The organism is Staphylococcus sp. GDY8P67P (genome assembly GCF_017892545.1).
Taxonomy (GTDB): domain Bacteria; phylum Bacillota; class Bacilli; order Staphylococcales; family Staphylococcaceae; genus Staphylococcus; species Staphylococcus ureilyticus.
This window is the reverse complement of record NZ_JAESLH010000004.1, coordinates 391,254-448,924: the sequence shown is the minus strand read 5'-3', so window position 1 is coordinate 448,924 and position 57,671 is coordinate 391,254. Positions and strand designations below refer to the sequence as shown.

Annotated in this window: 43 protein-coding genes, 1 pseudogene and 1 riboswitch (1 of these 45 only partly in view); of the genes and pseudogenes, 27 read left to right on the top strand and 17 right to left on the bottom strand. The window is 32.3% G+C overall.

Annotation, left to right across the window (positions count from 1 at the left end; all coding sequences use genetic code 11):
* Together KA833_RS02075 and KA833_RS02070 are read right to left on the bottom strand one after the other, a co-directional pair.
* Positions 1-305 carry the 5' portion of an ArsR/SmtB family transcription factor gene (locus KA833_RS02075; protein ID WP_073344805.1) on the bottom strand. 40 nt of this gene lie to the left of the window's left edge, so only the first 305 of its 345 coding nucleotides appear in the window; it begins with the start codon at positions 303-305; its stop codon lies beyond the left edge, outside the window.
* Between the two features lie 399 nt (positions 306-704).
* The gene (locus KA833_RS02070; protein ID WP_064209913.1) at positions 705-1,322 is read right to left on the bottom strand and encodes a TetR/AcrR family transcriptional regulator; all 618 of its coding nucleotides are present in this window, start codon (positions 1,320-1,322) and stop codon (positions 705-707) included.
* Between the two features lie 160 nt (positions 1,323-1,482).
* On the opposite strand from KA833_RS02070, the gene KA833_RS02065 reads away from it, so the two are divergent.
* Entirely contained in the window at positions 1,483-2,772 is a 1,290-nt protein-coding gene (locus tag KA833_RS02065; protein WP_064209912.1) for a YhgE/Pip domain-containing protein, read from the top strand.
* A gap of 209 nt (positions 2,773-2,981) precedes the next feature.
* On the opposite strand, the gene KA833_RS02060 is transcribed toward KA833_RS02065, so the two are convergent.
* Positions 2,982-3,812 (bottom strand): AraC family transcriptional regulator, encoded by an 831-nt coding sequence (locus KA833_RS02060; protein WP_107520779.1) that lies wholly within the window; start codon positions 3,810-3,812, stop codon positions 2,982-2,984.
* A 180-nt stretch (positions 3,813-3,992) separates the two neighbouring features.
* Here KA833_RS02060 and melB point away from each other — a divergent pair, with 180 nt between their 5' ends.
* The 3 genes from melB to KA833_RS02045 all read left to right on the top strand — a co-directional run bounded on the left by melB (position 3,993) and on the right by KA833_RS02045 (position 10,268).
* Positions 3,993-5,384, top strand: a complete 1,392-nt coding sequence (gene melB, locus KA833_RS02055; protein WP_046206928.1) for a melibiose:sodium transporter MelB — start codon at positions 3,993-3,995, stop codon at positions 5,382-5,384.
* 13 nt (positions 5,385-5,397) lie between these two features.
* Complete coding sequence (locus KA833_RS02050; protein WP_210128273.1) at positions 5,398-8,376, top strand: glycoside hydrolase family 2 TIM barrel-domain containing protein; 2,979 nt, start codon at positions 5,398-5,400, stop codon at positions 8,374-8,376.
* A gap of 182 nt (positions 8,377-8,558) precedes the next feature.
* Positions 8,559-10,268, top strand: a complete 1,710-nt coding sequence (locus KA833_RS02045) for an ABC-ATPase domain-containing protein (protein ID WP_210128274.1) — start codon at positions 8,559-8,561, stop codon at positions 10,266-10,268.
* A 222-nt stretch (positions 10,269-10,490) separates the two neighbouring features.
* Here KA833_RS02045 and KA833_RS02040 read toward each other — a convergent pair whose 3' ends face one another.
* From KA833_RS02040 to lqo, 4 genes are all read right to left on the bottom strand, one after another.
* A complete protein-coding gene (locus tag KA833_RS02040) occupies positions 10,491-10,700 on the bottom strand; it encodes a helix-turn-helix domain-containing protein (RefSeq protein WP_046206931.1) in 210 nt (69 codons plus the stop codon).
* Positions 10,701-10,712: 12 nt separating this feature from the next.
* Positions 10,713-11,357, bottom strand: coding sequence for a DUF2975 domain-containing protein (locus tag KA833_RS02035; RefSeq protein ID WP_064209908.1), 645 nt, complete (start codon positions 11,355-11,357; stop codon positions 10,713-10,715).
* Positions 11,358-11,669: 312 nt separating this feature from the next.
* Positions 11,670-11,771 (bottom strand): SE2200 family small protein, encoded by a 102-nt coding sequence (locus tag KA833_RS02030; protein WP_064499651.1) that lies wholly within the window; start codon positions 11,769-11,771, stop codon positions 11,670-11,672.
* Between the two features lie 227 nt (positions 11,772-11,998).
* Positions 11,999-13,489: an L-lactate dehydrogenase (quinone) gene (lqo, locus tag KA833_RS02025; RefSeq protein WP_046206933.1), complete on the bottom strand. Its 1,491-nt coding sequence runs from the start codon at positions 13,487-13,489 to the stop codon at positions 11,999-12,001.
* 517 nt (positions 13,490-14,006) lie between these two features.
* On the opposite strand from lqo, the gene fadH reads away from it, so the two are divergent.
* Positions 14,007-14,771, top strand: a complete 765-nt coding sequence (gene fadH, locus KA833_RS02020) for a 2,4-dienoyl-CoA reductase (RefSeq protein WP_210128275.1) — start codon at positions 14,007-14,009, stop codon at positions 14,769-14,771.
* Between the two features lie 131 nt (positions 14,772-14,902).
* Here fadH and KA833_RS02015 read toward each other — a convergent pair whose 3' ends face one another.
* Positions 14,903-16,429 (bottom strand): SLC13 family permease, encoded by a 1,527-nt coding sequence (locus KA833_RS02015; protein WP_210128276.1) that lies wholly within the window; start codon positions 16,427-16,429, stop codon positions 14,903-14,905.
* Between the two features lie 297 nt (positions 16,430-16,726).
* Here KA833_RS02015 and KA833_RS02010 point away from each other — a divergent pair, with 297 nt between their 5' ends.
* Together KA833_RS02010 and KA833_RS02005 are read left to right on the top strand one after the other, a co-directional pair.
* Entirely contained in the window at positions 16,727-17,233 is a 507-nt protein-coding gene (locus KA833_RS02010) for a YfiT family bacillithiol transferase (RefSeq protein ID WP_070658159.1), read from the top strand.
* Between the two features lie 385 nt (positions 17,234-17,618).
* Positions 17,619-18,281 (top strand): transglycosylase family protein, encoded by a 663-nt coding sequence (locus KA833_RS02005; RefSeq protein ID WP_064209904.1) that lies wholly within the window; start codon positions 17,619-17,621, stop codon positions 18,279-18,281.
* Positions 18,282-18,410: 129 nt separating this feature from the next.
* On the opposite strand, the gene KA833_RS02000 is transcribed toward KA833_RS02005, so the two are convergent.
* Positions 18,411-19,079 carry an RluA family pseudouridine synthase gene (locus tag KA833_RS02000; protein ID WP_046206938.1) on the bottom strand — a complete coding sequence of 223 codons (669 nt, stop codon included), beginning with the start codon at positions 19,077-19,079 and terminating at the stop codon, positions 18,411-18,413.
* A gap of 441 nt (positions 19,080-19,520) precedes the next feature.
* Between KA833_RS02000 and KA833_RS01995 the strand changes: the two genes are divergently transcribed.
* The 3 genes from KA833_RS01995 (at position 19,521) to KA833_RS01985 (ending at position 22,726) form a co-directional block, all read left to right on the top strand.
* Positions 19,521-20,231 carry a transglycosylase family protein gene (locus KA833_RS01995; RefSeq protein ID WP_210128277.1) on the top strand — a complete coding sequence of 237 codons (711 nt, stop codon included), beginning with the start codon at positions 19,521-19,523 and terminating at the stop codon, positions 20,229-20,231.
* A 567-nt stretch (positions 20,232-20,798) separates the two neighbouring features.
* On the top strand, positions 20,799-21,515 hold the full coding sequence (locus KA833_RS01990; protein ID WP_070812670.1) for a transglycosylase family protein: 717 nt from the start codon (positions 20,799-20,801) through the stop codon (positions 21,513-21,515).
* Between the two features lie 371 nt (positions 21,516-21,886).
* Positions 21,887-22,726 (top strand): YitT family protein, encoded by an 840-nt coding sequence (locus KA833_RS01985; RefSeq protein ID WP_046206940.1) that lies wholly within the window; start codon positions 21,887-21,889, stop codon positions 22,724-22,726.
* Positions 22,727-22,857: 131 nt separating this feature from the next.
* On the opposite strand, the pseudogene KA833_RS01980 reads toward KA833_RS01985, so the two are convergent.
* The 3 genes and pseudogenes from KA833_RS01980 to KA833_RS01970 form a co-directional block, all read right to left on the bottom strand.
* Positions 22,858-23,775, bottom strand: a pseudogene (locus tag KA833_RS01980) (AEC family transporter).
* Between the two features lie 660 nt (positions 23,776-24,435).
* Complete coding sequence (gene trhO, locus KA833_RS01975; protein WP_046206942.1) at positions 24,436-25,383, bottom strand: oxygen-dependent tRNA uridine(34) hydroxylase TrhO; 948 nt, start codon at positions 25,381-25,383, stop codon at positions 24,436-24,438.
* Between the two features lie 289 nt (positions 25,384-25,672).
* Positions 25,673-25,891 carry a hypothetical protein gene (locus KA833_RS01970; protein ID WP_046206943.1) on the bottom strand — a complete coding sequence of 73 codons (219 nt, stop codon included), beginning with the start codon at positions 25,889-25,891 and terminating at the stop codon, positions 25,673-25,675.
* Between the two features lie 135 nt (positions 25,892-26,026).
* Between KA833_RS01970 and KA833_RS01965 the strand changes: the two genes are divergently transcribed.
* The 4 genes from KA833_RS01965 to KA833_RS01950 all read left to right on the top strand — a co-directional run bounded on the left by KA833_RS01965 (position 26,027) and on the right by KA833_RS01950 (position 29,361).
* Entirely contained in the window at positions 26,027-26,500 is a 474-nt protein-coding gene (locus KA833_RS01965) for a peptide-methionine (S)-S-oxide reductase (RefSeq protein WP_064209973.1), read from the top strand.
* Between the two features lie 265 nt (positions 26,501-26,765).
* The gene (locus KA833_RS01960; protein ID WP_046206945.1) at positions 26,766-28,199 is read left to right on the top strand and encodes a YhgE/Pip domain-containing protein; all 1,434 of its coding nucleotides are present in this window, start codon (positions 26,766-26,768) and stop codon (positions 28,197-28,199) included.
* A 21-nt stretch (positions 28,200-28,220) separates the two neighbouring features.
* Complete coding sequence (locus tag KA833_RS01955) at positions 28,221-28,673, top strand: MarR family winged helix-turn-helix transcriptional regulator (protein WP_046206946.1); 453 nt, start codon at positions 28,221-28,223, stop codon at positions 28,671-28,673.
* A 121-nt stretch (positions 28,674-28,794) separates the two neighbouring features.
* Positions 28,795-29,361 (top strand): DUF4064 domain-containing protein, encoded by a 567-nt coding sequence (locus tag KA833_RS01950; RefSeq protein WP_046206947.1) that lies wholly within the window; start codon positions 28,795-28,797, stop codon positions 29,359-29,361.
* A 49-nt stretch (positions 29,362-29,410) separates the two neighbouring features.
* Here KA833_RS01950 and KA833_RS01945 read toward each other — a convergent pair whose 3' ends face one another.
* The gene (locus tag KA833_RS01945; protein WP_070658168.1) at positions 29,411-30,232 is read right to left on the bottom strand and encodes a helix-turn-helix domain-containing protein; all 822 of its coding nucleotides are present in this window, start codon (positions 30,230-30,232) and stop codon (positions 29,411-29,413) included.
* 633 nt (positions 30,233-30,865) lie between these two features.
* On the opposite strand from KA833_RS01945, the gene KA833_RS01940 reads away from it, so the two are divergent.
* The 11 genes from KA833_RS01940 (at position 30,866) to KA833_RS01890 (ending at position 46,134) form a co-directional block, all read left to right on the top strand.
* Positions 30,866-31,036 carry a hypothetical protein gene (locus tag KA833_RS01940; RefSeq protein WP_155390634.1) on the top strand — a complete coding sequence of 57 codons (171 nt, stop codon included), beginning with the start codon at positions 30,866-30,868 and terminating at the stop codon, positions 31,034-31,036.
* Between the two features lie 285 nt (positions 31,037-31,321).
* Positions 31,322-32,245: an AEC family transporter gene (locus KA833_RS01935; protein WP_046206948.1), complete on the top strand. Its 924-nt coding sequence runs from the start codon at positions 31,322-31,324 to the stop codon at positions 32,243-32,245.
* A 339-nt stretch (positions 32,246-32,584) separates the two neighbouring features.
* Positions 32,585-34,072, top strand: coding sequence for a xylulokinase (xylB, locus tag KA833_RS01930; RefSeq protein ID WP_210128278.1), 1,488 nt, complete (start codon positions 32,585-32,587; stop codon positions 34,070-34,072).
* Between the two features lie 155 nt (positions 34,073-34,227).
* A riboswitch (TPP riboswitch) is annotated at positions 34,228-34,340 on the top strand.
* A gap of 75 nt (positions 34,341-34,415) precedes the next feature.
* On the top strand, positions 34,416-35,009 hold the full coding sequence (locus tag KA833_RS01925) for a thiamine phosphate synthase (RefSeq protein WP_081254298.1): 594 nt from the start codon (positions 34,416-34,418) through the stop codon (positions 35,007-35,009).
* Positions 35,010-35,048: 39 nt separating this feature from the next.
* A complete protein-coding gene (thiS, locus tag KA833_RS01920; RefSeq protein WP_204180472.1) occupies positions 35,049-35,249 on the top strand; it encodes a sulfur carrier protein ThiS in 201 nt (66 codons plus the stop codon).
* Position 35,250: 1 nt separating this feature from the next.
* On the top strand, positions 35,251-36,018 hold the full coding sequence (locus KA833_RS01915) for a thiazole synthase (RefSeq protein ID WP_210128279.1): 768 nt from the start codon (positions 35,251-35,253) through the stop codon (positions 36,016-36,018).
* On the top strand, positions 36,018-37,016 hold the full coding sequence (locus KA833_RS01910) for a ThiF family adenylyltransferase (protein WP_064209982.1): 999 nt from the start codon (positions 36,018-36,020) through the stop codon (positions 37,014-37,016). The genes KA833_RS01915 and KA833_RS01910 overlap by 1 nt, the downstream gene beginning before the upstream one ends.
* Before the next feature lie 165 nt (positions 37,017-37,181).
* Complete coding sequence (nrdD, locus tag KA833_RS01905; protein WP_210139443.1) at positions 37,182-39,032, top strand: anaerobic ribonucleoside-triphosphate reductase; 1,851 nt, start codon at positions 37,182-37,184, stop codon at positions 39,030-39,032.
* A complete protein-coding gene (nrdG, locus tag KA833_RS01900; protein ID WP_046206953.1) occupies positions 39,029-39,562 on the top strand; it encodes an anaerobic ribonucleoside-triphosphate reductase activating protein in 534 nt (177 codons plus the stop codon). The genes nrdD and nrdG overlap by 4 nt, the downstream gene beginning before the upstream one ends.
* A gap of 125 nt (positions 39,563-39,687) precedes the next feature.
* The gene (locus tag KA833_RS01895) at positions 39,688-40,674 is read left to right on the top strand and encodes a choloylglycine hydrolase family protein (RefSeq protein ID WP_210128281.1); all 987 of its coding nucleotides are present in this window, start codon (positions 39,688-39,690) and stop codon (positions 40,672-40,674) included.
* A gap of 291 nt (positions 40,675-40,965) precedes the next feature.
* The gene (locus tag KA833_RS01890) at positions 40,966-46,134 is read left to right on the top strand and encodes a GA-like domain-containing protein (protein WP_210128282.1); all 5,169 of its coding nucleotides are present in this window, start codon (positions 40,966-40,968) and stop codon (positions 46,132-46,134) included.
* A gap of 198 nt (positions 46,135-46,332) precedes the next feature.
* Here KA833_RS01890 and KA833_RS01885 read toward each other — a convergent pair whose 3' ends face one another.
* From KA833_RS01885 to KA833_RS01875, 3 genes are read right to left on the bottom strand one after another with little or no spacing between them, the layout of a single operon-like run.
* The gene (locus KA833_RS01885; RefSeq protein ID WP_210128283.1) at positions 46,333-46,899 is read right to left on the bottom strand and encodes an NADPH-dependent FMN reductase; all 567 of its coding nucleotides are present in this window, start codon (positions 46,897-46,899) and stop codon (positions 46,333-46,335) included.
* A gap of 12 nt (positions 46,900-46,911) precedes the next feature.
* On the bottom strand, positions 46,912-47,973 hold the full coding sequence (locus KA833_RS01880) for an LLM class flavin-dependent oxidoreductase (protein ID WP_046206957.1): 1,062 nt from the start codon (positions 47,971-47,973) through the stop codon (positions 46,912-46,914).
* 12 nt (positions 47,974-47,985) lie between these two features.
* A complete protein-coding gene (locus KA833_RS01875; protein ID WP_046206958.1) occupies positions 47,986-48,912 on the bottom strand; it encodes a VOC family protein in 927 nt (308 codons plus the stop codon).
* Between the two features lie 370 nt (positions 48,913-49,282).
* Here KA833_RS01875 and KA833_RS01870 point away from each other — a divergent pair, with 370 nt between their 5' ends.
* Entirely contained in the window at positions 49,283-50,023 is a 741-nt protein-coding gene (locus tag KA833_RS01870; RefSeq protein WP_210139441.1) for a sulfite exporter TauE/SafE family protein, read from the top strand.
* Positions 50,024-50,088: 65 nt separating this feature from the next.
* Here the strand turns inward: KA833_RS01870 and KA833_RS01865 are convergent, their stop codons facing one another.
* Positions 50,089-50,502, bottom strand: coding sequence for a DUF2871 domain-containing protein (locus KA833_RS01865; RefSeq protein WP_046206960.1), 414 nt, complete (start codon positions 50,500-50,502; stop codon positions 50,089-50,091).
* Positions 50,503-50,877: 375 nt separating this feature from the next.
* Here KA833_RS01865 and KA833_RS01860 point away from each other — a divergent pair.
* Positions 50,878-57,671 (top strand): Ig-like domain-containing protein (locus tag KA833_RS01860; protein ID WP_210128284.1); only part of this gene is annotated, 6,794 nt, incomplete at its 3' end.

Below are 57,671 nucleotides of genomic sequence, written 5' to 3'. Positions count from 1 at the left end.
TTACAAGTGATAATATCATCTTTTGTTTCTTCTACAATATGATCTACCAAACTCAATAATTCTAAAATATATGGATTTTTAATTTGGTAATAAATATATTTACCGTCTTGTCTAGCAGTCACTAAGCCACATTCTTTTAGACAAGATAAGTGTTGAGAAATACTAGATTGGCTCATTTTTGAGCTTGAAACAATTTCGTTAACAGTCATTTCGGAGACCTTTAATAATTCTAAAATAGTTAATCTAACTTTATTAGAAAGCCCATGTAAAAAACGTGCCTGTAATGTAAAATCATTACTATTCATTTTGAACACCTCATATTAGTAAAAATTAATATATAACATATTAGCATTTTCTAATATGTTATGGAAGAGACTATCGTTAAAAATATGAAAATGATATAAATTTGTTGAATTTTAGAAGTGAATAAGTGAAAGTAGTAAATATTTTTTGACTTTAAGAGAAGTATGGGTTTGGATACAATAATGCCATTATTACATATAGAAGAGCGTTCAATAATCATGTGTTAACATGCAACGACAAAAAGAAACATGAAAAAAGAGTTGGATTGAATATATTTCTTACTTTTAAGCTGATGTTTTTGCTTGATATTTTGAAATATAGACATTCAACTCATTTTGCAGTAGTGGACATTACACTGATAGAAAAATGTTATTCTTGTCCACACTGCAAGATTAAAGGTATTATTGTTCGCTTATATTATATTGTTCTTTTGCCATTAAACGCAGCGGTCCATAAAATACAATTTTAAATAAACTTTCTACTAAAGTTTGTGGATCAATTTTCCGATTATCTTTCACCCAATATTTAATGAAAGAAATAGATGCACCTGCTACATAACTGTGAAAATAGTCTAGTGGAATGCCATCAACCGTATCTTTTGTAACTAAATGTTTTTTCATATTTTCATACATGACTTGATTTATTTTTGTTTCTAATTGGCTTCTTCTTTCTAACATAAATATGGTTTTATAGAATTCAAAGTTTGTATCGATATGGAGGATGATTTTTTTTAATTTTTCTTCAGTAAAAATACGAGCAAATGCTTCTGCATCCATGCCTACATAAAATTTATCTTTTGTGCTTAATGTATTAGACAAGTCTTCAATATAATCATTTTCCATTTTATTTAATAGCATATATTTATCTTCATAATGGAGATAAAAAGTACCGCGATTAATATCAGCTTTGTGTGTAATATCACTAATCGTTATTTTATCTAGGTCTTTTTCATTTAATAATTGTATAAATGCATGTTTAATAGCATTTTGTGTTTTTCTAACACGTCTGTCTTCAGCCATATATTGAATCTCCTTTTTATTTAATAGACATTTATCTTAAAAGTGTTCATTAAAGAACGTCTTGAACATAATTGCATATTGTATATTACTTACTAATTATTATAATAGACAATGTGATAAATATTCAACACTGTGTTCGTTAAATAGGAGGGAATTAAAAATGAATATTTTTAAAAATAAATTATTATGGCTTGCACCGATTGCAGCTATTCTAATATTTGTAATATTTTCAGTCGCTTTTTATCCAGCATTTAACCCTAAACCCAAAGATATTCCAATTGCAATTGTTAACAACGATAAAGGTGTTGATATGCAAGGTAAAAATATTAATATAGGTAAAAATTTAGAAGATAAATTGCTAGATAGTAATTCAAATAAAATAAAATGGATTCAAGTTGATAATGAAAAAGATTTAAAACAAGGGATGCAAGAACAAAAATATTTTGGAGCAGCTGTTATAGAAAAAGATTTTTCAAAAAATGCTTTAAGCAAAACACAAAAAGTTGTGATGGATTCTAAAAAAGAAGAAATGCAAGATAAAGTTCAATCTGGAGAAATACCAGCAGCACAAGCTAAAATGATGCAAGAAAAAATGTCACAATCTGGCGAGAATCAACAAATAAAACCTCAAAAAGCAAGCTTTAAAACATTTATTAATGATGGTGCAGGCGCACAAGTTTCACAAATGTCTTCCCAAGTTTTAAAAGGCATGGGTGATAACATGAACCAACAAATTACTAAACAAAGCTTAGATATTTTAGAGAAACAAAACATTGATTTAAAAGCATCAGATATTCAAAGTTTAACGCACCCAGTTAAAGTGGATAGTGAAAAAGTAAATAAAATCGGTAGTCATCAAGCAGGTGGCAATGGTCCATTCTTAATGTTTATGCCTGTTTGGATGGGTTCTATTATTATTTCTGTATTACTATTCTTTGCATTTAGAACAAGTAATAACATAGCGATACAACATCGTATTATTGCATCATTAGGACAAATTGCCATGACAATTGTTACAGCATTTGTAGGAGCTTTCACGTATGTGTACTTTATGAAACTAGTATTAGACTTTAATTTCAATGCGCCTAATACAACTGCTACATTTATCGCATTAGCAATCATGGGATTTGTCGGACTTATTCTCGGTACGATGACTTGGTTAGGCTTGAAGTCTGTTCCAATCTTTTTCTTATTAATGTTTTTCAGCATGCAATTAGTAACATTGCCAAAACAAATGTTGCCTGATTTTTATCAAAAATATATTGTCGATTGGAATCCATTTGCACATTATGCAAACTCATTAAGAGAAATTTTATATTTACATGGCAGCATTCAATTAGATACAACGATGTGGATGTTTATCGGATTCATGATTTTTGGTGCTATTTCTGCACTGATTGCAGCTATAATTAGAAAACACAGTACAAAACGTACAGAAGTTCCGTCTTAAATTTTTAAAACAGAAGTTTATAAAATATAATACACCATCGCTCTAAAACGATTTTTAATGAATCGTTTTAGAGCTTTTTTAATAGGTAATGGTTGAATTTATGAAACGTGGAATAAAAATATGTGATCAGTTATTTCATCGATATGCGGCTGTGCTTTTCTGTTGAAATGAATGTGTTAAAGTGATCATTTTTGTGGTTGAGCTAAGGTTTATCTGTTAGAAAATTGGTTACGATATTCAGAAGCGCTAACTTTAAAATGTTTTGTAAAAGTTTTAGAAAATAGAAGCGGGTCTTTATAACCAACTTGAAGTGCTATTTCATTTATTAAAGTATTACTATGGATTAATAATTGAGAAGCATGATACATTCGGATATAAGTTAAATATGCTTTTGGAGAACAATTTAAGTTTTTCTTGAATAGTCTAAATAGATGACTTCGTGTCACATTGACGTGATTTGCTACATCTACAATCATAATGTCTTTTTGATAGTTTGAGTTGATGTAAGCAACAGCTCTTTGAATATCTACATTAATGATATCAACATTAACAGAAAATGCTTTAGGAAATTGTTCTTGTAATTGATAAACTAAACTATATAAGTGCTGCATAATTAAAATATCTTTGGAATTATTTGTTTCAATAGATTTAGAAAAGTCGCATATTTGTTGAATAATGTGTCTTATGCTAGATGTTTCTTTATTTGTAATAACATGTTGATCTACAATGTAGCAACGTTGTAAGTAATCTAAAATCTGTTTTCCGCTTATGCCAATCCAGTAATAAGTCCATGGGTTAGAAAAAGAAGGTTTATATTCTACATCCATCCCTTTCTCTAATAAAAACATGTCACCTTCTTTTAAAGTATGTGCTTTACCATTATATATAAATACGCCCTCTCCATTCGTCACAATATGCAAAACAGCGTCCCTTATTACTGTATATTTATAGCCAACATTTGGTACACCAATTTCAATACCACATTCTATTAAATTAGCATCAATATGCTTTTTTTGAAATTTTTTCCATAATATTTGCATCCAACATACCTCTTAAAATAAATAATCTTTAATTTATATAAACACAATTTAATTATGAAATGCAACATTTTGCCATATATCGTCATCATTATGCTATTCATAGTTGGCATACGCTGTTGATAAAATAGTAGTAACAATTATGAAAGCGTTTTAAATTGTATAAATTCAGAGGTGAAGAAAATGGACAGACATTTGACCGGTATACAAAAATTTTCATTTGGATTTGGTGCTATTGGAAAGGATGCCATATTTAATATTGTTGGCGTATTTTTGATGTTTTACATTACTGATATTGTTGGTTTGAGTCCAGCGTTTGTCGGTGTAATGTTATTTGTTGCACGAATTTGGGATGCGATAAATGATCCTATCATGGGAGTCATCGTTGATAATACAAGAAATAACTTTGGTAAATTTAAAACTTGGTTAGTGATTGGGACAATCATAAATGCAATTGTAACGATTTTATTATTCACAAATTTAGATTTACCACAAACGGCAATGTATATCTATGTATCGATTATCTATATTGCTTGGGGTATGACTTATACGATGATGGATATTCCGTATTGGTCTTGGCTTCCAAATTTAACACATAATCCAAGAGAACGTGAAGAAGTATCAGTAATACCGAGATTTTTTGCAAGTTTAGCTGCCTTTACAGTAGGTACATTTGGTTTATTTTTTATACATAAACTAGGGGATATTTTTGGTAAAGGTAGTGATTCAGTAGGTATTTTTGTTTTTGCGGTTATTTGCAGTATGGTTTTTATTTTTACAATAGGTGTCACTGTATGGAAAGTACCTGAAGATAAAGAAATGGAACAACAAACAGGCATTAAAGTACAATTTAAAGATATTGGTAGAATTTTATTTAAAAATAAAGAGCTCTTAGCAATTATGGGAGTATTGCTTACCTTTAACCTTTGCTTACAAACGCTGAATGGCTCAATCATTTATTACTTTAAATATGTAGTTAATGCAGAACATTTATTTGCTATTTTTAATGCAATGATTCTTTGCGAGATGATTGGTTTACTTACTTTGCCACGTTTTATCAAGTGGGTAGGTAGAACAAAGGCTTTTAATACAGCAATATCACTTATAATCATAGGCTTACTATTTATTTTGATTTCAGGTTTTATCGTACCACAAAGTGTTATTACCGTTATTGTGGGAGCAGGGTTATTACGCATTGGTTCTGGATTTATGATTGGTATTACAACAGTATCTTTGGCAGATGTTATTGATTACGGAGAAGTGAAATTTGGCCAACGTAACGAAAGCGTCATTACTTCTACAAACACATTTTTAACGAAAACTTCACAAGCAGTAGCTGCATTAATTGTAGGTGTAGGTTTATCAATATTTGGCTACACACCCAATGAAGAACAAACAGCACTAACCATCAATGGATTACGCATACTTATTATTGTGTTGCCAATTATTTTCGTCATCTTAGCTGCATTTTTATATCATAAAGCCTTCCATTTAAAAGGTGATTTTTTAACAGATATTGAAAAAACTCTACAATACAAACGTCAAAAAGAGCATAGAGAACGTATGAGTAAATAAGGGGGAACTTTTTATGTTAGAGCAACAATTTCACGAAAATATAGATATTCAACATGTAAACACTTTGCCACGACGTGCATTTTATATTCCTTATCAACTAAAGGAGTCTGCTTACCGCCTAGAAACGCGATATCAGACTAATAATGTCACATTATTAAATGGAAACTGGTATTTTAAATATTTTAATTCAATAGAAGATTACTCAAGTAGTCTTGAAATAGATAAGTCACAGATTATTCCAGTACCATCAGTTTGGAATATACATGGATATGACCAAATACAATATTTAAACACACAATATCCAATTCCATTTGATCCACCGTATGTACCCAAATCTAATCCCTGTGGATGTTATATCCGTTCATTTGAAGTGACTGAATACGACGAAAAAAGTGATTATCATTTGAATTTTGAAGGTGTCGATAGTGCATTTTATCTATGGATTAATGATCAATTTGTTGGTTATAGTCAGATATCACATTCAATTTCTGAATTTGATATCACCAGCTATGTACATTCAGGAACTAATACGATTCAAGTACTTGTTTTAAAATATTCGGATGGTACTTATTTTGAAGATCAAGACATGTTTCGCCATTCAGGTATTTTCAGAGATGTTTACATTTTAAAACGTGCGAAATCACGAATTAATGATTTTAGAATTGAAACGCGTGTTAATGAATTGCAAAACCAAGGGATAGTCGACGTAAAATTAGAAGATAAACAGGGATTGGATAGTGTACAGACACGATTATATGGTCCTGATGGTGCGTTGTTGCAGGAAGCGGAAATTTCAAACCGCCATCGTTTTATAATTGAAACACCACAATTGTGGTCAACAGAAAAACCAACACTTTATACTATTACGCTTACTACGAAATCAGAGGTAATTACTCAAAAAATAGGAATTAGAGAAATACAAATACAAGATAATCAGTTTTATATCAATGGTCAATCAATTAAATTTCGTGGAACCAATTATCATGATAGCGATCCTCAAACAGGATATGTAATGAGTGAAGCACAATTTATGAAAGATTTAACACTAATGAAGCAAGGTAACTTTAACGCTATTCGTACAGCACATTATCCTAAGTCGCCTTTGTTTTATGAACTTGCTGATCAATATGGATTTTATGTAATGAGTGAAGCAGATTTAGAAACGCATGGTGTAGTGAGGCTTTATGGCGAAGAAAATACAGATTATTTTAATCTTATTACAGATAATCCGCAATATGAAAAACCAATTGTAGAACGTATTGAAGCGTCCATCATTCCATTTAAAAATTACAGCTCTATTGTTTCCTGGTCTATGGGAAACGAGTCAGGATTTGGTGTGAATATGGTAACAGCTATGTCACGAGTAAAAACATTAGATGACACACGTCCTATTCATTATGAGGGAACATTCCATAGAGATAAATCAAAATCATATGATTTATCCAATGTGGAAATGATTAGTAGAATGTATGCATCACCAGAAGAAGTTGAACAAAAGTATCTTACAGACCCTGATTTAGATAAACCATTTATACTTTGTGAATATGCACATGCTATGGGAAATTCACCAGGTGATTTACATGCATATCAAATGCTAGTGGAACAATATGATAGTTTTATTGGTGGTTTTGTATGGGAATGGTGTGATCATGGTATTCAAGTTGGTCAACAAAATGGTAAGCCTATTTTTAGATATGGCGGGGACTTTGGAGAAGAACTTCATGATGGGAATTTCTGTGTGGATGGCATCGTTTTCCCTGATCGTACACCACATGAAGGTTACTATGAATTTAAACATGAACACAGACCTGTTAGAGTAGTAGAAGAAGCGAACGGTATATTAAAATTACGTAATCAACTAGATTTCAGTCATGTAGAAAATTATTTAACTATCGAAGCGACAGCAACATTTTTAAACGGTGATAAAACATCGTTTGATATTACGGTTGATAATTTTGAACCACATAGTACACAAGATATAGATTTAAGCAATCATATTAAAATAGCTGAATTAAGCGATATACTATTACGCTATAAATTGAAAAATGAAGAGCCTTTACGTCACATTAATTTTGAATTAGGACAAGATCAAATCGTCTATCAACGTCAATCTACTAACCAACACGAATTAGACGTACAGGAAGGGCCAGTCAGTTATAAAGAAAATAGTCATTCTCTAATAGTGTTAGCAAACGGTTATGCTTATACCTTTAATAAAGAAAATGGTAGTTTGATTTCTGTTGTTTACGAAGGCCATACCATAGTCAATCATCCTACAAAAAATAAGATTTGGCGTGCACCTATAGATAATGATATTAATGTTAGAAAAGATTGGGAATATATGGGTTATGCGGAAGCTTATACACGTGTACAAAATTATAAAGTTGAAGAAAATAACAATGCAGTCAGTATTAATTTCGAAATAGTGATTGTTCATGATGTGGTTCCTCCTATTTTACAAGGAGAAATGACGTGGACTGTTCAAAGCGATGGTTCAATAAATATAACATATGATTTGGAGAAAGATATTGCAGGGCCGTTTCTGCCTAGATTTGGCTTAGAGATAACATTACCGCATACATTTGAAGCGGTGAAATACTATGGCAATGGCCCATTCAGTAGTTATTCTGATAAAGGTGTAGCAACGTATTTAGACTACTTCGATACAACAGTCACACAAAATGGTGGTAATCATATTAAGCCACAAGAATCAGGTAGCCATAATGGGACCACATATGCGAAGGTTTCTAATGATGAACATCAAATTACAGTAACCAGTGATCAACCTTTCAGTTTTAATACGACACATTACTCATTGGAACAACTTACACACACGATGCATGAAGACCAATTAGTAGAAGAAGAGACTTATATATATATCGATTATGGTCAAAGTGGTATAGGATCCAATAGTTGTGGACCAGAATTAAGTGAAATATACCAATTAAACGACAAGCATATCCAATTTCAATTTAAGTTAAATTTTGAATAATTAAATTTTTAAAAATGCCCACAAAAAGTAGTGATTAAAAACTAACTTTGTGTGGGCTCTTTTCGTTGGAATTTGGTCTTTTTATCAGGAAACTAACATTTATTATTAGAGTGAGTTTCACAGGTTCGGGAGTTTGGGTATGAAATAAAAGAGTATTAACCTATTTTGAAGGAGTGTTCCGTTTGAAAAATACATTGGAATTCGGGAAGTTATTAAAATCATTAGACGGACAAAAATATGGTGCATATAAACGACTTAAAGGTGAATATGCTTTTGATAAATTTCACTTAATTATAGATCATATACAAGCAGATCCTTACGCACCACCATCTAAAGTGCGTGCTAAAATGCAGCGTCATATTGCCAATATACCAGATGAATTATTAGATTCAGAAGATAAAAAGATTGCTGTATCTGATTTTTTAGCAAGGTCATTTAGTAAGCGTATTAGTGATGTACTTAAAGCTGATAAAACCTCTAAAAAGAGACCTGATATTTTTATAGATCGCTGTGGCCAAGAAATATTACAACGTACTTCTGTAGTGATTAATCAAAGTGAAATTGAGGTTCGCTTTGAGGTAGGTTTACCAGCAGCAGGAAGAAAAATTTTAGGAAAAGTTGCTCATCATATTTTTATAGATTTATTACCTGAAATAGTAGAAAAATCATTAATGTATAAACATATCAATAGAACTGCATTAAATGATCAAGTGACTACGATGATAGATCAGGTATTTATACGCGAGGCACTGTCACGACAAAATTTAGTTGCATTTGTTGCGAATGGTTCTATATTGCCAAGAAAAAGTGGTGTGTCTGATATGCCTTTAGCTAGTGCTGTAACATTCCAAAGTCCACAGGAATTTGAAATTCAATTGAATTTACCTAGTGGAAAGACAGTTAGTGGTATGGGTATTCCGAAGGGGATTACGCTCATTGTTGGTGGTGGATTCCACGGTAAATCAACACTAATAGAAGCTTTAGAGAGTGGTGTATATCACCATATTCCAGGTGATGGACGTGAACTTATTATTACCTGTGAAGATGCGATGAAAATCCGTGCGGAAGATGGAAGAAGTATCGAAAAAGTAAATATTGAACCATTTATAAATAATTTACCAGGTAAAAAAGATACTACTCAATTTTCTACTGAAAATGCGAGCGGTAGTACATCACAAGCAGCAAATGTTATGGAAGCCTTAGAATCTCAAACGTCGTTATTATTAATAGATGAAGATACATCTGCAACAAATTTTATGATTAGAGACGGGAGAATGCAAAAATTAATCGCACCCGAAAAAGAACCAATCACACCTTTTGCTATGAAAGTAAAGTCTTTATACCAAGATTATCATGTTTCAACAATTCTCATCGTAGGAGGTTCTGGCGATTACTTTGAAGTGGCTGATCAAGTATTAATGATGGATGAATATGTATTAAAAGACGTCACTCATAAAGCGAAAGCAATTGCTAGTGAAGATAGTCACTTGAAAGATGAAGCATCACAATGCCACTTTGGAAAAATTTCGCAAAGAATACCATTGAAATCTAGTTTTTCACATAAAGGCAAAGATCAACGTTTTAAAGTAAAAGGCATGCAGACAATTTTATACGGTAAAGAACGAATAAATATTTCGGGATTAGAACAACTTGTTGATGCTAGCCAAACGAACTGTATAGCTACCATGATAGATTATTATCAAAGTCATTTGTTAAATGAACAAGATACGATATCACAAGCAGCTGATAAAATTTTTAATTTAATTAGTGATAAAGGGTTAGATATTATTTCACCGCATCAAGGACACCCTGGTAATCTTGCATTGCCGAGAAAACAAGAATTCTGTGGCGCACTCAATCGCTATAGAGGTTTGAATATTAAAACATATTAAAACATACAAAAAACGGGAGTGGAACTTACGTATTACTTTGTTCCACTCCTGTTTTCTATTTAAATAAAGTTTTAGACATCCGGTTAGTCTGAGCTAACACAAGCGTGAGCCTAACCACTAAGCAGGAGTTAAGGCAAAAGTATAGCTATGATAAATATAAGCTAGTCTATGAATTTTAATGTAGCGTTTTGAACTAGAAAAGTTATTAGTAAAGATGAAGATTTAATCTTCAGATTCTGTGTATTCTATAATATCTGCAGGCTGACAATCAAGTGCTTTACATATGGCATCTAATGTTGAAAAACGTATCGCCTTTGCTTTGCCTGTTTTCAAATTTGATAAATTTGCTACAGTAATATCAATTTCATTAGCTAATTCACTGAGTTTCATTTTTCTGTCTGCTAATATTCGATCTAATCTAACTACAATCATTTATATAATCTCCTAAACGGTATAATCAAACTCATCTTGTAAGAATGCACCATATTTAAAAACATTTCCTATAATCCAAATAACGATACCCGCTAAAATAAGTGTGAAATTAAAATTAAAAAAGAAATCTGCAAAGGTTTCGATATCTTTGTCCATTAGTGCATACAATTTAGCATTTTGTCCTAAAAAATTATAAATCATAAAATTATTTGCCAATTCAAAAAATGCTTCAAATACACCCAATCCAATAAAGCAGTAAGAAATTAAAATTATGATGCTTGCGTTTTTATTTGTAAAAACTTGCCCTTTGCTAACATTTTTAAGCCATTTTCTGACATAGGCAATAACCAGAATATAAATTGCAATTAATACAATTATTAATAATAGTATTAATATAACAGATGGTTTAGGAAAAGTAATACTATTTAGGTCATGCTTTGTAATATCATGTGATTTTAGTCCTAATGAATCAACCCAAAAAGGTTTATTGGCTTTGTCTAATTGGGTGTTAATAAATGAAGAAGGAATGATTAACAATGCTATAATTGCGATAATAATTGGTAATATACTAAGAGAAGTTAAAACTAAAGCGATGGTTGCTAAAATAGTTAGTGTTTTGATTAAAATATTAAAACGTTTGCTTTTAATTGTAGACATATTGACGCTCCTTTTAATTGATTAATTTCATTATAACTTAAATATATCGATAATCAATACTTTTTTATCGAATAACGATAAAATAATCGGAGGACGAATTGAATCATTAGATAATATAATAATGCTATTATACGATGAACATGAGTGAGTTGAGTAAATGGAGATATAGTGCAGCCATTAAGACAACAGTTTATACAAAGAGATATAAGTATAAATATCTCAGGATGATCACCGCTTTATACTTGTGTTTTATATAACAAAAACAAAAAGCGACCATTGGTAAGATTTACCAATGGTCGCTTTTGTCATTTATTAATATTCAATGTTTGGTGCTTTGTTTACATGTTGTTGGTAACGTTTAAGGCCTACAAATGCTAATGCGCCTATAGCCACAACTACTAATAATTTTTTCATACATTTCGCTCCTTTAAGTGAATCATTGATAACAAAGTATTTTTAAAAATACCAATGAACAACAAAGATTAAGGAACCAACAGGCATTCAGTAACGATAAAATATATCGAAACACATCTCTTAAGATGCGAGCAGAAAATAATATACGGTTGTAGGTTCATAAATAGGTGTTTCACACAATCTTAATCTCAGTTCATTTTAGTTTTTACACTTAAGCAATCAAAAATTTATTCGTAATAATTTAATTCAAGATCTTTTGAAGTTTGTTGACGTGTTTTTCTCATTAAATCAACATCTTCAATTAATGATTTGCCATAAGAAGGAATCATTTTTTGGATTTTAGGTTCCCAATCATTTTTGTATTCAGAGAAGTTTTTCTCTAATACTTCTAATGCTACAGATACAGAAGTTGATGCTCCTGGTGATTCACCAAGTAATGCAATGACAGAATGGTCTTCTGAGTTTACAACTTCTGTTCCGAATTGGATGAAGCCTTTACCATATTCTTCAGTATCTTTAATCACTTGAACACGTTTGCCGGCAGTATATAATTGCCAATCTTCATCGCGTGCTTCTGGATAGAAAGTACGTAAGTGGTTCATGCAACCTTCTTTTGTCATTAAAATTTGGTCAAATGAGTATTTAAGTAGCGGTAAGTTTTTCGCTGCCGCTGATAATAATGTTGTGATGTTACTTGGTTTAACAGATTTAAATAAATCTAAGTTTGAACCATATTTTAAGAATTTAGGACCAATACTTGCAAACGGTCCAAATAATAATGTTTTTTGACCATTAATGAAACGTGTGTCTAAATGTGGCACAGTCATTGGTGGTGTGCCTGGTGGTTCTTTACCATACACTTTGGCATCATGTTCTTCAATCACATTTGGATTTGTACATGTTAAAAATTGGCCTGTAATAGGGAATCCACCTAAATGTTTACTTTCAGGGATGCCTGTTTTTTGTAGTAATGGAATAGCAGCACCGCCAGCACCGATAAATACATAATCAGCTAATTGTGTTTGTGTTTCACCAGTATTTACATTGCGGATTTGAACTTCCCATTTACCATCGTTACGTTGATTGAAATCAAGTACTTCATGATGGTATTGAACTTCTACTTGTGGGCTTTTTTCAAGGTTTCTCGCCATTTTACGAGTTAATTCACCAAAGTTTACGTCAGTACCTTCATTAATTTTGCTGGCAGCCATAATGTCGTTTGCGCTATGACCTTGCATCATTAATGGAATCCATTTTCTCATCTCTTCGATATCTTCAGTATATTCGATATTATCGAACATAGGGAAGTTTTTCATTGCTTCATAACGGTCTTTTAAAAACTTAACGTTATTTTTACCTCTTACGAAACTAATGTGTGGTAAAGGATGAATGAATTCTCTAGGGTTTTCGATATAGTTATTTTTAACTAAATAGCCCCAGAATTGTTTAGAGATTTCAAACTGCTCATTAATCTCTTTTGCTTTTTCAATATCAATTGAACCATCAGGTTGTTGCACTGTATAGTTCAATTCACAAAGTGCAGCATGTCCTGTACCTGCGTTATGACGTTCGTTTGAGCTTTCGTCACCAGGACGATCTAAACGTTCGTATAATTTAATGTTCCAATTTGGTTCAAGTTCATTAAGCATAGAACCAAAAGTAGTACTTAATACACCGGCGCCAATAAGAATGACGTCTTTTGACTCAGTTTTAGCCATAGTTCCTCACCTTTCATTCTTAATAACATCAGTAACAAATTGTCATACATTGTCACTCATCTTATGTCTTTATTTACTATTATATTACGCGATTCACACATGTGAAAATACATATTAATCATATAACACATTCCTATTTGGAATATGTGACCATACTTATAATAATTTACCCTATATTTCAAGTATAAATCATTAAAATAAGTGACAATAACTGCTACATAGTAATATTACATTATAGTATCTATAAATTTCAATTATATATGTCTTAATTAATTATAAAGGGTATAGAAGTAAAAATTTAGACGTGTGAATTTGTATTTAAGCAATTGGTTTTATCAACCACTTATTAAATACATAACGATTAAATAAGCAAAATGTTTCATATGAAACATGGATATATAATGATGTTTCTCAATAATTGAGAGTTATCTTTTAATGAGAAAAATTGGCAAAACTTTGTTATACTGATTTATAAAATGTAAGCGCTTACTAATTTAATTGATAAAGGAGACTCTATATGAAAGATAAAGTGATAATGGTTACTGGTGGAAGTAGTGGTATGGGAAAAGCAATGGCGAAACGTTTTGCTGAAGAAGGTGCGAATGTCGTTATAACAGGTAGATCGTTAGAACGGTTAGAAGCAACGAAAAAGGAAATTGAACACCGAGAAGGACAAATTTTATGTGTTGATATGGATGTTCGTGATACGGAACGCGTACAATATACAGTGGATGAAGCCATTAATACTTTTGGTAAAATAGATGGTTTGGTTAATAACGCAGCTGGTAACTTTATATGTGCTGCTGAAGAACTAACAACTAATGGTTGGAATTCTGTCGTAGATATTGTCTTAAATGGAACTTGGCATTGTACACAAGCTGTTGGAAAAAAATGGATTGAACAAGGACAGCGTGGACGTATTATCAATATGGTGGCAACTTATGCATGGCGTTCAGGGCCAGGTGTTGTACACTCTGCTAGTGCAAAAGCGGGTGTGTTAGCCATGACCAGAACGCTCGCTGTAGAGTGGGGTTCAAAGTATGGCATTACCGTAAATGCAATTGCGCCAGGCCCTATAGATCATACAGGAGGCTCTGGAAAACTTAGTTTATCGGAAGACGCACGTCAACAAACATTGGACAGTGTGCCTTTAGGACGCATGGGCCAACCAGAAGAAATTGCAGGATTAGCTAGGTTTTTATTTTCTGAAGAGGCAAATTACATTAATGGTGCTTGTATGACAATGGATGGTGGTCAATGGCTTAACCAAAACGCATTTTAACATCATAGCTTAACTTTATGAAGATAACAGAAATAATAACAGGCTGTGACACACTAATTGTTACAGCCTGTTATTGATGATAATGGTTTTTTAGCAAGTCGATTTTGTTATGGATAAGGATAATTTTCACATTAAATTAAACCGAGCCAATGCCAATAAGTGGCGCTAAATAAAATCATAAGTAAATAACCAATAACCGTTATAGGAATCCCTGTTTTTAAAAAATCTTTAACAGTAAATGTTTCTGTGCCATAGGCCAACATTGATTGTGGTGAGCTTACAGGTAGTAAGAAACCAAAGCTTATAACGAATTGTTGTATAAGCACAAATCCCACAGACTGATTGCCTAAATCCAAGGTAGTGGTTAGTGAAATAAATACAGGAATTAACGCTGATGCTAAACTTGTTGCACTTGCAAAACCTAAATGTATTAAAATATTGAAAAGTGCAATTAATGCAATGGTTACTACAAGAGGATAATGATTTAAACCCATGATGCCAAACGTTTGATCACTCAACCATTGCGCAGCTGTTGTTTTTAAAAGTACATTTCCTAAAGATATACCAACGCCAAAAACAATAATAGTTCCCCAAGGTATACGACTTTCAGCTTCTTTCCAAGACATGACGCCAATTTTAGGAGTTAGCATGACAGCCAGTGCTAATAAAATGATTGAAGATGAATCAATAGGATGTAATATTTTTTCGGTAGACCAAAGTATTAATAAAATGATAGATATTACAATAAGACGCCACTCTTTAGAAGTTACGGGCCCCATCGCTTTTAACTGTTGTTGAATTAAAGATTTACCGCCTGAAAGTTCTTTTTCTTCAGGAGGCATCACTTTAAGCATGATAAAATAAAGCGCAATTGACATCAATACAGACCAAGGTCCTGCATATAATAACCACTGCCCCCATGATATATCAGTATTCAATTGATCATTTATAAAGTTAATTGCGACAATGTTTTGTGCAGCTGCAGTTTTTATACCAATATTCCAAATAGAAACTGCTTGTACAGCTGTGATAACTAAAAGTCCAGCTAATTTACTTTGTTTAGCAACACCGAATGCTGTAATCATTCCTAATAATATAGGAATCACAGCACCTGCTCGTGCAGTTGCTGATGGAACGAAGAATGCTAAAAATATTGCTACTAATATTGTACCTATGACGATGCGACTTGTCTTATTGCCTGCTACAGATAGTACAATGAGCGCAAGCCTTTTATGAAGTTGTGTGATTTGCATTGCGGTTGCTAAAAAAAGAGCAGCCGCAACTAAAGCTAATGCACTCGTAGAAAACCCACTAAAAGCAAGTTTTAAAGCATTACCTGTTCCGAAAAGTGAATTTCCCTTCAATATTTCACCATTTGACTGAGGATGCCCTAGTGATTCAGATAAATTTTGTACTGGACTGAACCCTATCAATAAAATAATGAGTCCAACAATCATGACTGCAGAAACTGGATAAGTCACTGCTTCAGTAACCCATAATATGACTGCAAATAATAATATTGCTAATGCGCTTTTAGCCATAAGCGGTAAACTTTCTGGTGTAGGCAATAACAACAAAGCGATTAAGACGGTGATGCTTGTGAGTAACCAAAATGGTTTAAAATGAGATGTAGATTTAGTAGATGAATCTTTACGCATATATTTCCACTCCCTTGTTATATCTTTCACAATAATATTACAAATTTTATTAAGTTGTATCATTATAATTTAAGAAAGTTCATAAAAAGTTACTAATTATGTATATGATAAATCGTTAATTTTAAAAATTTTATAGTAATTATGAGAAGATACTTTTGATATGAATATGGGAGAGGCGTTCAACACTGCGACATTAAATCGTTTGCAAGTTTAATTAATAATAAATAGGTAATAGCAATACTAATGGAAAATATAAGAATGCCATTAAACATTTAATAAATAAAAAAGGTGATTAATATGGATGTTAGATTTCCAATTGGTGAATTAGAAGTACCAGATTATGTGACACTAAAAGATATCCAACGATGGCTTAGTGAAATTGAGACGTATGCATATAGATTAAGACAAACTGTAGATCATTTAAATGAAGAAGCGTTAAATAAACAATATCGGGAGAAAAGTTGGAATGTACGACAACTTGTTCATCATATAGCAGATTCTCAATTAAATATGTTTCAACGCTTAAAATTGGCATTAACAGATACGAATCCAGTTGTTGATCCTTTTATTCAAGATGAGTGGGCTAAACTTGTTGATAGTCAACTTCCTATAGAATGTTCCCTTAAAATGTTAGAAGGTATAAATGAACGTATTATAGCAATTGGTAATCATTTAACAGAAAATGATTTGAATCGTACATTTACATTAAGAGGAAGCGGAGAAATATCTGTTGCTACTAAAGTTGCTAAATTAGCTTGGCATGAAGAACATCATTTAGCGCATATTAAAATTGCATTATCATAATAAATATATGTTGAGACCGTTCAATTTTAATCATTGAACGGTTTTTTTCATGTATAAATAACAAACTAACTACGATAGTTGTCACACTAATTACAATTGTGTTACAGAAAAATTAGTTTGAAAATTAGTTTATATACTTTAGGAATAGGTTTTTTTACAAATTATCTTCGAATTTATATTCGATTTAATGTAATTATTATGTAAAATGCACAGGATTTTTTTAATTTCGCTGTAACCTACAAGGTTTTTATGGATGTTATAGTATTTACTGGAAATTGGTTGAAACAGCATTGGATTTTTCAAAAATAACAATTGGTTTCAATATCACAGATAAAATTAATTCTTAAAAATATAAAAACAAACTTGTAGGAGGATTTACTCAAAAATGAAAAAAACAGTATTAGCTTCAACATTAGCAGTAGGATTAGGTGTAACAGGATTTGCAGCAGGAAATTCAGCTGACGCGGCTGAACAAGGTATTGACAAAGCAGAATTAGCAAACTTAGCACAATCTAACCCAGAACAATTAAATGCATCACCAGTACAAGAAGGCTCATATAGCTATAACTTTAATTATAATGGTTTAAACTATAACTTTGAATCAAATGGACAAACTTGGTCATGGAGTTATGGTGAAGGTTCAAGCGCTAACGCTTCAACTGTAGAACAACCACAACAAGCACAAACTGAGCAACCAGCTCAACAAACTGCACCACAAACTGAACAAACACAACAACCTCAACAAGAAGCAACTACGAAAGCTTCAACTCAATCATCAAGCTCAAATGAAGCTTCAAGTGGTTCTTCAGTAAACGTTAATTCACATTTACAAGCAATCGCGCAACGTGAATCAGGCGGCGACTTAAAAGCTGTTAACCCATCTTCAGGTGCAGCAGGTAAATACCAATTCTTACAAAGCACTTGGGATTCAGTAGCACCAGCACAATATAAAGGTGTATCTCCAACAGAAGCACCAGAATCAGTACAAGATGCTGCAGCTGTAAAACTTTACAATGAAGTTGGCGCTTCACAATGGGTTACTGCATAATCTGAATTATAATTCTTAATTAAAATCAAAAAATACTAATAAAAGCTATGAAAGCATCTTTCAGTAGAGAAGCTTTCATAGCTTTTTTATTTAACAATTGGATAAAGTTACGTGTATTTAAGCATAAAGTTATAAAAAGTCATTCCAAACACCTTTATTTGGAGTAGAAGTTACAGAAATAATTTCATCTTTAGTTGGATGTTTGACACTGAGTTTATATGCCCAAAGTGCGATTTGTTGACCGGGTTTATTAAATTTTTGGCCGTATTTTTGATCTCCGTATAAGGGTAAGTTTTGATTTGCGAATTGAACTCTAATCTGATGTGAACGACCTGTTTTTAATTGGATTTGAACCAAAGTTTTACGATTAATGGTTTTGATAACTTTATAATTCAAAATTGCCTCTTTAGCTTCTTTTTTCTTGGAATTAACCACATATACAATGTTTTTATTTCTATCTTTCCATAAATAATCACGAAGTTCACCTTCTTTTTTTGAAGGTACACCGTGAATAATCGCTAGATATGTTCTATATAATTTTTGTTTTCTAAGTTCATTAGATAACCTAGAAGCCGCTTTGGATGTTTTAGCGAATACGATTGCGCCTCCAACAGGCCGATCAAGGCGATGTACGAGACCAAGATATACATTTCCTGGTTTATTGTATTGGACTTTTATGTAATTTTTTAAAATAGACAACAAATCTTGATCTCTTGAGTTATCTTCTTGTACAGGAACATTGATAGGTTTCTCTACCATTAATAAATGGTTATCTTCATAAAGAATATTGTCGAACATTTAATTCCTCCAACATAATATACATTATTAGTTTTCGTAAATTTTAAAATAAAATTATTAAAATTAAACCAAATTAAGATATTATCAGTAGTTAGATATAAATTCAATCTTCCTTATATTTAAAAATCATAAAAAGTAATTATTTATTAAGGTGAAAGTGAATATTATTTTCACACTAATTACATTGTCATTACATATTTGTAAAAGTAGAATAATAGTTCCTGATTGATGTGTTGGTTTTTTGAATGGAATTGAGGTACGTGATCAATGTAATTGAGGCGTAAAAATTCTAGATATTTTTTAACTTCACTGTAACCCACAAGCTTTTTCCAGATGTTACAGTAGGGATTAGCAAATTTGATAAAAGTAATTTTGCAAAATCGAAAACACAAATTTAAACACAAATTTAAAAGTATTATCTCTTAGGAGGATTTATTAATAATGAAAAAAACAGTATTAGCTTCAACGTTAGCAGTAGGACTCGGCGTAACAGGGATCGCAGCAGGAAATTCAGCAGATGCGTCTGAACAAAGTATCGATCAAGCACAACTAGCTCAACAAGCACAAAACAACCCTGAACAATTAAATGCTAAGCCAGTACATGAAGGTGCTTATAACTATAACTTTAATCAAGATAATTTAAATTATAACTTTGAATCTGATGGCACATATTGGTCATGGAGCTATGGTGAAGGTTCAAACGGATCAAGCGATGCATCAACACAATCAACAACTAATGTAGGACAACAAGAACAAGCACCGCAAACTCAAGACCAACCACAACAAGCTTCATCAGAACAACCAGCACAAGAGCAAGCACCTCAAACTGAGCAAACGCAACAACCACAACAAGAAGCAGCTTCATCACAACAATCAACAGATAATTCAAGTGAAGCATCAAGTGGTTCATCAGTAGAAGTAAACGATCACTTGAAACAAATCGCGCAACGTGAATCAGGTGGCGACTTAAAAGCAGTTAATCCATCTTCAGGTGCAGCAGGTAAATATCAATTCTTACAAAGTACATGGGATTCAGTAGCGCCAGATGAATATAAAGGTCAATCACCAACAGAAGCACCAGAATCAGTACAAGATCAAGCAGCAATGGATTTATATGAATCTGAAGGTGCTTCACAATGGGTTACTGCATAATAAGATAATATGCAATTTTAAAATATGAATATAAATGTATAGAGTGAGTGACATATAAAGCTCATGCTAAAAATAAAGGACTAATCCGTTAGCAACCAACATGGATTAGTCCTTTTTACATTGAGGGAAAGACATATATTTTCGAAAGTTATAGAATTAATTGTAGAAAATTAATAGAAAAGTTAATTTTAAAAAAGATATTTAAATAATATACTAAAAATAATACTTAATTTAAAACTGCTGACTTATTAATTAATGAACTAAATCTTGCAATAATAGAATAAAAAGTGCTTTTATTACAACATCATTACAATAAAATTGAAAATATAACTAACCTTAAAACGATGATGATGGCGTTCTAAGGTTTTTTGATGAGTGTAATATTTAACTTTTATGTCATTAGGACGTAAAAAATCTAGATATTTTTTAACTTCACTGTAACCCACAAGCTTTTTCTAGATGTTACAGTGGGAACTAGCAAATTTGATAAAAGTAATTTTGCAAAAACGAAACACAAATTTAAAAAGCAAATTTAAAAGTATTATCTCTTAGGAGGATTTATTAATAATGAAAAAAACAGTATTAGCTTCAACGTTAGCAGTAGGACTTGGCGTAACAGGAATTGCAGCAGGAAATTCAGCAGATGCGTCTGAACAAGGTATCGATCAAGCACAACTAGCTCAACAAGCACAAAACAACCCTGAACAATTAAATGCTAAGCCAGTACATGAAGGTGCTTATAACTATAACTTTAATCAAGATAATTTAAATTATAACTTTGAATCTGATGGTACAAATTGGTCATGGAGCTATGGTGAAGGTTCAAACGGATCAAGCGATGCATCAACACAATCAACAACTAATGCAGGACAACAAGAACAAGCACCGCAAACTCAAGACCAAACACAACCACAACAAGCTTCATCAGAACAACCAGCACAAGAGCAAGCACCTCAAACTGAGCAAACGCAACAACCACAACAAGAAGCAGCTTCATCACAACAATCAACAGGTAGTTCAAGTGAAGCATCAAGTGGTTCATCTGTAGACGTGAACGATCACTTGAAACAAATCGCGCAACGTGAATCAGGTGGCGACTTAAAAGCAGTTAATCCATCTTCAGGTGCAGCAGGTAAATATCAATTCCTACAAAGTACATGGGATTCAGTAGCACCAGATGAATATAAAGGTGTATCACCAACGGAAGCACCAGAATCAGTACAAGACCAAGCAGCAATGGATTTATATGAATCTGAAGGTGCTTCACAGTGGGTTACTGCATAATAAAATAATATTTAATTTTGAAATATTGTATCATCAGTCCCTAGGTTCTTTTATAGAATCTAGGGATTTTTCATTTTTTAGTGGAACATGAAAATGATTAAATTAGAGCATAATATTAAACAGCTTATAATAAATTGAAGTAAACATTATATACTTATAATTCAACATAACCCGCATACATTGAAAAACATACGTATTTTTATTATTATGTTTTCTGTATTAAAAAAATTATAATTTGAAATTGTAATTCTGAAACTTTTTAGCTATTGCTGAAAAGTTTCTTTTTGTGTTGAAAGCAAAATGGACGAAGTATAGTTAAGAAAATGGTTGTTCAAAAAATAGATTAATCTATAGAAAGAGGTGTTGGTTCAATGGTATATAAAATTCATCTGAAAAATATTTGTTTTTGTCTTTTAGGTACTTTTTTAATTGCAATAGGCGTCAATTCTTTTGTTTTAGCTTCAAATTTAGGAGAAGGTGGCACAGTCGGTATTTCTTTGAATCTAAAATATACTTTAGGTCTTTCTCCAGCGTTGACGACACTTATCATTAACATCATATTAATTGGTGTTGGTTGGAAATATCTAAGTAAAACAACTGCACTTTATACTTTGATTACTGTGGTTGCAAGTTCATTCTTCTTGGGTATTACTGAATCTTTTAATTTAAATTTAGAGTCTGATTTTATCAATACTATTTTTTCAGGCGTGCTCATTGGTATCGGTACAGGCTTTGTGATATCTGCCCGTAGTACATTGGGCGGTACTTCAGTTATTGCAAAAATTATAAACAAATACAGCGAAATTAAAACGTCACAAGCATTATTTATACTTGATTCATTGATAGTTTTATCATTCTTACTTGTCTTACCTATACAAAATGTACTTTATACTATTGTCATGTTGTTTATCGTTGAAAAAAGCATGTCTTTTGTAATAGAAGGATTTAATCCTAAAAAAGCGATTACTATTATTTCAGATTTTAATGCAGACATTAGTAAACAAATTAATGAAGAAACAGGTCGTGGCTCAACACTGCTAAATGGTGTAGGAGGATATCAACAAAAAGAGACGAATGTACTTTACGTAGTCGTTCCTCAAAATCAGTTAGCTAGAATTAAAAAAATTGTAAATCGTCATGATGAAAATGCCTTTTTAGTAATCCATGATGTACGAGATGTCCTAGGAAATGGGTTTATGAAATTACAATAAGCATAGAAAAGCAAATATCTTCAAATTAACTACAAAAATTTGAAAATACCAGTCTTTCATTTATATATTGGATGGCTGGTATTTTTATATGCGCATTTGTTATGGGATAAATATGTTATCATTACCAATTTTTAAAATAAGATACGAGATAAAAAGATAACAGTGGTAACTGTAAAAATACTAAATAATGTAGAAAACAATACAATTTGTGCATGTAATTACGGTTCTATTTGATATTCCATGGCAATCGTAGAAGTATTTCTTGAAGTAGGGAAAGAACTAGCAATAAAAAGTGATTGTGCCACAACACCGTCTAAACCTAATAAATAGATAACTGCTAAAGAAAGTATTGGACTTATTATTAAACGACCAATAAGTGACCATGAAATAACGCGATGGAAAAAGTTGATTTTAATTCTGGCAAGTTGTGCTCCTAACAAAATCAGTGCTATAGCTACAAATCCATCAGAGAGTTGATCGAGGGGAATTAAAATCGTTTTGGGAAGCTTAACAGTAAAAACTTGGCAGATAATTCCTAGTAGAAGTGCATGAAAAACTGGTAGACGTAAAAATCCGCGTGTGATATCTGCCATTGATTTACTAGCTGATAGTAGATTATACATACCATAAGAATATGTGAGTAAATTTTGAAATACTAAAATGAAAATTTGGACTGAGACACCGATTGGATTATGACTAAATACGAGTTGACTGACTGGTAACCCGTAATTTCCTGAATTCATTAACGAAATACTATTTTTTAGAGCAGCACTTTCTCCTTTTTCTAAATGTAGACATTTAGAAATTAAATTGCCAAGTAAAATTAAAATAACGCTGAAAATGATAATATAATATATTATGTTTAGTAATAAAGGTATATCAATGTTAATTTGGTAAATGTTTACAAATACTGATGCCGGCATTAAGCAGTATGTTATTAAAGTGGAAAAGTGTTTAAGATTAAAAGAAAATTTTATTTGAAGTATTAAACCCAACAATATCAGAAGTAAAATAGGCAAAATAACTTCTGAAAGAATAAAAATAAACATAAGCAACCTTCTATCTCTAAAAATTTTATGTGATGAAAAATAATGCAATATTCATTTACTTTTACGTTAGCACATATTTATTATAAGTAAAATAAATCTTAATAATTAGAATTGATAAGTAAAGATTATCATTATGTTGCTCAAATAGTAAGTGAAATGTAAAAATCTCAATAAATATAAAGCGTGCGGTAGCTAATTATGTAAAAAAAGTAATTTTAAAAAGACAAGGTACTGAAACATAAACCCTAGAAAAATAACACTCATATGATTTAATTCAATCCATCTGAGTGTTTCTTTGATTATTCAATATTGCAGCATATTGTTGGCTCGATTTCTTAGGGACAGATTCAGTTTGTCTCGTCTTCAGATTGTCTTGTTCCAGCAAACGTCTCGCCAAAATACAATGTATTCATATGTACTTTTACGTTAAATACTTTAAAAAATAAGACACTATATCAATCCAAGTAGTAACTCAATGAGCTAACTATAATTAAAACAGTATTGAAAAAGGCAATTTCTATATTATTTCAATAGAAATTGCCTTTTTCACTTGTCTAAGAACTTTATGTCCCAGACTATTTTTTAGTTAACTTGATAGATATGTCTAATATTTTGTATGACATTATCGTATGTTCATACAGTGTTTCAAAGCATCATTTACTAGACAAGTTGTTTAAAGTTTTCTAGGCGTTTTGCTTTTTCTTCATCACTAATACCATGTTTTTTAACATAGCGATTATTTTCGTGTTCAGCACATTCATGGCAACAAGCGCCTAAATAACGTGCTTCATTTTCTTCAGATACTAAAATTTGACGGTTACATTCAGGATTAGAGCAATTGATGTAACGTTCACAAGGTGTCCCATCAAACCATTCCTTACCTACAACAGTTTTTTCAACTTGATTGACATCTACACTGATACGTTCGTCAAATACGTACATTTTGCCGTCCCAATACTCACCTTTTGTTTCTGGATCTTTTCCATAAGTGGCGATACCACCTTCAAGTTGGCTTACGTCTTCAAAACCTTCTCTTAATAGATAACCGGAGAATTTCTCACAGCGAATACCGCCAGTACAATAAGTGACGATTTTTTTATCCATAAATTGATCTTTATTTTCTTTAATCCAGTCTGGTAAATCTCTAAAACGAGTAATATTAGGTCGAATCGCACCACGGAAATGTCCTAAATCATATTCATAATCATTACGCGCATCGATAACAATTGTGTCATCATCAAATAATGCTTCTTTAAATTCTTTAGGTGATAAATAATTACCAGTAAGTTCTTTAGGGTTAATATCTTGCTCTAAATCTAATGCTACAATTTCTTTTCTAGGACGCACGTGCATTTTTTTAAACGCGTGACCATCTGCTTCATCAATTTTGAAAGTAATTCCTTTGAATCTTTCATCTGATTGTAATGCGTTCATATATTTTTCTGTTGCTTCAACTGTTCCTGATACAGTACCATTAATACCTTCAGTTGATACTAAGATACGTCCTTTAAGCTCCAAATCTTTACAAAAATCTAAATGCTCTGTAGCAAATGTTTCTGGGTCTTCAATCGTTGTATATTTATAATACAATAATACTCTGTAATCCATAATTCTATTCTCCTCTAATTTATTTCTGTTTATAATAGTTTTATATAAAATTAATAGTTTAGTGATGTCGTGCGGCTATCATTCATAATGATATTATGAATGTTTGCTATATGCTTTTATAAAAGGACGAAATTCTCCTCACTATATTGTAACAAAAAAGGAACAATATTCAATTTAAAAATTTTGTAAAACTAAATATTGTCAAAAATTTTTTGAAGAGCATTTGAATTATGATGAAAAACATGTTCTTTTCAAATTTATTATCAATGAAAAGAACATGTATATAAATTTACTTATTTTTATTTGTAAAGATAAGTGCAACTACTAAACTAATTGTACTGATAGCAAAGATAATATTCATAATAGAAAGTGTTTCTATAATCACTACATCTTTGCCTAATCGTTCAAAAGCATTTTGTTGCATTTCTTTCTCTGAATTAAAATCACTGTCAGCTCTTGAAGGCTTTTCTTCAATATCTTCTAATAATCTTTCTTTAACTTTAGGCATGTTATACCTCCTTATTCTCTATTATAATTTTTCCCTATTAACAAAAAATAAACCATCAATATATAGGCGTTTGCATCATATGCTTGAGGTGGCTATACTTTTATTAATCAATGAAATAAAGCAGGAGAGGATAGAATGGAAACTGTATATTTAGCAGGTGGATGCCTTTGGGGTGTTCAGGCATTCGTTAAGACATTACCAGGTGTCATTCAAACAGAAGCTGGTAGGGCAAATGGTATTACGCATACACTTGATGGAGAATATGATGGTTATGTAGAAGTAATTAAAACGAGTTTTGAACCGGAAAAAGTATCTGTTTCTGATTTAATGGGGTATCTTTTTGAAATTATTGACCCTTATAGTGTAAATCAACAAGGTCAAGATATAGGATTAAAATATAGAACTGGCTTATATAGTGAAGACGCAAAACATTTAAAAGAAGCACAGGCATACATAGATGCAATTGAAGATCATCATCTTATAGCCACAGAGGTATTGCCACTGACGAATTATGTTAAAAGTGCAGAAGCACATCAAGACAGATTATCAAAATTTCCAAACGACTACTGTCATATACCTAAAGGACTTATTAATAAGTATAAAAAGTGATGAAACAATATAGATTTTAAAGTAAAACTTCTTTGTATATTTTGAAAACATTTTCATAAAAAATAACCATAAAATTTTTGAAAAAAGGGTTTGACATTTAAATTTAAGGGGCGTAATATACTAAAAGTACATGGGGTGTACTAATGTATTTTTATCCCTTTAAATACTTAGTCATACGCATTATACTAAGACAAATATTTTTGTTTTAGTCTTTTTTTATTTTATAGTACACGGGATGTACGATTAAAGGAAGGTAGTTGGAAAAATGTTGAATGAATTTAAATTTATTTTTAAAAATAAAATGTTAGTGGTCTCTTTAATTGCTATATCGCTTATTTCATTGCTATATGTAGCTTTGTTTGTTGGTTCAATGTGGGATCCATACGACAAGACAGAAAATCTAAAAATATCTGTTGTCAACCATGATGAAAAAGCAACGCTTAATAATAAAGATATTACTATCGGTGATGATTTAGTAGACAAATTAAAAGATAATGATAAGTTTGATTTTCAAGTTGTTTCTGAAAAAGAAGCAGATAAGCAATTGAATAGAGGTGAAAGTGTAGGAACAATTATCGTTCCCAAGAATGCTTCATCCAATGCAACGACAATTTTAGATGAAAATCCTAAAAAAATAAATCTGGAAACTAAGGTGAACCCAGGCTCTAGCTATACGGGCAGTCAATCTGCAAATTCAGCTATCAATACAGTGACTGAATCTATAAAAGATAATATTAGATCAAATTATTTGAATGAATTATTCGCTAGTGCTAAAAAATCACAATCAGGTTATCAAGATACATCTGATGCATTAGGGCAAATGTCTGATGCAGAAACACAACTTATTGATGGTAATCAAGAAGTGACAGATGGTATTCAACAAATGGCGCCGATGGTAGGTCAACCAGCTCAAAAGTTATTATCAGGAAATCAGCAAGTAACAGATGGGTTGAAAGAGCTTCAGGCTAATAATGACGAATTAAAATCAAAAATAGACGACGCAGTGAGTCAGCAAAACAATGTTTCATTTGAATCCGAAAATGAAAAAGCGCTTAATGATGTTACTAAAGTAAAAGAAAATAATCCGACGAATGCTGATGAATATGGTGCAACAATTGTTCCTTATATGGCAAGTGTAAGTTTATTTGTTGGTGCGCTATCGTTTAGTGCGATTTATCCATTGAGAAAAACGATTGATAAATCTACAACTTCAATAAGACAAACTTTAGGAAAATTTGCATTATATATTGTTCAAGGTGCGTTATCTGCATTGTTCATGAGTAGTTGGGTATTATTTGTATTTAATATGTCAGTTGGTAATGTCTGGAAATTTATATTAGTAGGGTTATTATGGGCTATTGCAGCAATTACAATCACATCATTCCTAACATTATTCTTAGATAGAATAGGACTCTTTATATCAATGATTCTTTTAATCTTACAATTGAGTGCAAGTGAAGGTATGTTCCCAATAGAGCTTTCTGCAACGTTCTATAGATGGATACATCCATTTTCACCAATGTCCTATGCTATTCAAGGATATAGAGAAGCAATATTCACTAATGCAGGTCACTTCGACTTTGGATTTGTTGTAGCTCTACTTATCGGAATCATTATCGTAATGATGATTTTACAATATTTAGTTTTATTATGGTTTAATAAACGTGAAAAATTACCACTTTCTATCGAATTCAAGTAACTTATAAAGGGGGATAAAGTGATGAATGATGTAGATGCATCGATTGAGAAAGCGATAACCAAATTTCAAATCGTGATGCTGTATTTAAACAAAGAAATTATTGAAATGGTGAATGAATCATCTCTCACAAACCTACTTTCAAGAGAACAAATTGAAGCGATGAGAATTATTCAAACAAAAGGTCAAGTTACGATTAATGAGTTAGCTGGGCTACAAAATATATTTAAAACAGCTGCTTCAAAAAGAATCGGTAAACTTGAAGAAATGGGTTATGTGCAAAGGGCACACTCAAACAATAAAAGAATTAAATTAGTCCAATTAAGTTTAGAAGGTGAAAGTTTTTTAAAACAAGCGACTTCAGCAATGAGTGAATCAGTGAAAAATCGCTTAGGTAACCAATTTTCACTTGAAGAAATAGAAGATTTTGTAAATCAATTGGAACGAATCGATGAAGCCTTTAGAAAAAGTAAATAATTACTAAGCAATTAAATGAGTTATACATGGACTTGTAGCTACAGGATTAGTATACTAAATGATATAATTTCAAGCGTATACTAACTGAAAAACATAAATTTTTGATTAGGGGTGAAACATAATGAAAAGAACAGCTGAACGTATACTTGCCTGGATTGGTATTGGTTTACAGCTATTAGGTGTAATTGTTCTGGCAATATTCTTACCATTAATTGGAAATGGTGACAATAAAAATGCAATGATACAAGCAATGATGGAAGATGATAGTTCAATCACATATGAAAATGGAGAAGCGGTTATTAATATGTTAAGTGCCTTGGTAACTGCAGGACTAGTATTATCTATTGTGCTACTTATAGTGGCGATTATTGGTGCAGTGTTAATTGGTAAAAAAGCCAAAGCTGCCGGCATTTTATTAATCATTGTGGGTGTTATTTCATTAATCGGTAACTGGATTACTGCCATTTTATGGTTAGTAGCCGGTATCATGTTGCTAGTAAGAAAACCTCAAAAACCTATTTATAGCAGAGATGAAGAAGATGATGCTAATCCCTTTATCAAAGATGGGTCACAAGTAAATGAACATAATAACTCATATGTATTATCTGAAAATCAAAAAGAGAACGAACAAGAAAAAATCAAAGAAAATTATTCCGATACTGACGAGGATAATAAATATAAATATTAATTTTTAATCCAAGTTTGCCTTTGATAGGTAAACTTGGATTTTTTATATATTATTCAGATTTGATTGTATCTAAAATTAATTGGAGTTGATTATATAATTGATGTGGCTCTATCTTCGTATTTGTATTTTTAGAATTATGTTGTTTTATAAAATCTTTTGGTGTCATATGCATCACATTTTTGAAATCTCTCAAATAAGTATTGTATGAACGGAACCCATAATCTACCCAAATTGATTCGCTATTGCCATTTGTTAATAAATCCCTAGATAAACTATAGATTTTAACTTTTTTAATGTATTTGATTAATGAAATATTCATTTTTTTTGAAAATTCTCTAGATAAATAACTACTATTTACGTAAAATGTTTTAGCTAGTAAATTAAGCGTTAATGGTTGCTTGTAATGTTGGTTAATATAGTCTACAACGTTTTTAATTAATTTATTCGAGTAAGTCAACTGACCATATATATTTGCTTGAGATGAATTGAGGTAATTAATTAATTTAATAACTCCGATGTCTCCATTAAATAAATTATTTTCTAAAATATTTTTTAAAGTTGTAATATAAGTTTCGGTAATCAACTTACTTAATTTATATTTTTCTAGAAGATTTTCTCGATTGATTAAGGTGAAACGATGATAACTTAAATTATTTACTGAAATACAAGCAAGCATACCTTCTCGATGTACAATGAGATTTTCTTCGAAATCGTATACCACAAATACATCGCCTCGATGAAATATAAAATTTGATTTTACTTTTTGGAAATGAATCATACCTGAAATAACCAAATATATATTGGAAAAGTTAGGTGTATTTAAATTTTCTAATTGATCACCTTCATCATAAATGATGTGATTATAATCCATTGAAACCCTCCATTCCTTAAATGTTGCTAGAAAAGTTAGCATCAATTTATGTAAAATGAGAATCAGATTAAGTATTAAGGTATTGGGAGTGAGAGCAATAAATTTGTTTTGGAAATGTAGATATACTTAAATTTAATTTCATTTATTTAAATAGTACTCTTTTTAAAATTAATACGTCAATTAATGTTGCGTAATTATAATAAAATAAAATTCTAAAACTAAAAAAATGGATAATTTTTACATCTGTTTATAATATATTCTATTATTGAGCGTAAAAATAGTGATAAATTCGAACAATTCGTGAATAATTTTGAAGTACTGAATAATTGAAAATATTTTCAGCGTTGTATTAAGTCAGTATTCCAGCTAATTAGCAAGATGTCATAGGGTATTGATTTCCATAAAATGAGAATCATAAAAGTAGCATTTTAGTGAGTTTAGCGTCCAAAAAATAGAATGCTGTATACAAATTGGGGTAATATCAAATCAAGTAGCATAAATTGGATTGTTATTAAACTAAATTAAAATGCAATAAAATAAGTTGTTCTATTGAGGAAGATAATAAAAACATGTAAATTGATAGTAAAGGTTAATATAGACATTAAATTGAAATTAACGAATGAGGTGAGCTAAATGATGATGATGATTGGTATACTTACACCGCTATTGGTTATTGGCTTTATAGTTATGTCAATTTTGGAAGAAAAAAAACGAAACAAAAGAGAGCAAGAAAATAATAACGATGATCAAAAGCACATAAATAATACGACTAATAGCAATGAGGATAACCGTAAAGATGAATAATTCATTATTTTATTGTTATAAACCTCTTTAAATAGTAAAGTGCTCCATTAAATCATGCACATATTAAAATAGTATGAACAAAGCAAAGTTTAGCATTCTATTGATACGATATAGGAGTTGAAATATAAAATTGATTTCTAATTTATCAATTTTTATTTCACTCCTAATTTTTATATTTTCAAAGTATATCAACGACATAATTTTAATGGTCAGATATCTAAATTTAACTTAAACACAAATGAAATATGTCTAGTGTTAAATTTTCTTACAAGGAAGTGTTATATAATGAGTGAAATGATATATATATTACAAAGTGTATTATTACCTATTTTCATAATGATTGTATTGGGATTTATCTTACAGAAAAAGTTCACACTAGATTTAAAAACTTTAGCGAAATTAAATATATATGTGTTTGTACCAGGATTTATTTTTGTAAAGTTTTATAAGACAAATTTTGAATTACATTTATTATTATATATTGTAGTTTTCTTTATAATATACATAATTTGTTTATATATCGTGGGCAAAGCTTTAACTTTAATAAACAAGAGGGATAAAGGGGAAGCTACGACGTTAACCAATAGTGTATTATTTTTTAATTCTGGAAATTATGGTGTACCAGTTAATGATTTAGTGTTTAAGGGAGATCCACTCGCGATGTCTGTTCAAGTCATCGTTTTATCATTACAAAATATTTTCACTTTTTCGTATGGCATTTTTGCAATACAGTCTGCACAAATTGGAAAGTTAAAAGCGATGTTAGGGTATTTTAAAATGCCAGTGCTATACGCTTTGTTACTTGCAATTATTTTAAATTATGCGGATATCCCCATACCGGAATTTATTTGGACGCCAGCTAATTATGTGGCAGATGCGATGATTGCAATTGCTTTAATCATGCTAGGAGCACAAATTGCGAATATAAACTTTACTTTCAAGTGGTCACTATCATATATTTTTATATTTGTACGTTTAGTCATTGGACCAGCTATCGCATTAATCATTATAAAAATCATGGGTATTGAAGGAGTGATTGCACAAACACTTTTTATCGCTTCAGCAATGCCAACATCAGTAAATAGTTCTGTGATAGCGCAAGAGTATGACAATCATCCTGAACTTGCAGCAGAACTTGTCTTTTTATCAACTTTATTAAGTTCAATTACTGTGGTAATTGTTATTTATGCTTCTAAATTATTATTTTAGATAAATAAAAAGTTATATGAATTATCATTACCAATACGTTTAAGCGCTGAGATATAAAAATTAAATCTTGGCGTTTTTTATTTCAGTTTTTAGCAAATTTTTATGAATTAAAAAATCACTGATGTATTTAAAGTGCTGAAAATTTTAATGCCACTTTTCTTGCTATATCAAACTTAAACCATGTAATATCCTTGTTTGTCTATTGTATAAAAATTGAATCGAAAATATTTTATTTGTAAAAATAATTTTTATTTTCAAATTTATTGTGCTATAAATATAGCGTGAACGACATTTAAAATAAATAGTTTGAAAATAACTATAAATTGAAGGATGGTATATGTGAAAGAGATTGTATTAGGCATAGATATCGGTACAAGTTCTGTTAAAGCCATTGCTATTAATAAAAGAGGTGACGTTTTAGATAGCGTCAGCGAACCCATTGATGTTATTAATCAACAAACAGGTTTTAGTGAACAAAATCCAGATGACTGGTTTAAAGCTTCTAAAGATTGCATTAAGTACTTATTAAATTCTGTAAAGTTAGCAAATATGAAGGTCAAAGGTATTTCATTTTCTGGCCAAATGCACAGTTTAGTACTGCTTGATCATCAATTTCAACCGCTTAGAAATGCCATTTTATGGAATGATACAAGATCCACTTTTCAATGCGAACAAATAAAACAGCAATTTGGTGAATATGTAATGGATAATCCTGTGTTAGAAGGATTTACATTAACTAAGTTGTTATGGGTAAAAGAAAACGAACCATTGATTTGGTCCAAAGCAAATGTGTTCTTATTGCCTAAAGATTATGTGAGATTTAAATTCACAGATACGATAAATATGGAATATTCTGATGGCTCAAGCACGTTGTTAATGGATATAGCATATAAGTGTTGGAATAAAAAAATTTGTGAGTATTATGGTGTATACCAATTATGTCCCAATTTAATTGAATCACAAAATTTTGTAGGGTACATCAATACTTCAACTGCAGATGAATTAGGTATAGGTGATGATGTGGCAGTATTTGCTGGGGGTGGAGATAATGCCTGTGGTGCATTAGGTGCAGGTGTTATTAACGATGGCGATACATTATGTAGTATCGGCACTTCTGGTGTGATACTAGCGTGTGATTCTGAGCATACGGGTACTTATTATCACAATTTACATCATTTTAATCATGTACTCCCTGAAAAATCTTATGCGATGGGAGTAATATTAGCTGCAGGAGATAGTTTGAAATGGTTTCAAAAAAACATCGCTCCAAATTTAACTTATAGTCAAATTTTGGATGAAGCAAAACAGTCTTCTATAGGGAGTAATGGTTTAATATATGCACCATATCTATCAGGAGAACGTACACCTCATGGGGATAGTCAAATTAGAGGAAGTTTTATTGGCTTAAGCCGTATGCATTCGATTAAAGATATGGCTCGCGCGGTTATTGAAGGTATTACTTTTGCATTATATGAATCTATCTATTATTTACGTGAAAATGATAAAAAAATTAAAGAAATGACTTCTATTGGTGGTGGAGCTAAAAGTGATTTTTGGCTTCAATTACAAGCTGATATCTTCAACGCTAAAGTATATAAATTAAAGCATGAAGAGGGACCAAGTATGGGTGCAGCGATGATAGCAGCAAAAGGTGTAGGGTGGTTTCATGATACCGCTGAGATGGTAAGACAATTTATACAATATGATAAAGTATTTGAACCATGTATAGAAAACCATATGCAATATAAGCAGTATTTTGCAATATATAAAAAAATCTATGGTGATACCAAAAAAATAACAAAAGAATTATTAAAGTTATCGCAATAAAATTATAATATCGGTGCAATTATGTCACTATTTCTTATGATATTTCCTGGAAAATAAAAAGCTTAAAAAATATAGACGGTTGAAAAAATACAGTTTTTACGTTAAATTAAACATGAAATAAACATAAAATGCATATCAATTAAATAGAGATAAGTTTAGACCACTGGAAGTGCCTTTATGACAAAAGGCTGAGACGAGCGTGATACGCTAGAATTCCTTGAACCTGATCCAGTTTGTACTGGCGTAGGAAAAGTGGCGTTATAAACCGTATTAGTCCGTTCATATTAACGTTATTTTTCCTATTTGGAAAAGTAACGTTTTTTTATTTTTAGGAGTGATTATAGTGATTATTGCGATTACCAATTATCATAAATTAACCAAGAAAGATAGCGCGAATTATTGTGAAATTGAACCTTATATTGATTATCTCATCGTCAGGTCACCGATGTGTACTTCTGAGAAGATTGAATGGATTAACCAACTAAAGCAACAACATTTTCCAAAAGATAAAATTATTATTCACAGTGATTATCGTGTACTCCAATCTTGCGGCTTATCACGCATACATTTTAGAGAAAATGATGAGCAAATCCGTGCTTTAAAACAACATTGTTCAGACATAAAAATAAGTATGTCTACACACAGTAGCCATGCAATTCAATATGCAGAAGATTTAAATTTAGATTTTGTACTTTATGGGCACGTATTTGAAACAAAGTCTAAAAAGGGGTTAACCCCTAGATCATTTAGTGAGGTCAATGAAGCATTGAAAAGTGATATTCCCGTAATCGCATTAGGTGGCATTAATTTAACAACTATGCCTCATTTGCCTAAGGGATTTCAAGGTATCGCAGGTATTTCTATTTTTAATCACTCAATAAAAACAGTACAAGCGTTACACAGAGCATGGTTACATTATGAAACAACACAAAATTAATGATTTACTAATCAATAAGCGAGAAAGGAATGAATCATGATGCATTGCATTATTAATGGTGATAATTTCACATTTGAAAATCCTTTAAATATACAAGAGGTATTGCAAACACTTGGTTTAGACGAAAAAAGAGTGATTGTTGAACATAATAAAAAATTAATTAAGCAAAACCAATTTCAGAATCATGTCGTTAATGATAAAGATTGTTTAGAATTATTAGAATTTGTAGGAGGCGGATAAGATGTTTAAAATAGGAAAATTTGAATTTAATTCAAGATTGTTATTAGGTACTGGTAAATTTGAAACAGAAGCCATTCAAAAAGAGGCAATAAATGCATCTGAAACAGAGGTTTTAACTTTTGCAGTACGTCGAATGAACTTATATGATGAGAAATTTCCTAATCCTTTAGCAAAAGTTGACTTATCAAATTTTGTTACTTTTCCTAATACTGCTGGAGTAACTTCAGCTGAGGAAGCGATAAGAATTGCAGAAATTGCTAATCATGCCAATCTTTGTGACATGATTAAAGTAGAAGTGATAGGTGATCAGGAAACCTTACTACCTGATCCGCTAGAAACATATGAGGCGTGCAAGGTTTTACTAGAAAAAGGTTATACAGTGTGTCCTTACATTTCAAATGATGTTGTACTTGCTAAGCGTTTAGAAGAATTAGGAGTACACGCGATTATGCCACTAGCTTCACCTATTGGTACAGGAAGAGGAATAAACAACCCTTTAAATCTACGTTATATTATTGAACGCGCCAATGTACCCGTAATTGTGGATGCAGGGGTTGGATCACCAAAAGATGCATGTCATGCTATGGAATTAGGGGCCGACGCCATTTTATTAAACACAGCAATTTCTAGTGCGAAAGATCCAGGGAAAATGGCAGAAGCCATGAAATTGGGTATTCAAGCAGGAAGAATGAGTTATCAAGCAGGGAGAATACCAGTTAAGTACACAGCTCAAGCTTCAAGTCCAACAGAAGGCATCGGATTTTTATGATGGAAAGATATTCTCGTCAAATACGCTATAAAAATTTTGGTGAACAAGGCCAGCGTAAACTAGCGCAAACACATGTGATGATTGTAGGAGCAGGAGCGTTAGGAAGTCATTGTGCAGAAATATTAACACGTATGGGGATTGGCGAGCTTACGATTATTGATATGGATATTGTAGAATTATCAAATTTGCATAGACAAGCCACTTATACTGAAAACGATGCACAAACGATGATGCCTAAAGTGGAAGCACTAAAAAAGCATTTGTTAGATATAAATTCTAATATTAAAATCAACACATTATACAAAGAAATAACTTGCACCAACATTGAACACATTTTAAGAAAATCAAATCCTGATATCGTCATGGATGGCATGGATCATTTTAAAATTAGATACTTGATTAACGAAGTATGCCATAAATTTTCGATACCTTGGATTTATGGGGCAGCAATCGGAAGTCAAGGTACCGTTTATGGTATTGATTATAAAGGCCCATGTTTAAAATGTGTGCTCGATAAGATGCCAGAATCTGCAGAAAGTTGTTCTATTAATGGTGTGTTACCTACAGTTATATACCAAGTAGCTAGCATGGAAGTTTCAGAATTATTACGTTGGATAACAGCATCTGGATTCTCTCAAAAATTAATAACGCTAGATACTTTTTCAATCCAGTACCATACAGTGAATATCAACCAACTTAAAAATGACGATTGTAGCATTTGTGTACATCAGAGATATGATTTACTGAACCAACCTCAACATACAAACGTAGAATCTCAATGTGGCAATACATTTTTGCTTCGTTTCGATGAAAATATTTTTGAATATGCACATTACCTACCTGCCAAAATTAAAAAGGCCAATAGCTTTGCTAAATTACTTTCTTATAACGAAATCGATATTACTTTATTTAAAGATGGTCGTATGAATGTTTATGGCTTGGAAGATGAAGGACAGGCGCAAGCATTATATACACATTTTGCTAAAAGCATAAAATAGGACATTTACATTTCTCAAAAGCAAAAATTTTAGAATAAAAATTAAAGTTTCTTAAATCGTAACAAATTTGTGACATATTTGTTAACAGCTCTTCTCAACATTGAAACACTATATATTGTGGTATAAATTATGTTTATATACAATATATAGAAAAGAAGGGGTAAAATGAATAAATTAGAACAAAATTTAACGAAACTTATTACAAAAGATCCAACTGTTATTAACGAAAATGCTAATAAAGATAGTGCCACTTTTTCTACAATGAGAGATTTAACAGCAGGTGTTGTATCTAAATCATATGCTTTGGATTACTTATTACCTAAACATATAGCTGAAGCACATAAAAGTGGAGATATACATTTCCATGACTTAGATTATCACCCATTTCAACCACTCACTAACTGTTGTTTAATTGATGCTAAAAATATGTTGAAACATGGATTTCGAATTGGCAATGCATCTGTGACATCGCCAAAATCAATTCAAACAGCTTCTGCTCAGCTTGTACAAATTATTGCCAACGTCTCTAGTAGTCAATACGGGGGTTGTACCATTGATCGAGTAGACGAATTATTAAGTGATTACGTAAAATATAACGAAGCAAAACATAGAAAATTGGCACAACAATTTGTTGATGATACACATATTGATGCATATGTTGATTATCAAATCACCCAAGATATTAATGACGCAATTGAAAGTCTAGAATACGAAATAAATACACTTTATACTTCAAATGGACAAACGCCATTTGTCACTCTTGGTTTTGGTCTAGGTATAGATGAATATAGTAGAAAAATTCAACAAGCGATATTGAAAACACGAATAAAAGGACTTGGAAAAGACCGTATAACAGCTATATTTCCTAAATTAGTTTTTTCTATTAAAAAAGGTGTGAATTTTAGTGAAGATGACCCTAATTATGATATTAAAAAATTAGCATTAGAGTGTTCTACAAAAAGAATGTATCCAGATATATTAAATTATGATAAAACTGTAGAAATTTTAGGTGATTTTAAAGCGCCAATGGGTTGTCGTTCTTTTTTACCAGTATGGAAAAATGAGCAAGGTGAAGCAGAAAATAATGGAAGATGTAATTTAGGTGTAGTAACGCTTAATGTGCCGAGAATAGCTATAGAATCAGATGATGATATGGAAAAGTTTTGGGAAATCTTTCATGAACGAATGCAAATTATGCACGACGCATTAGTTTATCGCATTAAACGTATGGAACAAGCTACACCTGATAACGCTCCAATTTTATATAAAAATGGTGCGTTTAAACATCGTTTAAGTGATGAAGAGAGTGTTATGTCATTATTTAAAAACAAACGTGCTACGTTATCGATAGGTTATATTGGTCTGTATGAGGCAGCTACTGTTTTTTATGGCCCTGAGTGGGAAAAAACTGCAAGAGGTAAAGCCTTCACCTTACAAATTTTAAAAGCTATGAAAATTTATCAATTGGAATGGACTGAACGCTACGACATTTGGTTTAGTATATATAGTACACCAAGTGAATCATTAACAGATCGTTTTTGCAGATTAGATAGAGAAAAATTCGGCGATATATTAGATATTACAAGCAAGGGGTATTATCAAAATTCGTTCCACTACGATGTGCGAAAAGATATTACACCATTTGAAAAGATAGATTTTGAGAAAGATTATCCATTTTATGCTAGTGGTGGTTACATACATTATTGTGAATATCCAAAATTAGACCATAACATTAAAGCATTAGAAGCGGTTTGGGATTATTCATATGACAAAGTTAGTTATCTAGGAACAAATATTCCTATAGATCATTGTCGTTTATGTGATTTTAAAGGTGATTTTAAAACAACTGCATCAGGATATCAATGTCCAGAATGTGGAAATAGCGACCCTAAAACCGTAGATGTAGTAAAACGAACATGTGGCTATTTAGGTAATCCAGTGCAACGTCCTACAATCGAAGGTAGACATAAAGAAATTTGTGCAAGAGTAAAACACATGAAAGACCAGTCGATATGACAATACTAAATATCATTAATGGACAAGGTTACATTGCCAAAATAGAGTCACAAAGTTTCGTAGATGGCGAAGGCGTGAGATGTAGTTTATATGTTTCAGGGTGTCCATTTGCATGTTTAAATTGTTATAACAAAGCAGCTCAAAATTTTAAGTATGGTGAGAAATTTAATATTGAAACTTTAAATGAAATATTAGAAAATTGCGAACCTGATTATATAGAAGGTTTAAGTATTTTAGGTGGGGAACCATTTTGTAACTTAGATATAACACTCAATTGTGCTCATGCATTTAGACAACGTTTTGGTCATAGCAAAACCTTATGGGTATGGACTGGATTTTTATTTGAATACTTAAGGAATGATCAATCTCAGAGAAATGAATTATTGAAAATTATAGATGTACTCGTCGACGGTCCTTTCATGCATCACTTATATAAACCCAATTTACCTTATAAAGGTTCATTAAATCAACGTGTGATCGATGTGCAAAAATCATTAGTCGATGGTAGAATTCATGAGTATATAATTTAACATTGTGGTTATGTCTGTGTCCTGAAATTGAGGCGAATTGCTATTAATATGATATAAAGTTAATTACAATCATAATTAAGACAAAAATAGATTTAGCAAATTGCTAATAAAGGAGCGTATGAGCAATGTGTACAGGTTTTTCATTTATGTCTGAAAATCATCAAGCTATATTAGGTCGAACAATGGATTTTGTTTATCAATTAAAAGGTAATCCAGCGGTTCAACCACGCCACTATTACTGGGAATCGCGTGTAGAGTATAAAGGTGAAACATTGTATGGCTTCGTAGGTTCTGGCAGCGATATGGAAGGATTTTTATTTGGAGATGGTGTTAACGAGCATGGCGTTGGTGTTTCAGTACAATATTTCAGAGGCTATGCTTCTTATGCAAATGAAACTAAAGCAGGCTATATGAATATTGCTCAAAATGAAGTGATAAATTGGATACTAGGTTATAACAAAAGCATAGCTGATTTAATTAAAAACGCACAAAATGTTAATGTCGTGGCACATACTTTGAACGATCTCTCTGAAGTTCCACCGTTACATTATCATATTTCTGATGATACGGGTAGAACGGTAGAACTCACTTTTGATAAAGGTCAAATAGTCGTTAATGACAATCCAGTTGCCGTTTTGACTAACAATCCTGATTTGAATTGGCATTATGAAAATTTAAGAAATTATATAAACATTTCACCACATAAACCAAATGAAAGAAATTTTGCTAATATTAATTTAAAATCATTAGGCAATGAAGGTGGCACCTATGGCTTACCAGGTGGATACACATCATCAGAAAGATTTGTTCGTATTGCTTACTTGAAAAATTATTTAGAAGAAGCAGCAAACAGTCCTGAACAAGACATACTTAACGCTTTTAAATTATTGGAAATTATGAGTATACCTAAAGGCGCAGTTAGAGATGAACAAAATGATTTACATTATACGTTATATCAGACGGTCTTAAATTTAACGACACGTACATTTTATATTAAATGGTATAACTCTAATAAAATTACTGAACTACATTTATCAGAAGATCTACTGAATAAAAAAGAAATGACTATTTTTGAGCCAACTGATGGATTAGCGATAAATCGCTTGAATTAAGATTTAAAGCGAGCACTTAATTAGAATGAATTTTAAACAATCAATAACTAATATGAGACACATAAAAAACGATCGTTTTTTATGTGTCTTTTTATGTTTAATAACAATCATTTTTGATGGAAAAAAGTTTTTATCTCACTATTTTACTTAAAAATTCAACTTTTTTACTGACGCATTATAAGTACTGTTGGTCATTAAATTTAAAATTATAATGATTAAAGAAAGATAAATTGTATTAAATTTAATAACATCTAAAATGATTTTACTATCGAAAAGGAGAGTTAGATAACAATGAGAATATTTAGAGAGTATATGGCTAGGAGAAATAATAGATATTCCATACGTAAATTTACGATTGGAACAGCTTCAGTACTTTTAGGAAGTTTATTAATTTTTCAACATAGTGAAGAAGCCCAAGCTGATACTTTACAAAAAGAACAACAAGAAGTGAAAGAAATACCTCCTAAAGTAGATAAAGAGAACACTAACAATGATTCAAATTTTAATAATATATTAGAAAAAGAGAGTAACAATGACACAGTACAACAACCCATCCAAGCTGAAATTGATAATAAAACAGAAAACAAAAGTGCTTCAAAAGATACAAAATCAGTTGAGGAAGGTACTGAGATAACATCGCAACAATTCGAGTCAAATGCCGATACTATTATTGAAAATAAAGAACAACCAGACCATTCAGATGTAAACGAACAAGATATACAAAATGATAAACAAGAAAAAACACCTGAAACAATAAAAAACGATGAGGAAATAAAGGCATTAGATACTGAAAAGCTAGATATAGATAAAAAACAATCATCAACTGCCGAAAATACAGATACTAAAATAAATAGTAATTCGAAATTGAACGAAAAAGAGCAATCAGTCACTCAAAATTTGATTTCGATGGAAAATAGAGTTACTGAAACGAAAGTTGAAGTGCCTAATAATAATATAGAGAAAAATGAATCAGAAAAAGGTTTGAGCACGAACGAAAAAGACGTCAAAAATGAAAAACAACCAGAAAAGCAATATATTCCAAAAACTCGAGTAGCTAGAAGTATCGACCGAAATCGATACTATAATGGAATAAGCAATAATCACCATTACTTTGGACCTAGATTATCTTATAATTCATTAAGAGCCGGAGATTATATTGCGACGGCACTTAATGAAGTAGAAAGAAATAGAGGAGAACTAACGGAAGAAGAAAGAAAGCTGTTTTTAAGAAATATTATTAGACAAACTTCATTAAAAAATAATAAAGCGGCTTATGACAGAATTTTTAATAGGGATTATTCTGTAGCAAGAAATAGAAAAATCACAGGGAGTCAAGCGAATAATATAAACACACTACTGTCAAAAATGAAAGATTTAACAGTTAATCGTGACAGTCCGAATTATCAAGGTATATATACATTTACAAATCAAAATGATGTAACTAAAAATGATTTTGGTATAGTAAAAGATGAAGTGTTACATGATGGTGAAGCTTTAATAGCAACAATGGAATTGTCAAAAGAAAAAGGTAGAGGAACGTATAGATTTGAAAACTATGCGATAAGACCAAATGATAGCCTCAATAAAAAAATTAAACAGGTCGTAGCAGTTTATGAAGGTAGACAAAGAGTTGTATTACGACAAGATCATTTAGGTTATTATTCATATACACGTCCAAACAGTGGCGGAAATGGTGACCCTGATAGAGGTGGTGGATCAGGCGGATCAGTAAAATTTTACATTTCTTTTGACGCTAATCAATATATTGATGTGAATAAAGATAAATTATTTGGTTATATCTTGAGTGATACTACAGATACTAATGTATTAAGAGGCGTAAATATTACTAATAAAGCTGTTAATATCCAAGAAGTGGCAGAAACAATCAATGAAGCTTTGAAAAAAGCAAAAATCAAAAAAGTAGAAGATGCTATAGAAGCAGCAACACAAGTGCAAAAACAAGCCAAAATAAAGCTAGGTGAAGTGACGCAAGACCAATTAGTAACACCAGATGAAAAAGCCGAAATAGATAAAATGAATGTAGAAATTGAAAAGGCCAAATCATCAGCAATACAAGTATTAGACGCTCTACCGAATGGCCTCACTAATAAAGATTTATTACGAAAAAGAATAAATGATATTACATCCGTAACATCACCAGAAGTAAACGATGCAGATAGTAATGGTGTGCTAGATACTGAACAATTGTCTGAAGCAACACAAGCAGTAGTGAATGCGGAACAGACAAAAGCAGCAGTAGATACGAAGTTGGCAGAAGTAACAGCAGATGGTTTAGTGACTCTAGACGAAAAAACTTCAGTAGACGCGTTAATTCAAACATTAGAAACAGTGAAACAAACGGCGAAAGAGAAGATAAACAATGTACCGAATGGTACTGCGGGTAAAGATGATTTACAAACAAGATTGGATAATATCACATCAGTAACGTCACCAGAAGTAAATGATGCAGATAGTAATGGAGTCTTGGATACTGAACAATTATCCGAAGCGTCTCAAGCAGTAGTGAATGCAGAACAAGCGAAAACCGTAGTAGATACTAAGTTGTCAGATATAACTTCAGATGGACTATTAACACCAGATGAAAAGGCAGAAGTAGATGCGTTAATCCAAGCATTAGAAAGCGCGAAACAAACTGCAAAAGAGAAACTAGAAAGTGTGCCGAATGGTACTGCAGGTAAAGGTGACCTCCAAACAAGATTAGACAGCATCGCTTCAGTAACATCACCAGAAGTAAACGATGCGGATAGTAATGGTAAATTAGATACAGACCAATTGTTTGAAGCAACGCAAGCAGTAGTAAGTGCGGAAAAAGCGAAAGTGACAGTGGATACGAAATTGACTGAAATCACAGCAGATGGATTGGTGACTCCAAACGAAAAGGCAGAAGTAGATGCGTTAATTCAAGCATTAGAAAGCGCGAAACAAACTGCAAAAGAGAAAATAAATAGCGTACCGAGCGGTACCATAGGGAAAGATGAGCTCCAAACAAGATTGGATAACATTAAATCCGTAACATCACCAGAAGTAAATGATGTAGATAGTGATGGTAATGGAGATAATCAACACATTTCTGAAGCAGGAAAAGCAGTAGTGAATGTGGAACAGGCAAAAGCAGCAATAGATACAAAATTGTCTGAGGTAACAGCAGATGGATTAGTGACTCCAGATGAAAAAGCGAGCGTAGATGCGTTAATCCAAACATTAGAAAGCGCGAAACAAGCAGCGAAAGAGAAATTAGGTAGTGTGCCAAATGGTACCGCAGGGAAAGCCGAGTTACAAACAAGATTGGACAATATCACATCAGTAACATCGCCAGAAGTGAACGATGCAGATAACAATGGTGTGCTAGATACTGAGCAATTATCCGAAGCGTCTCAAGCAGTAGTGAATGCGGAACAAGCCAAAACGACAGTGGACAACAAGTTAACAGAAATAACATCCGATGGTCTAGTAACGCCAGATGAAAAATCTGAAGTAGATGCATTAATTCAAACATTAGAAAGCGCAAAACAAACGGCAAAAGAAAAGCTAAATAGCGTACCAAGCGGCACTGCGGGTAAAGATAATTTACAAACAAGATTGGACAATATCACATCAGTAACGTCACCAGAGATAAACGATGCAGATAGTAATGGCGTTTTAGATACAGACCAATTGTTAGAAATGACTCATATCATAGCAGATGTGGAAAAAGCAAAAGCATCAGTGGATAAAAAATTGTCTGAAATAACATTCGATGGTTTAGTAACTCCAAGTGAAGCAGCCGAAATTGATAGACTAATCTTTGGATTGAAAGTAATCAAACAATCAGCGAAAAATAAATTGAATACTGTACCGGATGGCATACCAGGTAAAGATGTGTTACAAAGAAGATTAGACAATATCACATCAGTAACATCACCAGAAGTAAATGATGCAGATAGTAACGGTATCTTGGATATAGAACAATTATCAGAGGCGAAAAAAGCGATAGAAGCAGCTGAAATAGCAAAAACAGCAGTGGATAAAAAATTAACTGAAATCACATCCGACGGCTTAGTGGCTCCAGAGGAAAAAGCAGCAATAGATCAGTTGATTCAAACATTAGAAACTGCAAAACAAGTAGCGAAAGAGAAATTAGAGAATGTACCAAACGGCACAGCTGGTAAAGATGCCTTACAAAGAAGATTGGATAATATCGTATCGGTAACATCACCAGAAGTGAATGATGCTGATAGTAATGGTGTTCAAGATACAAAACAAGTATCAGAGGTAAGTAAAGCGATTAAAGGAACAGAATCAACAAAAGCAGCAGTAGATAAGAAACTAGCAGAAATTCAATCAGATGGACTAGTAAATCCAAAAGAGAAAGAAGAAATTGATAAGTTGATTCAAAAATTAGATAAAGAAAAACAAGCAGCGAAAGCTAAGTTAGCTAAAGTACCAAACAGCACAGCAGGAAAAGCAGAGTTACAAAGAAAACTAAATCAAATACCATCCGTAACGTCACCAGAAGTGAATGATGCAGATAGTAATGGTGTTCAAGATACAAAACAAGTATCAGAGGTAAGTAAAGCGATTAAAGCAACAGAATCAACAAAAGCAGCAGTAGATAAGAAACTAGCAGAGATTCAATCCGATGGACTAGTAAATCCAAAAGAAAAAGCAGCAATAGATCAGTTGATTCAAAAATTAGATAAAGAAAAACAAGCAGTGAAAGACAAGTTAGCCAAAGTACCAAACGGCACAGTAGGAAAAGCAGATTTACAAAGAAAACTAAATCAAATACCATCCGTAACATCACCAGAAGTGAATGATGCTGATAGTAATGGTGTCCTAGATACAAAACAAGTATCGGAAGCTAAAAAAGCAATTGCTGATGCTAAAGCAGCACAAACAAAAGTGATTAATAAAATAAAAGAAATTAGAAAAGATGGTTTGATTACGCCAAGTGAACAAGCTGACTTAGACAAACTAATTGAAAAATTAGATTCATTAAGAAGTATTGCAAAAGAAAAAATAAGTAACTTGCCAAACGGTACATCAAATATTGCTGAATTACAGACTAACTTAGATAAAGTCACATCTGAAATGCTATCAAAAGTAAAAGATATAGAAAGTAATGGTATATCAGATAAGAAACAGTCATTAGGTATGGATAAAATAAATGACAAATATAATTCAAGTCATTTTGAAAATGACGAAAAAGCGACTAAAAATAATAAGTCGCTAGACATGCATTCACGTCAATTTAATGTTCAAAATAATCACCACAATCTTGAAAGATTAAACAAAAAATTGTTTGTAAATCCAAACAAAGAAAATAATTTCAATATGAATTTACCGTATAGTGGATTAGACAAAAATAACCCTTATGCATTCGAAATTCTATTTGGAATTTTAGGATTAATGATTGTTTATAGAAGATACTTAAAAAGTGATAAAAACACAGAACATTAAGTTTAAAATTTAAAAAGTTTCATTGGATTTATAAGCACTTTGGAATGATTAGATTAAAAGTCTAGTCTCCAAAGTGCTTTTTTAATAAAATTAATGATATATAGTAATTAAAAAAGACTTATTTTGTTCCTAATCATGTAAACAAAATAAGTCTTAAAACTTAGCAACCGTGAATTTTAATATATTGATGATCATTAATTAGAAATCATATTGATCTTCTTCTTCTTTCAAAACTTGTGCATATGCTTTTGAAGTACGTAATGTAGATGAAACTAAATCATCTATCCTAAATAAAATATCATCGTTTACAATCTCATTATTTGAAAAATCGCGTTCTTCTATAAATACATAAGTTTGCATAATATGTGCCTTCATATAACCTAATATTGGTTTTAGTTGTGTTTCTGGGATGAGATAATGTTTTGGCGATCCTGCAGTTGCAAGTATACTTACTATTTTATCTTTAAATGCATTAACTGGTAGTAAATCAAATACATTTTTTAATGTACCGGGAATAGAAGCTTGGAAAATTGGGAATCCGATAAAAATGACATCAGCATTCATCAAAGTTTGCGTAAGATATAATGTATCGCCATTGTAATCTAAATAATTTCTGCCATCACTAAACACTAGTTCTAATTCTTTTAAATCAATAAAATTAATATGGTGTGTATCATCTTGATTCATAAGTGCTTGATTCAAATATGTTATAGCAGTACGCGTTTTTGAACCAACGCTAGAGCCAGATAGTAATACAATATTCATAGTATCATTGACCTACTTTCTTAAATGTTTTTTTACTGTTGGAATAATTTCATTGCCTATAAGGTCTATATTTTTCATGATTTTATTAAATGGAACACCGCCAAAATCAATTTGTGCCATAAATCGTTGGTGATTATATAACTCATGTTGATATAGAATTTTTTCAATGATTTGTTGTGGGCTACCAACCATTAAGGCATCTCTATAGTCAGGGGCCTTTGCAAATTGTTGTTTTGGATAACCTGCACCTCTGATAAATGACATTCCAACATTTAGATGCGGGTAGAATTCTTTTAAAGCATCTTGAGTAGTGTCAGCAGTATAAAATAAACTTGCTGTTGATACTGGTAAAGATTCAGGTGAATTATCATAACCATTTTCTTTTGCAGCTAATCTGTACTGTTCTATAGAATCTTGAAAAGTCATTGCTGGACCACCGAGTGTTGTAATCATCATTGGTATTCCTTGCCTACCTGCTTTGATAGCACTTGCTGGAGGTCCTCCGACTGCACGCCAAATAGGTAATGTGTCATCAATTGGACGTGGGAAAATCTTCATATTATTTAAATCAGGTCTGAATTTGCCTGACCAAGTAATTTTATCTGTTTTATTTAATTCCATTAATAAATTAAGTTTTTCTTCATAAAGTTCATCATAATTATTCAAATCTAATCCAAATAAATCAAATATACCTGTTCGTGAAGCACGACCTGCTACAATTTCAGCTCGGCCATGTGAAATTAAGTCTAAAGTAGCAAAATCTTCAAATACCCTTACAGGATCTGCAGCACTTATAATACTAGAAGAACTGGAAATTTTTATTGTTTTAGTGGCTTGTGCTATGGCACCTAAAACTACTGTATGTGCTTGTGTTGTAAAATGTTCTTGATGACTTTCACCGATACCAAATACATCAATACCAGCCTGTTCAGCTAATTGACTAGCTTCAATAAGTTCATTAATTCTTTGTTCATAACTCACTTTTTCTCCATTATGTGGATTTAATAAATGGTCACCCAATGAGTAGAGTCCAAATTCTAATGGAGTATTTTCATTCATTTTTAACTGTGCCATATAATCACCTTTCTATAATTCATGTAGATTATTTTCAATTTCTGTACGTTGTGGTTCCATAAAGTCTGGTAAATTTAAATGTTTACCCAAATCTTCTATTTTTGTATCTACTGTAAACCCAGGTTCATCCGTGGCGAATTCGTATAAAATACGGTTTTGTCTAAAATATAAAGATTTGAAAAAGTATCGGTCTATAATTCCTGAGTTATTTTCAGGTTGTTGCTCTATTATTTTATGAATTGAATTTAAATCACTATCTTTTGGTGTATTAACAGCAATATGGTGCACATAACCTTGGCCAGGTCGAGCACGTTCACCTTGTTGTTCTACAATAACAAAATCAGTATATAATCCGTTATGATCTAAAGTCATCACGGTTTCGTTTAAATCACTTCTAAGTGTATATGATAAGCTATTTTTTAAAAAATCGAGTGTAGCTTGAGCATTTTTAACTCTTAGTTCTACAGGACCCATTCCTAAAATTTGGTATTGCTCAGGTATCTCAGTATATGGATTTTTTCTCCAAGCATTCGGTGTATAATAATTGTCATTAACTAATAAAATGATCTCCAAACCATCTATATCTTTAAAGGTAATGGCAGGCTGATTTAAATAAACTAACGGTGTCCATGTAATATTGAATTGACTTAATCTTTCTTTAAAAAAATTCAAAGCACTTTCGTCAGGTATAAGTAATGATAAGCGATATATAGAATCAGTTCCTGGACGGTTTTTTCCTAAAAGTGGTATTTCAAAAAAACTTAATAGTGTCCCAGCCGAACCAATTTCATCTCCAAAAAACAAATGGTACATTTTAGGATTATCTTGGTTAACTGACTTTTCAACTAGTCTTAGTCCTAAAATTTGAGTATAAAAATCTTTGTTTTTTTGAGCGTTTTTTGTATACATTGAAATGTGATGGTGACCAACGATATTCATATAATACCTCCTCGTAATAAACTTTCTAGTTGCTTGTGTTTTAAGTATGATAGTAATAAAACTTCTCAATACTCATAACCACTATCGTGTAGATTAAACACTAACGGTATAAAAAATATACTAGTTTTGTATAATATATTTCCTTTTTAGAAAAAAAGCAAGTTTGAGCGTTTATGAATGATAGTAGAATAAAGCGTGCTCTGATTTTTAAAATATTATAATGAAAGTTTGATATAATCAATTTGATAGTTTATGAAATGTTATTATTATAAGCGTTAGTAAGTGTTAACAAAATAAATTAATAAGTAACATAATATTAATAGAAGAGATATGGCTGTTATGGATGACGCATTGAATCAGGAGTTAAAGCATGGATTTATTTTTAGTTTACATTTTGATTTCTATATTTTTAGGTGGATTAGTCAGAACATATTTTGGTTTTGGGGAAGCACTCGTGAGTATGCCACTTTTAGCATTGATAGGATTAAACTTACATACATCTATTTCACTGGTGGGGTTGGCTGGACAAACAGTAGCGAGTTTAAATATATTTTTAGACTATAGAAATATAAAAATTAAAGTACTATTATTAATGTTGTTGGGGAGTTTATTAGGTGTTCCACTTGGTATTTTGATTTTACAGTATATTGCAACTTCATTTATACAAATTATGCTTGGGTTATTTTTAATATTATATGGTATATATGCGTTTGGAAAAATTACCTTTTTTAAAAATAGATATAATATCATATTAAAATCTAACATATGGCCAAGCCTAACAGGTATGATTTCAGGTGTATTAGGAAGTTTGTATAATTCACATGGTGTACCAGTTGTCATTTATGGCACAATGGCGCCTTGGCATATTAAAGATTTTAGAAGTACAATACAAGCCCATTTTTTAATTACAGCGATATTCGTAGTGATCGGTCAAGCATCTGGAGGAATATGGACCAGTCAAACGGTATCATTATTTTTATTGAGCATACCTTGTTTGATTATTTCAGTCATTGCTGGAAAGTATCTTATAAACCATACGACTTATCATAATTTTGAAAAATGGATTTACTTGTTTATTATAATTTTAGGTTTTTTACTATTGTTAATATGAAAGTCAAAAGGTCGAATCGATTTCTATGTTTAGAAATGTGATTCGACCTTTAATTATATCTACGTTTATTTAGAATTGACATTAATACTTTTATTTAATAATACAAAGAATAAAATGAAAGCGATAGAAATAGCAATGTGACCTAATCCTGAAATACCAGCAATAGCAGGGCTCACTTCAAAACCTTTCATAGTTGCTATACCATTAACAAATTGCATAGCAACCGTTAATAATACACCGATATGATAGACATAAAAGAAATAGTTAAATAAAGTGTGGTGTTGAGTAAGTTTTAATTGGTGTTCTATCACCATAAATATTAAAAACATAATTGTACCTAAAACAAGTAAATGTGTATGTGTTACGTTTAATTGCGAATAACCACTAAAGTTTTCTGCTTTTGACATCTCTCTATAAAATAAACCACTTAGCATGCCTAATAATGTATAAAATGCTGAACTGAACATTAATTTTTTCATTTTAACGACCTCCTGTAATGAATGTTTAATTTAAATATAAGGTAAGATTGTGAACTCTATATGAACGATTGAAAACTTCTTTATTTTTGTATGGCATTTCATTGTTTAATTAATTTTACAATTTAAAACAATTTTTTTATCATGCTTAATGGAGAAAATTGTTCGTAAAACAGAATTTCTGAAACTATATAGAAATTAACAATATTGAAAATATCTTGATTGTGGCATGCTAAAACATATAAATTTAAAATGGCGAACAACTGTAATTTGCGACATTTTTTCATATTAATAACTTACCTTTAAGAAATATCTTGATTTTTCGAATTAATTGAGTAGAATTAAATTGTGATAAAGTTTATTTTGAGGTGGGAAAAGATGAAAAACAAACAAGGATTTTTACCTAATAGGTTAAATAAATACTCTATTAGAAAGTTTACAGTTGGAACAGCATCATTATTGATTGGGGCGACACTTGTATTTGGAGTAAGTAGTGAAGCAAAAGCTGCTGAATTAGACTCAATTACGAATGATAATAAGGCTAATGATTCAGATAAAGGTGAAGCACTTGATGTGCAAGACATAAAAAGTGTAGAAGAAAATGACACAACGTTAAGTCGCAGTGAAAACAATGTTACTGAAGAAAAGACAGAAAATTCTAAAAATGAATTACAAAAAGAAGAAACTGATAATGATCTAAGTAAGGATCAAAAAGAGCCAGATAATAACGACGCAACCTTAGGTCAACAAGAAGAATATAATAACACTAATGAGTCTACAAACGAGAATGAATCTACAAATGAGGTTTTGAATAAACAAACAATAGAAAAAGCAGATACATCTGAAACAAAACAAGATGAAAACAGTGATACTTCACATTTAGATGAAGATAGTACGAACAAAGAAGAATCTGATCAAGAAAGAGCAACTGAAAGTAATGAAACAACAACGGATAATAATAAAGTAAAAGATTCAACAAATGAGACGTCAACAGAAACAACAACAGAAACAACAAAAGATACAGATGTATCTAGCAATGAAGCGCCAACTGAAAAATCACTAGAAAAAAATCCTGACACTTCTAATAATACAAAAGAAGGCACTAGAACAGAAAATTTAGATGGGCAAAATGATAAACAACCATCAACTGAACCATCTTCTGATGATGAAAAAACTACAGAAATGACGAAAAATCCTGAAACGAGTAATCACACACAATCAAAATTAACAAAACAACTGTCAGAAACAGAGAATAAACAAAAGGCAGTTGAAGATTATTTAAATAGTCAGCTTTCAACAGAAGACACTAAAGCAATTTTAGAAAACGCTGATATTGATTATAAAAATACAACTGATGAAGCAATAAATATTGAAATTTTAAAGGCTTCAATTATTCAACTTTCGAATGAACAAGATAAAGCGAAAACGTTAGCCACTCCAAAACGTACTTTGTTGCGTTCAATGGCTACGCCAACTGCATTACGAGCAGCAGTAGAACAAAATGAAAAAGTTGAAAAATCACTGGGCTATATGGACAACTATACATTTGCATCATTGATTTTTGATCCAAGTAAGTTAGATTCACAAAAGACTCTAGACAGCAATGTCATTCCTTTTGATATTCATAGTTACATGTCAGGCTCAAATTCAGGGGATCGCTATAAAATTGATTTGAAATTGGATCCGAAAATAGCAAGTCATGTCACAAAAATATCTGCTAATCCTAGTGGTAGAAATACCCCTGTTGAATTTATAAGATTAAAAGATGAAAACGGTGATTTCACTAATACTTGGGAAATTAATTTTATCAGAGCAAATGATGGTTTGTTCGGAGGCGCTGAAATACTATCACAGTATACAGCGACTAACGGTAAAATAGAATTAGATGATACAGTGGGTAACATTTTGAATGCATCTGGAGAATTAAGTAATAATAAGTTGAATTATCAAATGTTTGTTAGAGATTCACTATCTAATAAAATTGTTAAGACTTCTGAAAGTAGCGGTTATTTCTTAACTACAGCTGATAAAGATTTAAGTCAATTAGAAAATAACCTTTCTCCAGAAAATAGTAATGCATTTAAAGCAAGTAGCGGCTCTGCTACATATGATGGTTCTGTGGGAGAACACGGAGGAATACTGATTGATCAACAAATAATGAAAAATGGTATTTTCGCATATTCTAAAACTAAAGGAAAACAATGGTCATATAACTATCAAATAGATAAAGATTTATTACCTTATATTGAAGGAGTAGAACTACACACATATGACTACAAAGGTCTTTCAGGATTTGACAAGACCTATCATGCTGGAGACAAAGTAGCTGATTTACAGCTTGATAGTATCGGTAATGGCACAATTACTAGTAATGACTTAAATAAACTAATCGAGTTTAACAATACTTTACCTGAAACAGTAGGCGTTCGTATTGTAATTAAATTAAATCAAAGTGTAAATAATATATTAACTAAAGATGCGGAATATGATTCTGAAGGTAATCTTATTCGAGAAACAACAAAACAAAAAGAAGATTTTACTTTCGCAGGTTATTTAACTGATAGTAATAATCTTTTAATAAATAATACGTTAGGGACTTCAACTTTAGCACTACAAGATTATGATAAAGATGGTTTACTAGATCGATATGAACGACAAGTATCACTTTCAGATCCTGAAAACGAAGATACAGATGGAGATGGTAAAAATGATGGTGATGAAGTTATCAATTATAAAACGTCACCATTAGTTGGTAAACCTGATGCGGCTGATATTACAAATGAGGCTAGAGTTGTAACTGGGTCAGTTCCATTAAAAGAAGGTGCAGCAACTCAAACTGCAAAAGTGTTAGATGCAACTGGAAAAGTCATTGGTACATCAACAGTCAATCCTGATGGCACTTTCTCAGTATCTATACCACAATCACCTGAGGGCACCTACACTATCGCAATCGATTCACCTAATTATGAAAATGATGAAGTGAATACATTCGAAGTTATTGATATTTCCAAGGTACCAACACCATCAATTAATCCAGTTGATGACAATGATACAGTAATTAAAGTTAATGGTGCAGCGGGTGCAACTGTTACGGTTAAAGATAATAACAATGTTGAAATTGGAAAAGTTCAAATTCCCAATGATGGTTCAGCTGCCTCTTTAACATTGAATCAACCATTGAAAGCTGGAACTATTTTAACTGCAACAGCTAGTAAAGGTGGAAAAACAAGTGAAGTTTCAGATCAAATTACAGTAACAGATGCGACAGCACCAGACGCACCAGCGATAAATCCAATAACAAGTAAAGCCACACAAGTAACTGGTACAGCAGAACCTAATTCAACAGTAACTGTTGCTTTCCCAGGTGGTGGTAAAGTTTCAACAACTGCTGACAGTCAGGGTAAATATGCAGTAGATATACCGAGTGGTGTCACTCTTCAAGGTGGCGAAGTATTTAAAGCTATAGCAACAGATAAAGCAGGTAATGAATCACCTGTTGCGACGCGTATAGTAACAGACATAACAGCTCCAGATGCTCCTACATTAAATGACGTCAATAGTAATAGTAAGCAATTGAATGGGCAAGCAGAAGCAAATTCAACAGTTAGTGTGACATTCCCGAGTGGCGAAGTTGTAGATGCAGTAGCAGATCTAGATGGAAACTTCACAGTAGATATTCCAGAAAACGAAGGATTACAAGGTGGGGAAACGATAGTAGCTACGTCGAAGGACAAAGCAGGTAACGTTTCTCAAAAAGGTAGCACTCAAGTCATAGATGCAACAGCGCCAGATGTACCACAAATAAGCCATGTGACAAGCGTAAGTACAGAGGTTAAAGGCACGGCAGAAGCAAATTCGACAGTTAGTGTGACATTCCCAAGTGGCAAAGTTGTGGAAACTAAAGCTGATCAAGATGGGAATTTCACTGTAACTATCCCAGAAAATGAAGGGTTACAAGGTAAAGAAACGATTAGTGCTACATCAAAAGATAGTGCTGGTAATGTTTCTCATGCTGGATCAACAACAGTAACAGATGCAACAGCACCTGCACCACCAACGGTTAACAGTGTAACTAGCCAAGATAAAAATATTAGTGGGACAGCAGAACCAAATTCTACAATAACAATCAAATTTCCAAATGGTGAAACAGCTACTGGTGCAACAGATGAAACAGGAAATTATACAATAGCAATTCCGAATGAAGTTAGTTTAGAAGGCGGCGAAGAAATACAAGTTACATCTACAGACGATGCTGGTAATGAAACAGAACCAGTTAAAACAACGGTTAAAGATACAACAGCACCAGAGGCACCGACGGTGAAAGAAGTAACAAGCGAAGATACAACAATCGGTGGCACTGCCGAACCAGGCTCAACGGTTACAGTAACGTTCCCAGATGGGACAACGGCAACAGGAACAGCAGATGGTCAAGGTAATTACACAATAGATATTACGTCTGGTACTAAATTAGAAGGTGGAGAAGAACTACAAGTAACAGCAACAGATAAAACAGGAAATATTTCAAATCCAACTTCAACGATTGTTATAGATAAGACAGCACCGGATGCACCTAAAATAAATAGAGTATCAAGTGAAGACGCACAAATTGTGGGAAGTTCAGAACCTAATTCAACAGTCACAATCACATTCCCTGGTAATATCACGGTTGATGTAGAAGCGGATGAACACGGTAACTTTAGCGTAGATATTCCAGATGCTATTGATTTAATTGGTGGCGAAGAGATTCAAGCGATAGCACAAGATAAATCTAATAATAAATCAACAGAAGCTTCAACAATAGTAGTTGATGCAACAGCGCCAGAGGCACCAACAGTGAAAGAAGTAACAAGTGAAGACACAACAATCAGTGGCATATCAGAGCCAGGTTCAACAGTTACCGTAACGTTCCCAGATGGTACTACAGCAGAAAGTAAAGCAAATAACCAAGGTGAATATACAATTACTATTCCTGAAAAAATAGATTTAAAAGGTGACGAAGAACTATTAATATCAGCGATGGATGGTAATGGAAATATCTCATATTCTATAACAACAACAGTGAAAGACATAACAGCACCTGCAGCACCAACGGTGAATGAAGTAACAAGCGAAGATACAACAATTGGTGGCACTGCCGAACCAGGATCAACGGTTACAGTGACGTTCCCAGGCGGAACAACGGCAACAGGCACAGCCGATGATCAAGGTAACTATACAATTGAAATTCCAACAAATGTTGACCTGAAAGGCGGAGAAAACATTGTCGTAATAGCGACAGATAAAGATGGCAATAAATCAGAAGAAGCTACGACAACGGTAGTAGACACAACGGCACCAGAGACGCCAACGGTGAACGGAGTAACAAGCGAAGATACAACAATTGGTGGCACAGCAGAGCCAGGCTCAACGGTTACAGTGACATTCCCAGGCGGAACAACGGCAACAGGCACAGCCGATGATCAAGGCAACTATACGATTGAAATTCCATCAGATGTAGATTTAGAAGGTGGAGAGCCAATCAAAGTTGTAGCGGCAGATAAAGATGGCAACAAATCAGAAGAAGCGACAACAACAGTTAAAGACACAACAGCACCAGAGGCACCGACGGTGAACGGAGTAACAAGCGAAGATACAACAGTTAGTGGCACAGCAGAGCCAGGCTCAACGGTTACAGTGACATTCCCAGACGGAACAACGGCAACAGGCACAGCCGATGATCAAGGTAACTATACAATCGAAATTCCAACAAATATTGACCTAAAAGGCGGAGAAAACATTGTCGTAACAGCGGCAGATAAAGATGGCAACACATCAAAAGAAGCGACAACAACAGTTAAAGACACAACGGCGCCATCAGCACCAACGGTGAAAGAAGTAACAAGCGAAGATACAACAATTGGTGGCACAGCAGAGCCAGGATCAACGGTTACAGTGACGTTCCCAGATGGTAAAACAGCAACAGGCACAGCCGATGATCAAGGTAACTATACAATCGAAATCCCATCAGATGTTAAATTAGATGGTGGAGAGCCAATTAAAGTTGTAGCGGCAGACAAAGATGGCAACAAATCAGAAGAAGCGACAACAACAGTTAAAGACACAACGGCGCCATCAGCACCAACGGTGAAAGAAGTAACAAGCGAAGATACAACAATTGGTGGCACAGCAGAACCAGGCTCAACGGTTACAGTGACATTCCCAGATGGTAAAACAGCAACAGGCACAGCTGATGATCAAGGCAACTATACGATTGAAATTCCATCAAATGTAGATTTAGAAGGTGGAGAGCCAATCAAAGTTGTAGCGACAGACAAAGATAACAACACATCAACAGAAGCAACGACAACAGTAGTAGACACGACAGCACCAGACGCACCAACGGTGAATGGCGTAACAAGCGAAGCTACAACGGTAAGTGGAACGGCAGAACCAGGCTCAACAGTTACCGTGACGTTCCCAGATGGAACAACGGCAACAGGAACAGCAGACAGTGAAGGTAACTATACAGTTGATATTCCATCTAATATAGATTTAGAAGGTGGAGAACCAATTAAAGTTGTAGCGACAGACAAAGATGACAACACGTCAACAGAAGCAACGACAACAGTAGTAGACACAACAGCACCAGACGCACCAACGGTGAAAGAAGTGACAAGTGAAGCTACAACGGTAAGTGGCACAGCAGAGCCAGGCTCAACGGTAACCATAACGTTCCCAGATGGAACAACGGCAACAGGTACAACTGATGATCAAGGTAACTACACAGTTGAAATTCCATCTGATATAGATTTAGAAGGTGGAGAGCCAATCAAAGTTGTAGCGACAGACAAAGATAACAACACATCAACAGAAGCAACGACAACAGTAGTAGACACGACAGCACCATCAGCACCGACGGTGAACGGAGTGACAAGTGAAGCTACAACGGTAAGTGGCATAGCAGAGCCAGGCTCAACAGTAACCGTGACGTTCCCAGATGGAACAACGGCAACAGGAACAGCAGATGAAGAAGGTAACTACACAGTTGAAATTCCATCTAATATAGATTTAAAAGGTGGAGAAGAATTACAAGTAACAGCTACAGATAAAAATGGTAATGTATCTAAATCAAGTATTGTTATAGTAAGTGATTCAGGAGAAAACCCAGGTATAGGAGAAGAACCAGGTACAGG

Bases quoted from the DNA above. Each gene is read 5' to 3' on its own strand.
- KA833_RS02070 (WP_064209913.1), bottom strand. From the start codon at position 1,322: ATGGCTGAAGACAGACGTGTTAGAAAAACACAAAATGCTATTAAACAT.
- KA833_RS02065 (WP_064209912.1), top strand. From the start codon at position 1,483: ATGAATATTTTTAAAAATAAATTATTATGGCTTGCACCGATTGCAGCT.
- KA833_RS02060 (WP_107520779.1), bottom strand. From the start codon at position 3,812: ATGCAAATATTATGGAAAAAATTTCAAAAAAAGCATATTGATGCTAAT.
- melB (WP_046206928.1), top strand. From the start codon at position 3,993: ATGGACAGACATTTGACCGGTATACAAAAATTTTCATTTGGATTTGGT.
- KA833_RS02050 (WP_210128273.1), top strand. From the start codon at position 5,398: ATGTTAGAGCAACAATTTCACGAAAATATAGATATTCAACATGTAAAC.
- KA833_RS02040 (WP_046206931.1), bottom strand. From the start codon at position 10,700: ATGATTGTAGTTAGATTAGATCGAATATTAGCAGACAGAAAAATGAAA.
- KA833_RS02035 (WP_064209908.1), bottom strand. From the start codon at position 11,357: ATGTCTACAATTAAAAGCAAACGTTTTAATATTTTAATCAAAACACTA.
- KA833_RS02030 (WP_064499651.1), bottom strand. From the start codon at position 11,771: ATGAAAAAATTATTAGTAGTTGTGGCTATAGGCGCATTAGCATTTGTA.
- lqo (WP_046206933.1), bottom strand. From the start codon at position 13,489: ATGGCTAAAACTGAGTCAAAAGACGTCATTCTTATTGGCGCCGGTGTA.
- fadH (WP_210128275.1), top strand. From the start codon at position 14,007: ATGAAAGATAAAGTGATAATGGTTACTGGTGGAAGTAGTGGTATGGGA.
- KA833_RS02015 (WP_210128276.1), bottom strand. From the start codon at position 16,429: ATGCGTAAAGATTCATCTACTAAATCTACATCTCATTTTAAACCATTT.
- KA833_RS02010 (WP_070658159.1), top strand. From the start codon at position 16,727: ATGGATGTTAGATTTCCAATTGGTGAATTAGAAGTACCAGATTATGTG.
- KA833_RS02005 (WP_064209904.1), top strand. From the start codon at position 17,619: ATGAAAAAAACAGTATTAGCTTCAACATTAGCAGTAGGATTAGGTGTA.
- KA833_RS02000 (WP_046206938.1), bottom strand. From the start codon at position 19,079: ATGTTCGACAATATTCTTTATGAAGATAACCATTTATTAATGGTAGAG.
- KA833_RS01995 (WP_210128277.1), top strand. From the start codon at position 19,521: ATGAAAAAAACAGTATTAGCTTCAACGTTAGCAGTAGGACTCGGCGTA.
- KA833_RS01990 (WP_070812670.1), top strand. From the start codon at position 20,799: ATGAAAAAAACAGTATTAGCTTCAACGTTAGCAGTAGGACTTGGCGTA.
- KA833_RS01985 (WP_046206940.1), top strand. From the start codon at position 21,887: ATGGTATATAAAATTCATCTGAAAAATATTTGTTTTTGTCTTTTAGGT.
- trhO (WP_046206942.1), bottom strand. From the start codon at position 25,383: ATGGATTACAGAGTATTATTGTATTATAAATATACAACGATTGAAGAC.
- KA833_RS01970 (WP_046206943.1), bottom strand. From the start codon at position 25,891: ATGCCTAAAGTTAAAGAAAGATTATTAGAAGATATTGAAGAAAAGCCT.
- KA833_RS01965 (WP_064209973.1), top strand. From the start codon at position 26,027: ATGGAAACTGTATATTTAGCAGGTGGATGCCTTTGGGGTGTTCAGGCA.
- KA833_RS01960 (WP_046206945.1), top strand. From the start codon at position 26,766: ATGTTGAATGAATTTAAATTTATTTTTAAAAATAAAATGTTAGTGGTC.
- KA833_RS01955 (WP_046206946.1), top strand. From the start codon at position 28,221: ATGAATGATGTAGATGCATCGATTGAGAAAGCGATAACCAAATTTCAA.
- KA833_RS01950 (WP_046206947.1), top strand. From the start codon at position 28,795: ATGAAAAGAACAGCTGAACGTATACTTGCCTGGATTGGTATTGGTTTA.
- KA833_RS01945 (WP_070658168.1), bottom strand. From the start codon at position 30,232: ATGGATTATAATCACATCATTTATGATGAAGGTGATCAATTAGAAAAT.
- KA833_RS01940 (WP_155390634.1), top strand. From the start codon at position 30,866: ATGATGATGATGATTGGTATACTTACACCGCTATTGGTTATTGGCTTT.
- KA833_RS01935 (WP_046206948.1), top strand. From the start codon at position 31,322: ATGAGTGAAATGATATATATATTACAAAGTGTATTATTACCTATTTTC.
- thiS (WP_204180472.1), top strand. From the start codon at position 35,049: ATGCATTGCATTATTAATGGTGATAATTTCACATTTGAAAATCCTTTA.
- KA833_RS01915 (WP_210128279.1), top strand. From the start codon at position 35,251: ATGTTTAAAATAGGAAAATTTGAATTTAATTCAAGATTGTTATTAGGT.
- KA833_RS01910 (WP_064209982.1), top strand. From the start codon at position 36,018: ATGGAAAGATATTCTCGTCAAATACGCTATAAAAATTTTGGTGAACAA.
- nrdD (WP_210139443.1), top strand. From the start codon at position 37,182: ATGAATAAATTAGAACAAAATTTAACGAAACTTATTACAAAAGATCCA.
- nrdG (WP_046206953.1), top strand. From the start codon at position 39,029: ATGACAATACTAAATATCATTAATGGACAAGGTTACATTGCCAAAATA.
- KA833_RS01895 (WP_210128281.1), top strand. From the start codon at position 39,688: ATGTGTACAGGTTTTTCATTTATGTCTGAAAATCATCAAGCTATATTA.
- KA833_RS01890 (WP_210128282.1), top strand. From the start codon at position 40,966: ATGAGAATATTTAGAGAGTATATGGCTAGGAGAAATAATAGATATTCC.
- KA833_RS01885 (WP_210128283.1), bottom strand. From the start codon at position 46,899: ATGAATATTGTATTACTATCTGGCTCTAGCGTTGGTTCAAAAACGCGT.
- KA833_RS01880 (WP_046206957.1), bottom strand. From the start codon at position 47,973: ATGGCACAGTTAAAAATGAATGAAAATACTCCATTAGAATTTGGACTC.
- KA833_RS01875 (WP_046206958.1), bottom strand. From the start codon at position 48,912: ATGAATATCGTTGGTCACCATCACATTTCAATGTATACAAAAAACGCT.
- KA833_RS01870 (WP_210139441.1), top strand. From the start codon at position 49,283: ATGGATTTATTTTTAGTTTACATTTTGATTTCTATATTTTTAGGTGGA.
- KA833_RS01865 (WP_046206960.1), bottom strand. From the start codon at position 50,502: ATGAAAAAATTAATGTTCAGTTCAGCATTTTATACATTATTAGGCATG.